At 66.0% G+C, this 54184-nt stretch carries 59 protein-coding genes and 2 other RNA genes (2 of these 61 running past the window's edge); 26 read left to right on the top strand and 35 right to left on the bottom strand.

All coding sequences use genetic code 11. From position 1 onward, the window contains the following. On the bottom strand, positions 1–869 hold the 5' portion of the coding sequence (locus C5689_RS02665; protein WP_108915726.1) for a zinc-dependent alcohol dehydrogenase family protein. It extends 121 nt beyond the left edge of the window; only the first 869 of its 990 coding nucleotides appear in the window; its start codon is at positions 867–869; its stop codon lies beyond the left edge, outside the window. Positions 870–969: 100 nt separating this feature from the next. On the opposite strand from C5689_RS02665, the gene C5689_RS02670 reads away from it, so the two are divergent. Beyond that, complete coding sequence (locus C5689_RS02670) at positions 970–1830, top strand: LysR family transcriptional regulator (RefSeq protein ID WP_108915727.1); 861 nt, start codon at positions 970–972, stop codon at positions 1828–1830. A 40-nt stretch (positions 1831–1870) separates the two neighbouring features. Here the strand turns inward: C5689_RS02670 and C5689_RS02675 are convergent, their stop codons facing one another. Further along, entirely contained in the window at positions 1871–2302 is a 432-nt protein-coding gene (locus C5689_RS02675; protein ID WP_108915728.1) for a DUF2267 domain-containing protein, read from the bottom strand. 24 nt (positions 2303–2326) lie between these two features. Next, entirely contained in the window at positions 2327–3358 is a 1032-nt protein-coding gene (locus tag C5689_RS02680; protein ID WP_108915830.1) for an RluA family pseudouridine synthase, read from the bottom strand. A 103-nt stretch (positions 3359–3461) separates the two neighbouring features. Here C5689_RS02680 and C5689_RS02685 point away from each other — a divergent pair, with 103 nt between their 5' ends. From C5689_RS02685 to tolR, 4 genes are all read left to right on the top strand, one after another. Continuing rightward, positions 3462–4670 (top strand): BaiN/RdsA family NAD(P)/FAD-dependent oxidoreductase, encoded by a 1209-nt coding sequence (locus tag C5689_RS02685; protein WP_108915729.1) that lies wholly within the window; start codon positions 3462–3464, stop codon positions 4668–4670. Between the two features lie 163 nt (positions 4671–4833). Then, on the top strand, positions 4834–5562 hold the full coding sequence (locus C5689_RS02690) for an energy transducer TonB (protein ID WP_108915730.1): 729 nt from the start codon (positions 4834–4836) through the stop codon (positions 5560–5562). Between the two features lie 127 nt (positions 5563–5689). Continuing rightward, positions 5690–6433 carry a MotA/TolQ/ExbB proton channel family protein gene (locus C5689_RS02695; protein ID WP_108915731.1) on the top strand — a complete coding sequence of 248 codons (744 nt, stop codon included), beginning with the start codon at positions 5690–5692 and terminating at the stop codon, positions 6431–6433. Continuing rightward, complete coding sequence (tolR, locus tag C5689_RS02700) at positions 6414–6863, top strand: protein TolR (RefSeq protein WP_108915732.1); 450 nt, start codon at positions 6414–6416, stop codon at positions 6861–6863. Before C5689_RS02695 ends, tolR begins: the two co-directional genes overlap by 20 nt. Before the next feature lie 245 nt (positions 6864–7108). On the opposite strand, the gene recR is transcribed toward tolR, so the two are convergent. From recR to C5689_RS02730, 6 genes are all read right to left on the bottom strand, one after another. Continuing rightward, the gene (recR, locus tag C5689_RS02705; RefSeq protein ID WP_108915733.1) at positions 7109–7714 is read right to left on the bottom strand and encodes a recombination mediator RecR; all 606 of its coding nucleotides are present in this window, start codon (positions 7712–7714) and stop codon (positions 7109–7111) included. A 19-nt stretch (positions 7715–7733) separates the two neighbouring features. Beyond that, a complete protein-coding gene (locus tag C5689_RS02710) occupies positions 7734–8057 on the bottom strand; it encodes a YbaB/EbfC family nucleoid-associated protein (protein WP_108915734.1) in 324 nt (107 codons plus the stop codon). Positions 8058–8082: 25 nt separating this feature from the next. Continuing rightward, positions 8083–9900 carry a DNA polymerase III subunit gamma/tau gene (locus C5689_RS02715; RefSeq protein WP_108915735.1) on the bottom strand — a complete coding sequence of 606 codons (1818 nt, stop codon included), beginning with the start codon at positions 9898–9900 and terminating at the stop codon, positions 8083–8085. A 56-nt stretch (positions 9901–9956) separates the two neighbouring features. Then, positions 9957–10054, bottom strand: an RNA gene (ffs, locus tag C5689_RS02720) — signal recognition particle sRNA small type. 46 nt (positions 10055–10100) lie between these two features. After that, a complete protein-coding gene (locus C5689_RS02725) occupies positions 10101–10532 on the bottom strand; it encodes a phasin family protein (RefSeq protein WP_108915736.1) in 432 nt (143 codons plus the stop codon). A gap of 155 nt (positions 10533–10687) precedes the next feature. Beyond that, positions 10688–12661, bottom strand: a complete 1974-nt coding sequence (locus C5689_RS02730) for a potassium transporter Kup (protein WP_108915737.1) — start codon at positions 12659–12661, stop codon at positions 10688–10690. A 254-nt stretch (positions 12662–12915) separates the two neighbouring features. Here C5689_RS02730 and C5689_RS02735 point away from each other — a divergent pair, with 254 nt between their 5' ends. From C5689_RS02735 to hpnE, 4 genes are read left to right on the top strand one after another with little or no spacing between them, the layout of a single operon-like run. Further along, the gene (locus C5689_RS02735; protein ID WP_108915738.1) at positions 12916–14067 is read left to right on the top strand and encodes a glycosyltransferase; all 1152 of its coding nucleotides are present in this window, start codon (positions 12916–12918) and stop codon (positions 14065–14067) included. 19 nt (positions 14068–14086) lie between these two features. Beyond that, positions 14087–14962: a squalene synthase HpnC gene (gene hpnC / locus C5689_RS02740; protein ID WP_108915739.1), complete on the top strand. Its 876-nt coding sequence runs from the start codon at positions 14087–14089 to the stop codon at positions 14960–14962. Further along, positions 14959–15822 carry a presqualene diphosphate synthase HpnD gene (gene hpnD / locus C5689_RS02745; protein ID WP_108915740.1) on the top strand — a complete coding sequence of 288 codons (864 nt, stop codon included), beginning with the start codon at positions 14959–14961 and terminating at the stop codon, positions 15820–15822. The genes hpnC and hpnD overlap by 4 nt, the downstream gene beginning before the upstream one ends. Beyond that, complete coding sequence (gene hpnE / locus C5689_RS02750; protein WP_108915741.1) at positions 15819–17063, top strand: hydroxysqualene dehydroxylase HpnE; 1245 nt, start codon at positions 15819–15821, stop codon at positions 17061–17063. Before hpnD ends, hpnE begins: the two co-directional genes overlap by 4 nt. A 27-nt stretch (positions 17064–17090) precedes the next feature. Here hpnE and C5689_RS02755 read toward each other — a convergent pair whose 3' ends face one another. Next, the gene (locus tag C5689_RS02755; protein ID WP_108915742.1) at positions 17091–18500 is read right to left on the bottom strand and encodes a cytochrome P450; all 1410 of its coding nucleotides are present in this window, start codon (positions 18498–18500) and stop codon (positions 17091–17093) included. A 108-nt stretch (positions 18501–18608) separates the two neighbouring features. Between C5689_RS02755 and C5689_RS02760 the strand changes: the two genes are divergently transcribed. From C5689_RS02760 to C5689_RS02770, 3 genes are all read left to right on the top strand, one after another. Further along, positions 18609–19169 (top strand): TetR/AcrR family transcriptional regulator, encoded by a 561-nt coding sequence (locus C5689_RS02760; protein ID WP_108915743.1) that lies wholly within the window; start codon positions 18609–18611, stop codon positions 19167–19169. A gap of 117 nt (positions 19170–19286) precedes the next feature. Beyond that, positions 19287–20951 carry an acyl-CoA dehydrogenase family protein gene (locus C5689_RS02765; protein ID WP_108915744.1) on the top strand — a complete coding sequence of 555 codons (1665 nt, stop codon included), beginning with the start codon at positions 19287–19289 and terminating at the stop codon, positions 20949–20951. 185 nt (positions 20952–21136) lie between these two features. Continuing rightward, on the top strand, positions 21137–21400 hold the full coding sequence (locus tag C5689_RS02770) for a CCDC90 family protein (protein ID WP_108915745.1): 264 nt from the start codon (positions 21137–21139) through the stop codon (positions 21398–21400). Between the two features lie 17 nt (positions 21401–21417). Here C5689_RS02770 and lysA read toward each other — a convergent pair whose 3' ends face one another. From lysA to C5689_RS02790, 4 genes are all read right to left on the bottom strand, one after another. Then, on the bottom strand, positions 21418–22692 hold the full coding sequence (lysA, locus tag C5689_RS02775; protein WP_108915746.1) for a diaminopimelate decarboxylase: 1275 nt from the start codon (positions 22690–22692) through the stop codon (positions 21418–21420). A gap of 11 nt (positions 22693–22703) precedes the next feature. Then, complete coding sequence (gene lptM, locus C5689_RS02780) at positions 22704–22973, bottom strand: LPS translocon maturation chaperone LptM (RefSeq protein WP_108915747.1); 270 nt, start codon at positions 22971–22973, stop codon at positions 22704–22706. 291 nt (positions 22974–23264) lie between these two features. Continuing rightward, entirely contained in the window at positions 23265–24371 is a 1107-nt protein-coding gene (locus C5689_RS02785; protein WP_108915831.1) for a DGQHR domain-containing protein, read from the bottom strand. Between the two features lie 183 nt (positions 24372–24554). Further along, positions 24555–26270 (bottom strand): OmpW family outer membrane protein, encoded by a 1716-nt coding sequence (locus C5689_RS02790; RefSeq protein ID WP_108915748.1) that lies wholly within the window; start codon positions 26268–26270, stop codon positions 24555–24557. A gap of 378 nt (positions 26271–26648) precedes the next feature. Between C5689_RS02790 and purL the strand changes: the two genes are divergently transcribed. The 3 genes from purL to grxD all read left to right on the top strand — a co-directional run bounded on the left by purL (position 26649) and on the right by grxD (position 29513). Continuing rightward, complete coding sequence (gene purL / locus C5689_RS02795) at positions 26649–28844, top strand: phosphoribosylformylglycinamidine synthase subunit PurL (RefSeq protein ID WP_108915749.1); 2196 nt, start codon at positions 26649–26651, stop codon at positions 28842–28844. A gap of 24 nt (positions 28845–28868) precedes the next feature. Next, positions 28869–29099, top strand: coding sequence for a BolA/IbaG family iron-sulfur metabolism protein (locus tag C5689_RS02800; protein WP_024878416.1), 231 nt, complete (start codon positions 28869–28871; stop codon positions 29097–29099). Positions 29100–29168: 69 nt separating this feature from the next. After that, positions 29169–29513 carry a Grx4 family monothiol glutaredoxin gene (gene grxD / locus C5689_RS02805; protein ID WP_108915750.1) on the top strand — a complete coding sequence of 115 codons (345 nt, stop codon included), beginning with the start codon at positions 29169–29171 and terminating at the stop codon, positions 29511–29513. Positions 29514–29560: 47 nt separating this feature from the next. Here the strand turns inward: grxD and C5689_RS02810 are convergent, their stop codons facing one another. Both C5689_RS02810 and tlpA read right to left on the bottom strand, forming a co-directional pair. Beyond that, positions 29561–30133: an NUDIX hydrolase gene (locus tag C5689_RS02810; protein WP_108915751.1), complete on the bottom strand. Its 573-nt coding sequence runs from the start codon at positions 30131–30133 to the stop codon at positions 29561–29563. Between the two features lie 10 nt (positions 30134–30143). Then, on the bottom strand, positions 30144–30827 hold the full coding sequence (tlpA, locus tag C5689_RS02815) for a thiol:disulfide interchange protein TlpA (protein WP_108915752.1): 684 nt from the start codon (positions 30825–30827) through the stop codon (positions 30144–30146). Positions 30828–30849: 22 nt separating this feature from the next. Between tlpA and argH the strand changes: the two genes are divergently transcribed. Next, positions 30850–32235 carry an argininosuccinate lyase gene (gene argH / locus C5689_RS02820; protein ID WP_108915753.1) on the top strand — a complete coding sequence of 462 codons (1386 nt, stop codon included), beginning with the start codon at positions 30850–30852 and terminating at the stop codon, positions 32233–32235. Between the two features lie 137 nt (positions 32236–32372). Here the strand turns inward: argH and C5689_RS02825 are convergent, their stop codons facing one another. The 7 genes from C5689_RS02825 to C5689_RS02855 all read right to left on the bottom strand — a co-directional run bounded on the left by C5689_RS02825 (position 32373) and on the right by C5689_RS02855 (position 35667). Further along, complete coding sequence (locus C5689_RS02825; protein ID WP_108915754.1) at positions 32373–32570, bottom strand: DUF4169 family protein; 198 nt, start codon at positions 32568–32570, stop codon at positions 32373–32375. Between the two features lie 6 nt (positions 32571–32576). Then, entirely contained in the window at positions 32577–33134 is a 558-nt protein-coding gene (locus C5689_RS02830) for an SspB family protein (protein WP_108915755.1), read from the bottom strand. Positions 33135–33179: 45 nt separating this feature from the next. Beyond that, positions 33180–33551, bottom strand: a transfer-messenger RNA (tmRNA) gene (ssrA, locus tag C5689_RS02835). A gap of 112 nt (positions 33552–33663) precedes the next feature. Further along, positions 33664–34008, bottom strand: a complete 345-nt coding sequence (locus C5689_RS02840; RefSeq protein WP_108915832.1) for a ComEA family DNA-binding protein — start codon at positions 34006–34008, stop codon at positions 33664–33666. Between the two features lie 118 nt (positions 34009–34126). After that, the gene (locus tag C5689_RS18320) at positions 34127–34303 is read right to left on the bottom strand and encodes a hypothetical protein (protein WP_158271732.1); all 177 of its coding nucleotides are present in this window, start codon (positions 34301–34303) and stop codon (positions 34127–34129) included. A 41-nt stretch (positions 34304–34344) separates the two neighbouring features. After that, positions 34345–34950 carry an aminoacyl-tRNA hydrolase gene (pth, locus tag C5689_RS02850; RefSeq protein ID WP_108915757.1) on the bottom strand — a complete coding sequence of 202 codons (606 nt, stop codon included), beginning with the start codon at positions 34948–34950 and terminating at the stop codon, positions 34345–34347. A gap of 63 nt (positions 34951–35013) precedes the next feature. Then, positions 35014–35667 (bottom strand): 50S ribosomal protein L25/general stress protein Ctc, encoded by a 654-nt coding sequence (locus tag C5689_RS02855; RefSeq protein ID WP_108915758.1) that lies wholly within the window; start codon positions 35665–35667, stop codon positions 35014–35016. Between the two features lie 171 nt (positions 35668–35838). On the opposite strand from C5689_RS02855, the gene C5689_RS02860 reads away from it, so the two are divergent. The 7 genes from C5689_RS02860 (at position 35839) to C5689_RS02895 (ending at position 40402) form a co-directional block, all read left to right on the top strand. Beyond that, positions 35839–36192 carry a DUF2200 domain-containing protein gene (locus tag C5689_RS02860; RefSeq protein WP_108915759.1) on the top strand — a complete coding sequence of 118 codons (354 nt, stop codon included), beginning with the start codon at positions 35839–35841 and terminating at the stop codon, positions 36190–36192. 87 nt (positions 36193–36279) lie between these two features. Then, entirely contained in the window at positions 36280–36624 is a 345-nt protein-coding gene (locus C5689_RS02865) for an ArsR/SmtB family transcription factor (RefSeq protein WP_108915760.1), read from the top strand. Beyond that, positions 36608–37510, top strand: a complete 903-nt coding sequence (locus tag C5689_RS02870; protein WP_108915761.1) for an SRPBCC family protein — start codon at positions 36608–36610, stop codon at positions 37508–37510. The genes C5689_RS02865 and C5689_RS02870 overlap by 17 nt, the downstream gene beginning before the upstream one ends. A 352-nt stretch (positions 37511–37862) precedes the next feature. Next, entirely contained in the window at positions 37863–38828 is a 966-nt protein-coding gene (locus tag C5689_RS02880) for an SRPBCC family protein (protein WP_108915762.1), read from the top strand. Positions 38829–38867: 39 nt separating this feature from the next. Next, on the top strand, positions 38868–39281 hold the full coding sequence (locus C5689_RS02885; RefSeq protein WP_108915763.1) for a VOC family protein: 414 nt from the start codon (positions 38868–38870) through the stop codon (positions 39279–39281). Positions 39282–39376: 95 nt separating this feature from the next. Further along, the gene (locus tag C5689_RS02890) at positions 39377–39787 is read left to right on the top strand and encodes a VOC family protein (protein ID WP_108915833.1); all 411 of its coding nucleotides are present in this window, start codon (positions 39377–39379) and stop codon (positions 39785–39787) included. 63 nt (positions 39788–39850) lie between these two features. After that, positions 39851–40402: an SRPBCC family protein gene (locus C5689_RS02895; RefSeq protein WP_108915764.1), complete on the top strand. Its 552-nt coding sequence runs from the start codon at positions 39851–39853 to the stop codon at positions 40400–40402. Positions 40403–40438: 36 nt separating this feature from the next. On the opposite strand, the gene phoB is transcribed toward C5689_RS02895, so the two are convergent. The 10 genes from phoB to C5689_RS02945 all read right to left on the bottom strand — a co-directional run bounded on the left by phoB (position 40439) and on the right by C5689_RS02945 (position 50832). Further along, positions 40439–41182, bottom strand: coding sequence for a phosphate regulon transcriptional regulator PhoB (gene phoB / locus C5689_RS02900; RefSeq protein WP_108915765.1), 744 nt, complete (start codon positions 41180–41182; stop codon positions 40439–40441). Next, positions 41179–41904, bottom strand: a complete 726-nt coding sequence (gene phoU / locus C5689_RS02905; protein WP_108915766.1) for a phosphate signaling complex protein PhoU — start codon at positions 41902–41904, stop codon at positions 41179–41181. The genes phoB and phoU overlap by 4 nt, the downstream gene beginning before the upstream one ends. A 28-nt stretch (positions 41905–41932) precedes the next feature. Beyond that, on the bottom strand, positions 41933–42718 hold the full coding sequence (gene pstB / locus C5689_RS02910; RefSeq protein ID WP_108915767.1) for a phosphate ABC transporter ATP-binding protein PstB: 786 nt from the start codon (positions 42716–42718) through the stop codon (positions 41933–41935). Then, the gene (pstA, locus tag C5689_RS02915; RefSeq protein ID WP_108915768.1) at positions 42715–43554 is read right to left on the bottom strand and encodes a phosphate ABC transporter permease PstA; all 840 of its coding nucleotides are present in this window, start codon (positions 43552–43554) and stop codon (positions 42715–42717) included. The genes pstB and pstA overlap by 4 nt, the downstream gene beginning before the upstream one ends. A gap of 3 nt (positions 43555–43557) precedes the next feature. Continuing rightward, on the bottom strand, positions 43558–44478 hold the full coding sequence (gene pstC / locus C5689_RS02920; protein ID WP_244594558.1) for a phosphate ABC transporter permease subunit PstC: 921 nt from the start codon (positions 44476–44478) through the stop codon (positions 43558–43560). A 323-nt stretch (positions 44479–44801) separates the two neighbouring features. Continuing rightward, entirely contained in the window at positions 44802–45851 is a 1050-nt protein-coding gene (gene pstS, locus C5689_RS02925) for a phosphate ABC transporter substrate-binding protein PstS (RefSeq protein ID WP_108915769.1), read from the bottom strand. Positions 45852–46007: 156 nt separating this feature from the next. Beyond that, the gene (locus C5689_RS02930; protein WP_108915770.1) at positions 46008–47066 is read right to left on the bottom strand and encodes an ATP-binding protein; all 1059 of its coding nucleotides are present in this window, start codon (positions 47064–47066) and stop codon (positions 46008–46010) included. 119 nt (positions 47067–47185) lie between these two features. Then, the gene (locus tag C5689_RS02935) at positions 47186–48376 is read right to left on the bottom strand and encodes a lysylphosphatidylglycerol synthase domain-containing protein (RefSeq protein ID WP_108915771.1); all 1191 of its coding nucleotides are present in this window, start codon (positions 48374–48376) and stop codon (positions 47186–47188) included. Between the two features lie 178 nt (positions 48377–48554). After that, entirely contained in the window at positions 48555–50132 is a 1578-nt protein-coding gene (locus C5689_RS02940; RefSeq protein WP_244594553.1) for a Y-family DNA polymerase, read from the bottom strand. Beyond that, complete coding sequence (locus C5689_RS02945) at positions 50041–50832, bottom strand: hypothetical protein (RefSeq protein ID WP_244594554.1); 792 nt, start codon at positions 50830–50832, stop codon at positions 50041–50043. The genes C5689_RS02940 and C5689_RS02945 overlap by 92 nt, the downstream gene beginning before the upstream one ends. 198 nt (positions 50833–51030) lie before the next feature. Here C5689_RS02945 and C5689_RS02950 point away from each other — a divergent pair, with 198 nt between their 5' ends. Together C5689_RS02950 and C5689_RS02955 are read left to right on the top strand one after the other, a co-directional pair. Beyond that, positions 51031–51279, top strand: a complete 249-nt coding sequence (locus tag C5689_RS02950; protein ID WP_108915774.1) for a type II toxin-antitoxin system Phd/YefM family antitoxin — start codon at positions 51031–51033, stop codon at positions 51277–51279. Then, positions 51276–51701, top strand: coding sequence for a type II toxin-antitoxin system VapC family toxin (locus tag C5689_RS02955; protein WP_108915775.1), 426 nt, complete (start codon positions 51276–51278; stop codon positions 51699–51701). The genes C5689_RS02950 and C5689_RS02955 overlap by 4 nt, the downstream gene beginning before the upstream one ends. A 157-nt stretch (positions 51702–51858) precedes the next feature. On the opposite strand, the gene C5689_RS02960 is transcribed toward C5689_RS02955, so the two are convergent. Next, positions 51859–52047: a 4Fe-4S dicluster domain-containing protein gene (locus C5689_RS02960; RefSeq protein ID WP_018267040.1), complete on the bottom strand. Its 189-nt coding sequence runs from the start codon at positions 52045–52047 to the stop codon at positions 51859–51861. Between the two features lie 248 nt (positions 52048–52295). On the opposite strand from C5689_RS02960, the gene C5689_RS02965 reads away from it, so the two are divergent. Further along, on the top strand, positions 52296–53591 hold the full coding sequence (locus C5689_RS02965) for an O-acetylhomoserine aminocarboxypropyltransferase/cysteine synthase family protein (protein ID WP_108915776.1): 1296 nt from the start codon (positions 52296–52298) through the stop codon (positions 53589–53591). 331 nt (positions 53592–53922) lie between these two features. Here the strand turns inward: C5689_RS02965 and smc are convergent, their stop codons facing one another. Next, positions 53923–54184, bottom strand: partial view of a chromosome segregation protein SMC gene (gene smc, locus C5689_RS02970; RefSeq protein WP_108915777.1) — the final stretch only. 3197 nt of this gene lie beyond the right edge of the window; 262 of the gene's 3459 nt are visible here — the last part of the coding sequence; the start codon falls outside the window, past its right edge; the stop codon is at positions 53923–53925.

A 54184-nucleotide genomic window follows, 5' to 3' on the forward strand; every position in this document is an offset into this window, starting at 1 on the left:
CCGTCGAGCACGAAGCGCACGCCGCGCTCGCGCTTTTGCGGATCGCGCGTCACCGAGAACAGCGTGTAGCCGCGCAGCGTGAGCTGCTTGCGAATGGCGGCGAACAAGGGAAAAGGCGTCGGCTCGCTGGAGAGCGCGCCATAGAGAAAAACAATTCCGCCGACGGCGGCCGCTTCGGCCAGCGCCGCGACGCCGGGCCCGCCGATCGGATCGAAGACGAGACGCACGCCTTCGCCTTCGGTGATGCGTTGCGTCTTTTCGACGAGGTCCTCGCTCTCGGTCACGACGACATGGCTCGCGCCGGCTTTCTGCAACGCCTCGCGCTTGGCGCTCTTGCGCGTGACGGCGATCGGCGTCGCGCCGGCGGCTCTGGCGATCTGTATGGCGGCGAGGCCGACGCTGCTCGACGCCGCGGTGACGATCACCGCATCGCCGGCGGAGACGCCGCCGATCTCGACCAGCGCGCCATAGGCGGTGAGATATTGCATCCAGATCGCCGCGGCCTCGCTCCAAGACAGCGATTTTGGATGCTTCACCACCGCATGAGCGGGGACGATTGCGGCGTCGCCATAGACGCCGTATTCGGTCATGGAGAAAGCCGGCATTGTGCTCACGGCGTCGCCGATGGAAAAGCCCGTCACGCCTTCGCCGATCGCCTCTATCTCGCCCGAGGCCTCATAGCCGAGCAGCGAAGGCAGGCGCGCCGTCTCGATATAGGCGCCGGAGCGGAACATGGATTCGGCGCGATTGAGGCCGATCGCGCGGACGCGCAGGCGAATCTCGCCGGCCTTCGGCACGCCGAGCTCGATCTCGTCGATCTGGAGAACTTCCGGGCCGCCGAGACGGTGAAAGCGAATGATTCGCGACATGCGTGGGTCTCCTCATGTGAAAATATCGGTCGATCTTAGCGATGGACGAGCGGAGCGAAAATTCGGCGAACGCTCACAAGATCTGTGCGATAATTCCCCGATGGATTGGGAGGACCTGCGCTTCTTTTTGGTGCTGTCGCGTTGCGGCTCGCTGTCGGCCGCGGCGCGCGAGCTCGATGTCGATCATGCGACGGTCGGACGCCGCATCGCCGCCCTGGAGGCGTCGCTGGGGCTGCGGCTGATCGATCGCCTGCCGCGCAGCCGGCCACTGACCGAAGATGGAGCGGCGATCGCCGCAGCGGCCGAGCGGATGGAGTCGCTCGCCGAAGACGTGCTGCGGCGCTCGCGCGGCGCGGCGCTGACGCTCGTCGGCGCGGTTCGCGTGTCGCTGCCGCCGGTGCTGGCGACGCTCTGCGTCGCGCCGCGCATAGAGGCGCTGCGGCGGGTCCATCCGCAATTGAAGCTGGTGCTGCTCGCCTCCGCCAGCTTTGCGGCGCTCGATCGCGGCGAGGCGGATATTGCGATCCGCATGAGCCGGCCGGAGGAGGAGACCGCCGTCGCGCGGCGCGTGGGCGCCATGCGCTTCGGCCTCTACGCCGGCGCCGATGTCGCGCGGCGGCCGCCGGAGCAATGGGAGTTCGTCGGTTTTGACGAATCGCTCGGCCATCTGGCGCAGCAGGCTTGGCTCCGCAAATTCGCGGGCGGGCGCGGCATCGTCTTCGAGGCCAATGATCTTTTCGCGCAGCAGGCCGCCGCGCGCGCCGGAACGGGAGCGGCTGTTCTGCCGGATTTCATGGGAGACGACGATCCGGCGCTCACGCGCTTGCCGATCGATCCGCCGCCGCCCGAGCGCGATCTCTGGCTGATCGCCTATCCTGATCTGCGCCGTTCGCCGGCGGTTCGCGCCGTCATGGATTTTCTCGCCGATTGCATCGCCGCCGAGCCGCGCCTGCGGCCGTGAGGCGGCGAAGCCGAACCGGTGTCCACTTCGGCTGGAAACGCTAGCCGGGCGGGGCGAGGCTCCAGAATTCCCCCGCTCCGGGCGGGAGCGTCGCCAATATGCGATCGAATTCCACCGCATCCACGCAGGTGCGCAGAGCGCCGGCGACATCGACGATGGCGCTGTCGGGCGAAAAATTATGGTCTCGCCGTAAGGATCGGACTTCCTCCGTCAGCGCCGCTCGGGACGAGAACGCGCGCAGCGGCTCTTCCATGTCCCAATCGGCGACGAAGATCGCGCGCAGCACCGGAGGAAGCACGCCGGCGAAGCGAATCGCCTCGGAAATTTCGAGGCGTCGGCGGAATGTCAGCAGGACGCTTTGCGCCGTCGTATAGGCCTGATTGCGCGTCGCCAACCCCGTTCGCTCGACGACGAGTCGCAGGAAGCGCTCGAACTCCTCGGAGGCGTGCTGATATTCCATCGGAATCGGCATGGCTCATCGTCTCGTCGTCGCGGGTCAGCTCGTTGCGAGCGCATTCTGCAAGGCCGTGAGGTCTTCCGGCAACTTACTCTCGAACATCAGCTCCTCGCGCGTCACCGGATGAGCGAAGCCGAGCGAGGCCGCGTGCAGCGCCTGGCGGCCGAGCGTCTCCACGGCGGCGCGGGCGGCAGGCGCGAGCAGCGCGGTCTTGGTCTTGAAGCCGGCGCCATAGGTCGCGTCGCCGATCAGAGGATGGCCGATATGGGCCATATGCACGCGAATCTGATGCGTGCGGCCGGTCTCCAGCTGGCAGGCCACGAGTGACGCAGGTCCGAAGCTCTCGACCAGCTCCCAATGCGTCACCGCCTCGCGGCCGCGCTCCTCGGGCACGACGGCCATTTTCTCGCGCTGCGTCGAGTGGCGGCCGATGGGCGCCTCGATCACGCCATGGCGACGCTCAGGCGCGCCCCAGACGAAGGCGAGATATTCGCGCACCAGATGCAGCTTGCGGCCGTGATCCTCGAAGAGGCGCGACAGGCCCTTATGCGCCGCGTCGGTCTTGGCGACGACCAGCAGGCCGGAGGTGTCCTTGTCGATGCGATGCACGATGCCGGGCTTTTTGACGCCGCCTATGCCCGAGAGGCTCGCGCCGCAATGGGCGAGCAGCGCGTTCACCAGCGTCCCGGTCTCATGGCCATGGGCGGGATGCACCACCAGCCCCGCGGGCTTGTCGACGACCAGCAGATGCGCGTCTTCGAACACCACATTCAGCGGAATATTTTCTGGCTGCGGCTCGGCGGGCTCGGGCGGCGGCACGGTGAGGGTGACGGAATCGCCCGCGGCGAGGCGGCGGCTGGCGTCGCGCGCGGCGCCGCCGCCGATCGTCAGCCGCCCGTCCTCGATCAGCACTTTCAGCCGCGTGCGGGAGAGATGGGCGGCGACGAGTTCCGGCCGCTCGGCGAGGAAGCGGTCGAGCCGCGCCCCCGCCGCCTCCGGCGGAACCTCGAAGGAGAACAGAATATCGTCTTCCTCTTCGATCAAAGTGATTTCTGCGGCGCCTTCGCGCATGGATTTCCTTCTCATGCTGTCGGCGTGCTAACCAGCGCGCCTGTCCTCGATTTCGTATCGGAGCCCGACCATCGCGCCCGCCCCATCCACGCCGAATTGCGTCATCGTCGGCGGCGGACCGGCCGGTCTCTTCGCCGCGGACCAGCTCGCGCAGCAGGGCGCGAGCGTCACCGTCTATGAGCGCAAGCCGAGCGCTGCCCGCAAATTTCTGATGGCCGGGCGCGGCGGCCTCAATATCACGCATAGCGAGCCGCTCGATAGGCTTATCGCCCGCTATGGCGAAGCCGCAGATCGGCTCGGCTCGATCATCCGCGCCTTTCCGCCGCAACGCTTGCGCGACTATTGCGCCGAACTCGGCGAAGAGACCTTCGTCGGCTCCAGCGGGCGCGTCTTCCCCAAGAGCTTCAAGGCCTCGCCGCTGCTGCGGGCGCTGCTGGCGCGGCTCGCCGCCAATGGCGTGCACATAGAAACGCGCGCGCGCTTCCTGGGCTTTGCGGAGAGCGGCGAGCCGCTGATCGAAGATGCGCAGGGCGCGCGGCGCGCCATCGCCGCCGATGCGACGATTTTGGCGCTCGGCGGCGCCTCCTGGCCGCGGCTCGGCGCCGATGGCGGCTGGGTCGAAATCCTGCGAGCGAAGGGAATCGAGATCGCGCCGCTCGCGCCCGCCAATTGCGGCGTGATGGTCGAATGGCCGGCGGAATTCCGCGCCGCTTTCGAAGGGACGCCATTGAAGACCATCGCTCTGCGCCATTGCGACGAGCGCGTCTTCGGCGACATTGTGATCACGCGAACGGGCCTCGAAGGCGGCCCGGTCTATGCGCTCGCCTCCGGCCTGCGCCGCGCGATCGCGCGCGACGGCGCCGCGACGCTGCATATCGATCTGCGTCCGAGCGGCGCCGTCGAAGAGATCGCGCAACGGCTCGCGCGCCCGCGCGAAAAGCAATCGCTCGCGACCTTTCTGCGCAAAACGCTGCGGCTGACGAAGCAGGAGATCGCGCTGCTGCGTTTGTCCGGGCCATTGCCGCAGGAGGCCGGAGCGCTCGCCGAGCGCGTGAAAAACCTCCCGCTCGCCATTGTCGGGACGGCTGGCCTCGAGCGCGCGATTTCCACCGCCGGCGGCGTGCGCTTCGCGGCGCTCGACGACGATCTGATGCTGAAAAAGCTTCCCGGCGTCTTCATCGCCGGCGAAATGCTGGATTTCGACGCGCCGACCGGCGGCTATCTGCTTCAGGCGAGCTTTTCGAGCGCTTTCGTCGCGGCTCGCGGCGCCGCGCGGGCGCTCGGCCTCGTCGGCCGGGGCGCGCATTTTTAAAAACGACCATCTGTCGAGCGAGGCCGCCGCAGTCGATTATTCTTCTGAGAGCGCCTGTCGCGACAAAGCGCAGCCTATCGGCAAAACGCGCGATTAAGCCTATTGCGTCTATAGGAATTATAATCTTTAATGCCGAATAAGGTTTCGAATGCGGGAGCTTTCCATGACAGCTGCGGCAGCACAATCGCTTATTCTCGGACGAGAGCCCATCGCGGCGACGCCTAATATCCGCGCCGCCCAATCTCTCTTGATCCCCAATGGCGACCGTCAGAATTATCCGGTGCGAATCGCCGCCATTCTCGCTTACGCGTTGCTGCTCGGCGCGGCGTTGACCTTCTCCGCGCCGCAGAACGAGCCGACCGTCGAGGAGCCCTTGGAGCTGGTGGTCGTTCCCAGTCCGGCGGTCGATCAGCCGCCGCCCGAAGAGATTCCTCCGCCCGAGGAGCTCGACGATACGCCGCCGCCGCCGGAGGCGATCGAGCCCGTCGCGCCGATCGAGCCGCCCAAGCCGCCGGCCCCCAAGCCCGTTCCCAAAGTGGTGGAGAAAAAGCCGCCGACGCCGCGCCCGACCGCTGCGCCGCGCCAGGAGGCCGCGCCCTCTCAGGGCGTCGCCACCAACGCCAATGCGCAGCAATCCATCGCCGCCAATCAATTCCTCTCCTGTATGCAGCGCTCGGCGCGCAACGCCGCGCCCGACTCCCCCATTCCCAAGCACGGGCGCGTCGCCTATCGCGCCATCTTCGGCGCCAATGGCGCGATGACCGGCTTCAACATCGTCTCCTCCTCCGGCAATCCCACGCTCGACGCCATTGCGACGCGGGTCGGCTCGCGGTGCGGATCATTGCCGGCGATCGGACGCGTCTTCGCCGTCAGCGGCGGCGTCGTCTTCTAGAGCGTTTCCAGCCGAAGCGGGCGCCGGTTCGGCGTTGGAAACGCATCAAAACAAAAGACTCTAACCAGAACCGCGGCGAGTTTCCCGCTGCATACCGTCTCTCCGCTCGACCAAGGACGAAACCAAAATGAGTGATCCAGCAATCGGCGCGGCCTCCGCCGCCGTCGCCCACGCCCTCTCGCCGATCGAGCTTTTTTTGCAGGCGGATTCGATCGTCAAGACCGTCATCGTGCTGCTGCTGCTCGCTTCGGCCTGGGGCTGGGCCGTGATCGCCGAAAAGCTCATTCGCTTGTCGCTGCTGCATCGCCGCGCCAGCGCGCTCATCGCGAGCGTTCAGAACGATCTTCCGGTGACGGAAGTGGCGCCGGCTTTCGCCGCCGCGCCGGCGAGCGATCCGCTCGCCCAGGTCTATAGAGCCGCGGTGGAGGAATATCAGCGCTCCGCCGATCTCGTCGCCTCCGAGGGCCAGCGCGACGCGCTGCAGGAGCGCGTGCATCGCGTCTCCGTGCTGGCCAGCGCCGCCGCGCTCGATCAGCTCCAGCAACGTCTGCCGGCGCTCGCCACCATCGGCGCCGTCGGGCCTTTCGTCGGCCTGTTCGGCACGGTTTGGGGAATTATGAACTCCTTCCAAGGCATCGCCGCTTCCAACAACACCAGCCTCGCCGTGGTCGCGCCCGGCATCGCCGAGGCGCTGTTCGCCACCGCGCTCGGCCTCGTCGCCGCTATCCCGGCGGTGGTCTTCTACAACCGCATCAGCGGCGACATCGGCGCTTACGGCAAGCGCGTGACCGCCTTCATCGGCGTCTTCGAGGTCGAGCTGTCCCGTCATCTGTCGCGCAAAGGGGAGCGTCATGGCCTTCGCGTTGCGTAAGCACGATTCGGAATTCGATTCTCAGCCGATCGCCGACATCAACGTCACGCCGCTCGTCGATGTGATGCTCGTCCTGCTCATCGTCTTCATGGTCGCCGCGCCGCTGATGACCTCCGGCATTCCGGTCGATCTGCCGAAGGTGCAAGCCAAGCAGCTCAACGATCAGAAGCCGCCGATCGTCGTCAGCGTCGATGCGGGCGGAGGCTTCTTCGTCGACAAGCGCGAGGTTCCGGCGGACGGATTGCTCGCCGCGCTCAGCGAGGGTAGCGACAACAGCAAGGATCGCCGTATCCATGTGCGCGCCGACAAGACCGTGCCTTACGGGCGCGTCGTGGAGGCCATGGGGGCGATCAATTCCGCCGGCTACTCCAAGGTGGCGCTGGTCTCCGAGGCGCCGACGGGCGGAGCGAAATCCGCCCCCGCGCCGTGATCCGACTTCCGTTCGTTCTGCTCGCGGCGATCGGCTTCACACATCACGAGACACGGCCGTCATGGCCGGGACAAGCCCGGCCATGACGTTGCGGGGGTGAGGTTGATTGCAACATCGACCTGTTTCGAGCCGCCCCGACTTTTCTAAATCCTCGACTTTTTTCGCATCCTCGACTTGGCCCGACTACGGGTCGTCGGCGCAACCCCTCCCCAGGCGCGCCGGCGACCCGGCTTTTCGTTGGGACCTCAAAACGCCGTGCGGCGCTCCAGCGCTGCCGCCAGCGTGCCTTCGTCGAGATAATCCAGCTCGCCGCCGACCGGCACGCCATGGGCGAGGCGCGTGGTCTTCACGCCGAGCGGGGCCAGCAGATCGGCGAGATAATGCGCCGTCGTCTGCCCATCGACCGTGGCGTTCACGGCGATGATCGCCTCGCGCACGGAGCCTTCGCTCACGCGCTGCATCAGGCTCGCAATGTTGAGCTCATTGGGGCCGACGCCATCCAGGGGCGACAGCACGCCGCCGAGCACATGATAGCGCGCCGCCAGCAGTCCGGCGCGCTCCAGCGCCCAGAGATCGGCCACCGTCTCGACAATGACCAGAATGCCGGCGTCGCGCCGCGTGTCGCGGCAGATGGCGCAGGGATCGCTGGTGTCGATATTGCCGCAGGTCGTGCAGGTGAGGATGCGCTCATGCGCGACGCGCATCGCCTCGCCGAGCGGGCCGAGCAATTCCTCGCGCTTGCGCATGAGATGCAGCACGGCGCGCCGCGCCGAACGCGGCCCGAGCCCGGGCAATCGCGCTAGCAATTGCACGAGCCGCTCGATCTCGGGTCCGGCGATGCGTTCGGCCACTTTGTTTCGCTCGGAGCGATCAGAACGGCAGCTTCAGCCCCGGCGGCAGCTGCAATCCGCCAGTCACTTCCTTCATCTTCTCGGCGAGCGTCTCCTCCGCCTTGGCGCGCGCCTGCGCATGGGCGGTGACGATCAGATCCTCGAGAATGTCGCTCTCTTCTGGATTCAGCAGGCTCGGATCGATGGCGAGGCGCTGCAGCGCGCCTTTGGCGGTCATCGTCACTTTCACGAGCCCGCCGCCGGCTTCGCCTTCCACCAGAGTCTGGTCGAGCTGCCCTTGCAGCTCGGCCATCTTCGATTGCATGGCCTGCGCCTGCTTCATCAGTCCCATGAAGTCGAGCATATTTCTCTCCTCGCGCGGCGACGTTTCAGACGTCGTCCGGCTCCTCGTCGTCATAAGCCAATTCGGCGCCGGCCGTCGCGGCCTGCTCCGTCTCCTTGCCGCGCACGGCGACGATCTCCGCGCCGGGAAACTGCGCCAATATGCTCGCCACCAGAGGATCGGCCTCGATCCCGGAGCGCTTCTCGCTCTCGCGGGCCAATGCTTCCTCGCGCAGCGTCGGCGCGCCGCCGGCGGCGAGCGCCACCAGCCAGCGCGTCCCGGTCCAGTCCTGCAGCTTCTGCATCAAGAGCTGCGGAAGCCGCGTCGAGCCGCCCGGCGCCAGCTCGAACTCGATGCACCCCTGCTCGAAGCGCACGAGGCGAACTTCCGTCTCGAGCGCGATCTTCAATTGTATGTCGCGCTTCTCGCCCGCCAGGGCCACGAGCGCGCGGAAATCGGCGATTTTCACCTCCGCCGCCGGGGCAGGCTCCGCCGCGCGGCGCTGCGCCGGCGCTGCGCTGGTCGCGAGTGCCGAAGGCGCCGGCGCGAGCGCGACCGGGGGCCGCTCGCCGGGCGCCGCCGCGGGGGCCGCGCCGGGCGCGGGCCGAGGCGCGCCGCCCTGGCCGAAGCCGAGCTTGCGCAGCGCCTCCTCCGGCGAGGGCATTTCGGCGGCATGGGTCAGACGCACCAGCACCATATCGGCGCTGGCGAGAGGACGCGGCGAGCTGCGCAGCTCATCGACGCCCTTCATCAAAATCTGCCACGCCCGCGTCAGCACGGAGATGGAGAGCGTCCCCGCCGCATCGCCGCCGCGGCGGCGCTCCTCCTCGGTCAGCGCATTGGATTGCGCAGCGTCCGGCGCGAGCTTCAGCCGCGTCACGAGATGGGTGAATTCGGCCAGCTCCAGCAGAACTTGCGCCGGATCGGCGCCGCCGTCGTATTGCTCCTGCAGCAGGGCGATGGCGGCGGCGATCTCGCCCTTCATCGCCGCCTCGAAGAGATCGATGACGCGCGATTTGTCGGCGACGCCGAGCATCAGCCGCAAATCCTGCGCGGCGATCGCGCCGCCGCCCGCCGCGCCATGGGCGATGGCCTGATCGAGCAGCGACAGCGCGTCACGCGCCGAGCCTTCCGCCGCGCGGGCGACCATGGCCAGCGCCTCATCCTCGATCGTCACGCTCTCGAGATCGCAAATCTTGCGCAAATGCGCGGCGAGCAGGCCGGCGTCTATGCGGCGCAGATCGAAGCGCTGGCAGCGCGAGCGCACGGTGACGGGAACCTTGTCGATCTCCGTCGTCGCGAAGATGAATTTCACATGCTCGGGCGGCTCTTCGAGCGTCTTCAGCAGGCCGTTGAAGGCGGCCTTGGAGAGCATGTGCACTTCGTCGATGATGTAGACTTTGACGCGCGCCATCACCGGCCGATAGCGCGCGTTCTCGATGATCTCGCGAATATCGTCGATGCCGGTGTGCGAGGCGGCGTCCATCTCCAGCACGTCGGGATGGCGCGAATCGATGATCGCCTGACAATGCGCGCCGAGCGCGTCCATATGGATCGTCGGGCGATCCACCGCCGCGCGGCCGTCCTGCGCGGGAAGCTCGTAATTGAAGGCGCGGGCGAGAATGCGCGCGGTGGTCGTCTTGCCGACGCCGCGCACGCCGGTCAGCAGATAGGCCTGATGGATGCGGTTCAGCTCGAAGGCGTTCTCGAGCGTGCGCACCATCGGCTCCTGGCCGATGAGATCGGAAAAGCCGGAGGGGCGATATTTGCGCGCCAGCACGCGATAGGCGGCTTGCCCCTCGCGCTTGGCCTGCGGCTCGGCGGGAAACAGGGCGTCGGATGGCGCAGAATGCTCGTCGTCCATCTCGTCGCCCGGAGGAGGGTCCGCCCTTTGGTTAGCGCCGGGGCGGCGGCGCGAAAAGTGGGAGGCTGGACGAAGACCCGCCCGGAACTCGTTAGGGCTGCTTCCTTCCGGACCTGACCCGGTTGGCGAGTGGAGCGTCCACCGCCAACCTCCCGCGCCCTATGTGGCAAAACTCGCGCGCCGGCGCAAGAGCGCCTTTGCTAATGCTCCCCGTTGCCCGCCTCGCGCGCCTTGGCGGCGAGCTTCTCGGTCTGCTCGCTGATGTCGGCGACGATCTTGCCGGTCGCCTCCGTCGCCGCCTTGGTCGCCTGCTCGCTCGCGCTCTGGGCGGAGACGAAGGCTTCCTTGGCGAGATTGGAGCACAGCTCGCCGACGCGCGAGGCGCGGGCGAAGAAATCGCCATAGGCGTTGCGGTAGAATTCCGACTGCAATTGCACGATGTCGTCGATCTTCTGCGCACGCATCAGCTTCTCGAAATAATTGCGGCTGTTGTCGAGCGATTGCTTGGAATAATCGGTCGCCTCCGCCGCTATGGCGCGCAGGCTCTTGGCCGTCGAGCTGGTCGCCGTGTTGAAGGCGTCGAGCTGATATTTTCCGAGATCGCGAAAATCGTCGAAATTCAGATTGGCCATCGGATCCTCCCGGCGGGTCGTCGCACGGGGAGGCGATGCGCTCCGACGCGACGCGCGCGACTCTGCTCGCTGTGCGATTCTCGGCAATGCGCGCCGCGAGGGCAAATCGTGGAATCCACGTAATCGCGCTCGCGTTCGCGGCGCCCCGCGAGGGCTCAGATCGTCAGCTGAGCGCCGAGCTCCACCACGCGGTCGGTCGGTATGGAGAAGAAGTCGGTGGCGTTGGCCGATTGCCGGGTCAAGGCCACGTAGAGCTTGTCCTGCCAGACCGGCATTTCGGAGGCCGGGCTCTCCTTGATCGAGCGGCGGCCGAGGAAGAAGGAGGTCGTCATAATATCGTATTTGACGCCGGCCTTGCGCATCGCCGCCAGCGCCGCCGGCACGCGCGGACTTTCCATGAAGCCGAAGTGCAAAGTCGCGCGGGTGAAGTCGGGCGCGAGCTTCTCGATCTCGAAGCGCTTGTCCGGCGCGACGCGCGGCGTGTCCTCCGTATTCACGCAAATGACCAGCACGCGCTCGTGCAGCACTTTATTGTGCTTGAGATTGTGCAGCAGCGCCGTGGGCGCGACCTCGGGGTCGCTGGTCAGGAAGACGGCCGTGCCGGGCACGCGCGTCGGCTTGGATTTCCCCAGCATTGCGATGAGATCGCGGATGGGGATCGAATCGCGATGCGTCTTCTCGGCGAGCAGCGATGTGCCGCGCACCCAGGTCCACATCACCACCATGGAGCCGCCGCCGAGCAACAGCGGAACCCAACCGCCCTCGACCACCTTCATCAGATTGGCGGCCAGAAAGGCGAGATCGACGGTCAGAAAGGCCAGGATGAACAGCGAGGCCGCCCACAGCGGCCAATGCCATTTGCGCCATACCACGATGAAGGCGAGCGCCGTCGTCGTCACCATCGTGCCGGTGACGGCGATGCCATAGGCGGAGGCGAGCGCGCTCGAGCTCTTGAAGGTCGTGACCAGCACCAGCACGCCGATCAGCAGCAGCCGATTGACGCGGCCGATATAGATCTGCCCCTCCTGCGTCGCGGAGGTGTGGGTGATCTCGAGACGCGGCAGCAGGCCGAGCTGTATCGCCTGGCGCACGATGGAGAAGGCGCCGGTGATCACCGCCTGGCTGGCGATGACCGTGGCGAGGGTCGAGAGAATGACGAGCGGCAGCAGCGCCCAGTCCGGCGCCAGCAGGAAGAAGGGATTCTCGATCGCCTTGGGATCGGCGAGGATCAGCGCGCCCTGGCCGAGATAATTGAGGAACAGCGCCGGCAGCACAAAGAAAATCCAGGCGATCTGGATCGGCGCGCGGCCGAAATGGCCCATGTCGGCGTAGAGCGCCTCGGCGCCGGTGACGACGAGGAAGACCGAGCCCAGCACGGCGAAGCCGATCCAGCCATGGGTCAGCAGAAACATGAAGCCATGGCGCGGATCGAAGGCGCGCAGCACCTGCGGGGCATCGCCGATATGGGAGGCGCCGAGCGCCGCCATCACGATGAAGAACACCGCCATCACCGGGCCGAACAGGGCGGCGACGCGCGCCGTGCCATGGCTCTGCCCCCAGAACAGCGAGACGAGAATCGCCACTGTGATGGGGAAGACGAATTCGCCGAATTTCGGATTGACGATCTCGAGGCCCTCGACCGCCGATAGCACGGAGATGGCCGGCGTGATGATGGCGTCGCCCGAGAACAGCGCCGCGCCGGCGACGCCGAGCAGGAAGACCGGGGTCGCGCGCCGCCCCAGCGCGCTCTGCGCCAGCGCCATCAGCGAGAGAATGCCGCCCTCGCCGCGGTTGTCGGCGCGCATCAGGAAGAACACATATTTCGCGGTGACGGTGAAGATCAGCGCGAAAATGAGCAGCGAGATCGTGCCGATGACGACATCCTCGCCGAGCCCGCCGGATTTGGCGTGGGCGAGCGACTCGCGCAGCGCATAGAGCGGGCTGGTGCCGATGTCGCCATAGACGACGCCGATCGAGCCGATGATGAGGCCGGCGGCGTTCGCCGAGCTGTGGCCCTCGGCGACGGGCGCCGGCTGCGTCGCCGCCGCGCCCTCCGTGTCGCATCGAGAGGAAGAGCCCGCCGCGTCGCGCGGCACATTGGGATCCATGGAAATTTCCTCGAAAGACATCGGAATGCGCGGGCTCCTCCGGCCCCTCGACATGCTGTTCGACAGGCTCGGACCCGGCTGCGCCGGCGCGGCGATATACGCCTGTTCCAGATAGAAGAGAAGCCGCCGCCGGCCATTTCTGAGGAAAATCCCGTAGACGCGGGCGCTTGCGACGCGCCGCCGTTGGCCGGGCTGGCCTCGCGGCCGCGGCGATGCTATGGCCGAGCTCTCGTCACATCGTCCCCGGCGGTCCCGGCGACGCGAACGCTCGAAAAATGATCGCGATTACCCTCGCCGGCGCCGGCCTCGTCATCTGGCTCTATCTCCTGCTCGGCAATGGTGGCTTCTGGCGCCTCACCGAGCACGACCGCCGTTTCGCGCCCACGGGGGCGCTGGTTCCCCAGGGCGCGCGCGTCGTCGCCGTCATTCCGGCGCGCGACGAGGCGGATGTCGTCGCCATCGGCCTTCGATCTTTGTTCCGGCAGGAGTTTTCCGGCCGGCTCGAGATCGTCCTCGTCGATGACGAGAGCTCCGACGGCACGGCCGAGGTCGCCTGCGCCTGCGCCCGCGAGGAGGGCGCCGAGGATCGCCTCACCGTGCTCCAAGGTCGCCCGGAACAGGGCTGGACCGGCAAGCTAGCGGCGATGGACCGCGGCTTCGCTCATGTGCTCTCCTGCGGGGTCTCTCCCGATTTCGTGCTGTTTTGTGACGCCGACATCGCCTTCGCCCCCGGCCTCGTCGAGCGGCTCGTCGCCGGGGCGGCGGCGCGCAGAACCGTGCTCTCCTCGCTGATGGTCAAGCTGCGCTGCGAGAGCCTCGCCGAGCGCTGGTTCGTGCCGGCCTTCGTCTTCTTCTTCCAGATGCTCTACCCCTTCCCGCGCGTGAACGACCCGAAAAGCCCGGTCGCCGGGGCGGCGGGCGGGGTGATGCTGGTCCGCCCCGCGGCGCTGGAGGAGGCAGGCGGCCTCCAGCAGATCCGCGGCGCGCTGATCGACGATTGCGCGCTCGGCAAGCTCATGAAGAAGCAGGGGCTGATCTGGCTCGGCCTCACCGACGACGCCTGGAGCCTGCGGCCCTATCCGCATTGGCGCGATATAGAGCAGATGGTGACGCGCTCCGCCTATGCGCAATTGGGCTATTCGCCCTGGCGGCTGGCCGGGGCGGTTCTCGGCATGGGCCTCGTCTATCTCGCGCCGCCCATTCTCGCCTTCGCGGCGCCGGAGCCGGCGGCTTATGTCGCGCTCGTCGCCTATCTATTGATGGCGCAGTCCTATATGCCGTCTCTGCGATTTTACGGACGCAATCGGCTCGGCGCCTTCGCCTTGCCGGCGGTCGCGGCCTGCTATACGTGGTTCACGCTATTGTCCGCGTGGCGGCACACACGCGGGCGCGGCGGCGCCTGGAAGGGCCGCTATCAGGCCCCCTGAGGAGGTTGAGCGAGATCACATGAGCGACATCGCCGCCACCGCTTCGGGGAAAGGCCATAAGGACGAGAATTTCCCCGTCGCCTCTCTGTTCGCGCCGCGCCATCGCGCGGCCGTCCTCGCCTTTTACGATTTCGTGCGCGCCGCGGACGATATCTCCGACCATGCGACGCTCCCCGGCGATCAGAAGATCGCCATGCTGGACCGCATGGAGGCGGCGCTGCTGGGCTCCGGCGAGGATATTCCCGTCGCCTCGCGGCTGCGCGCCGAGCTGGCCGAGCGCGGCCTCGAGCCCCGCCATGCGCAGGATCTGCTCATCGCCTTTCGCCGCGATGTGACGCAATTGCGCTATCGCGACTGGGACGATCTCATCGATTACTGCCGTTATTCGGCCATGCCGGTCGGCCGCTTCGTGCTGGACGTCCATGGCGAAGATCGCGCGCGGACATGGGGGCCGAACGACGCGCTCTGCGCCGCCTTGCAGATCATCAATCATCTGCAAGATTGCGCGAAAGATTATCGCAATCTCGATCGGGTCTATCTGCCGCAGGACATTCTCGCCGCCAATGGAGCCGGCGTCGAGATGCTCGCCGCCGAGCGCGCCTCGCCGCAGCTCGCCGCGACCTTGCGCGCGCTGGCCGAACGCACGCAGGAGCTGCTGAAGGAGAGCGCGCCTTTCGCCGATCTCATCGCCGACACGCGCCTCGCCATGGAAGTGGGCGCGATCCAGCGCCTCGCCGAGACTCTCACCGCACGGCTACGCGTCGCCGATCCGCTGAGCGAGAAGGTCCACGCCTCCAAGCGCCAATATCTCCTCACGGCGCTCGCCGGCGCCGGGACCACTCTGCTGCGCCGGCTCGTCTCGCCGCGCGTCGCCGCCGCGAGCGTCGCGCCATGAGCATGGAGACGATCGCCCCCGAGGCGCCGCGGGTCGCCGCGAAAAGCTCCTTCTATCTCGCCATGCGCATTCTCGAGCCCGAGCGGCGCGATGCGATGTATGCGATCTACGGCTTCTGCCGCGCCGTCGACGACATTGCGGATGAGGAGGGCGACCGCGCCCTGCGCCTCTCCCAGCTCGACGATTGGCGGCGCGATCTCGATGCGCTCTATGCCGGCCGCACGCATCAGCGCTGCGCCGATCTGGCGCGGCCGGTGCGCCGCTTCGGCCTCGAGCGCGCCGATTTCGAGGCGGTCATAGACGGCATGGCCATGGATGTCGTCGAGGACATTCGCGCCCCGGAATGGGATCGGCTCGATCTCTATTGCGATCATGTCGCGAGCGCCGTGGGGCGGCTCTCCGTGCGCGTCTTCGGTCTCGCCGACGAGGTGGACTGCGCCGCCGGCGCGTTGCCGACCAAGGCGCGAATGCTCGCCTATCACATGGGCCGCGCGCTGCAGCTCACCAATATTCTGCGCGATCTCGACGAGGACGAGGCGCGCGGGCGGCTCTATCTCCCGCGCGAGGCGCTGGAGGCCGCCGGCGTCGCGGATTTCTCGCGCGGCGCTGTGCTGGCGCATCCCGGCCTGCCGCAAGTCTGCGCGGCGGTGGCCGAGCGTGCGCGCAAGCATTATGCGGAGTCGGAGCTGCTGATGCGCGTCTCGCCGCAGAGCGCGGTGAAGGCGCCCTATCTGATGGCGACGGCCTATCGCTCGGTTCTCGACCGTCTGGTGGCGCGCGGCTTCGCGCCGCCGCGCGCGCCGGTCTCCGCCTCGCGGACGAAAGTCCTGCTGGCCCTGCTCAGATTCGCGCTGACGTGAGCGGAACCGCCCATATCATCGGCGCCGGTCTCGCCGGACTTTCCTGCGCCATTCGCCTGACCGATGAAGGCCGCAGCGTCGCGCTCTATGAGGCCGCGCGCATGGCGGGCGGGCGCTGCCGCTCCTATCATGATTCCAGCCTCGATCTCACTATCGACAATGGCAATCATCTGCTGCTCTCCGGCAACGCCACGGCGCTGGATTACGCCCGCCGCATTGGCTCGGTGGATGAGCTGGTCGGGCCGAAGGAATGCGCCTTCGACTTTTTGGACACGCGCGACGGAACGCGCTGGCGCATGAGGCCGAACGCCTCGCGCCTGCCCTGGTGGATTTTCGTGGCGGATCGGCGCGCGCCCGGCACGGCGCCGGGTGATTATCTCGGCGCGATCGGCATTCTCCTCGCCAAAAAGGGCGCGACCATCGGCGAGGCGATGAAATGCTCGGGCGTGCTCTATGAGCGGCTGTGGGGGCCGGTTCTGCTCTCCGCGCTCAACACGGAGCCGCGCTGCTCCTCCGCCGCTCTCGCCGCCGCCGTGCTGCGCGAGACGCTGGCCGCAGGCGGCGGCGCCTGCCGTCCGTTGGTCGCGCGGCGCGGGCTCGGAACGGCTTTCATCGAGCCGGCGCTGACCACTCTCGCCGCGCGCGGAGCCGCGCCGCGCTTCGCCGCGCGGCTGAAGGGAATCGAATTTTCGGGCGAGCGCGCCACAGCGCTCGATTTCGGCGACGAGAAAATCGCGCTCGGCGAGAATGATCGCATCGTTCTCGCCGTCCCGCCCTGGGCGGCGCAGGAGCTCGTTCCGGGCCTCGTCGCGCCGGATGATTTCCGCGGCATCGTCAATGCGCATTTCAAGATCGCGCCGCCCCCTGGCCAGCCGGCGCTGCTCGGCATGATCGGCTCGCTCACCGAATGGCTGTTCGCTTTCGAGGATCGCCTTTCGGTGACGATCAGCGGCGCCGATCGGCTGATGGACGATTCGCGCGAGAGCCTGGCCGAGCGCATATGGGCCGAGGTCGCCGCCGCTGCCGGCCTGCCGGCGGAGTTGCCGCAATGGCAGATCGTGAAGGAAAAGCGCGCCACTTTCGCCGCGACGCCGGCGCAGCAGGAGCGCCGCCCCGGCGCGGTGACGCGCTGGCGCAATCTCTTCCTTTCCGGCGATTGGACCGCGACCGGGCTTCCGGCGACGATCGAAGGCGCGATCAGATCGGGCTATCGCGCGGCGGAACTGGCGGCGCGGTCGTAAAAATCCCGGCTCCCCGGCAGGGAGCTGTCATCGGTAAGCGGCGAGACGCTCTGCGTCGCTGGCCGGCGCATTTTTCGAAAGGCGCGTGAGGCGCAGCGGCAGCCGGCCTTTCGGCCGCGTGGCGAAAGTCGGCGCCAGCTCCAGCCGATGGCCGGGAACGGTGTCGAAACGAAACTCGCGCAGCAGAGTGGCGACGATGGTCGCCATTTCGGTGAGCGCGAAGCCCATGCCGACGCAAATGCGCGGCCCCGCGCCGAAGGGCAGATAGGCGTAGCGATGGCGCGCCTTCACCTTCTCCGGCGCGAAACGGTCGGGATCGAAGCCGGTCGGCTCGTCCCACAGTTTCTCGTGCCGATGCAGGCACCAAGTGAGCACATAGACCGGCTCCTTCGCGGCGACGCGATAGGGGCCGAGCGTCGTATCCTCACGCGGCTGGCGGCCGAGCGCCGCGAAAGGCGGGAAGAGCCGCATCGATTCCTGCAGGACCTGCCGCGTGAAGGTGAGATTTTCGACCGTCTCCGGCGTGATCTCGCCGTCGCCGGCGACGCGCTCCGCCTCCTCGCGGGCGCGCTCCTGCGTCGCCTGATCCTTGGCCAGCAGCCAGAAGGTCCAGGCCAGCGCGACGGCGGAGGTCTCATGGCCGGCGAGCAGAAAGCCGTGCAGATTGGCGACGAGCTCGGAGTCGGTCATCACGCGCCCGCTCTCCGGGTCTTTGGCGGAGAGCAGCAGGCCCATTATGTCGCGCGTCGCCTCGGGCCGGGCGCGGCGCTCGGCGAGCAGCTTCACCGTCTCCTCATGCAGGAAGCGCGAGCCGGCGCGCGCCGAAAGCAGGCCCGGATAGGGCGCCCAATCCGGCGGCAGGCGGAACATCACCGCCAGCATTCGCCAACCGAAACTGCCGAGAACCGGCCGCAGCGCCGCGATGAAGCCCTCGCTGTCGAAATTCTCGGACGCGCCGAAGACGGCCTTCTCGATGACGGCGAAGGTCGTGCGCGACATGGCCTCGGTGATCTCCACCTCGGCGCCGTCGCCGAGCCGGCGCCATTCGGCGGCCTGCGCCCGCGCGCAGCCGACAAAAAAGGGCACGAGCGCCAGAATATTCTCGTAACGAAAGGCCGGCGAGATGGCGCGCCGCTGCCATTTCCATTCGGCGCCTTCCGAGAAGAACAGCGTGTCGCCCTCGACCGGCCCGCGCAGCGCCTTGCTCGCTATGTCGTCGCGGCGAAACGCCTCGGCGCGCGTGACCAGAAGCTCCTCGATCAGCTCGGGGCTGACGACATAATGCATTCGCGGGAAGAACGGCCAAAGCCCATCGGCGGAGAAAAAGTCGGTCCGATACGCCTCGGGCGCGTAATTCTCGAGGTAATTGCGCGATACGGCGAGAAACGAAGGCTTTTCCCGCGGCGTGAAAGGGGAAAAATCGGGATCGTGAAACATCGCTGGCTCTCCATCGAAAGCGTCGATCCCGCATACCATACCAAACAGTATGCTTTTGGCAACCGGCAGATTGGCATGTAACGTGGCGCGAGCACCGGGCCAGGACGAATGAGCAGCAGCGCGCGATTCAAAAAGGAGGATTGGCTGGGGCTCGGCGCCGGCCTGCTGGCCGAGGAGGGGCCGGCGGCGCTCACCGTCGAGCGGCTGACCGCGGCGGCGCGGCGCACCAAGGGCAGCTTCTACCATCATTTCGCCGATCGTGACGCCTTCCTGCGCGCGCTGATGGAGCGCTGGCGCGTTCAGGCGATCGATGTCGCCAGCGCCCGCTATGCGCAGGACACTTCGCCCAAGGCATGGCGAAAGCTGCTGCGCGAGGGGCCGTTCGAGATCGACTTTCGCTTCGAGCGCGAGGTGCGGCGGCTCGCGGCGAGCGAGCCGATCGTGCGGGCGATGCTCCACGAGATCGATCAATCCCGCATCCATGGCCTCGCCTGCGTGCTGACGCAGATGCGGCCGGACATAGACGATCCGCACGCTTTCGCCGCAATTCAATATGCGACCGTGGTCGGCCTGCAATGGTTGATCGACGACCCGCATGATCCGCGCATCGCAGCCATTTGCCGGACCGGAAACCGGCTGTTCGGCATAGACGAGCCGGACGCGGAATGACCGCCCGGGAGCCGTCTCCTTCCCGGAACGGTTGCGTCCTCCCGCGATTGGCGGCATTTAGAAAAAATCCTGTCACCCGCGGCCCGCCGGGCCCGCCCTTGAAAAGAGCGAGAGAGAATGAGCGCGACCGAGACCACCTCCACGAACTGGCTGCCCGACGCCAAGGCGGCTTTCGCCTCCGTGGAGGCGCTTTACGGCCGCGCGCTTGACGCCGTCCGCGCCCGCGTCACCAAGGACGGCAAGCTCTCCAATGAGCTGATCGAGGTGGAGCAGCACGCCGCCCACGGCCTCTCCTGGTTCGCCACCTATGTGCAGGGCCTGCGCGAGCTGCTCGCCTACGCCGACCGCCTCTCCGCCGAGGGCGCCTATGGCGAGGTGGAGAATCTCCTCACCCGCATCGGCTTCGCCGAATATCTGGCGCAGGTCTTCGGCGGCATTCCGATGAGCCAGGGCGAGTTCGTCCGCCTCTCCGATTTCGGCCTTTCGCCGGCCGACATCGCCGCCGCCCGCATTCCGCAAGTGGACGGCCTCGTCGCCTCCGGCCTCACCACCGCCAGCCGCGCCCGCCTCGCCGAGCTGATCGACCATCACGAGGCCGCCGAGACCATCGGCGCCACCGGCCTCGACGAGACGCTCGAAGCCATCCGCAGCGAGATGCGCAAATTCGCGTCCGACAATGTGACGCCGCACGCCCATGAATGGCATTTGAAGAATGATTACATCCCGCTCGAGGTCATTTCCGGCCTTTCCGAACTGGGCGTCTTCGGCCTCACCATTCCCGAGGAATATGGCGGCTCCGGCATGGGCAAGATCGCCATGTGCGTCGTCTCGGAGGAACTGTCGCGCGCTTACATCGGCGTCGGCTCGCTCGGCACGCGCTCGGAGATCGCCGGCGAATTGATCCTCGTCGGCGGCACGGAGGAGCAGAAGCAGAAATATCTGCCCAAGATCGCCAGCGGCGAAATCCTGCCCACCGCCGTCTTCACCGAGCCGAACAATGGCTCCGACCTCGCGAACCTCCGCACCCGCGCGACGCGCGAGGGCGATGTCTACAAGGTCGTCGGCAATAAGACTTGGATCACCCATCCGGTGCGCGCCGATGTGATGACGCTGCTGGTGCGCACCAATCCGAATGAGAAGGGCTATAAGGGCCTCTCCATGCTGCTCGCCGAAAAGCCGCGCGGCACGGATGAGACGCCCTTTCCGGCCAAGGGCATGACCGGTGGCGAGATCGAGGTGCTCGGCTATCGCGGCATGAAGGAGTTCGAGATCGGCTTCGACAATTTCGAGGTGCCGGCCGAAAATCTTCTCGGCGGCGAGGAGGGCAAGGGCTTCAAGCAGCTGATGGAGACCTTCGAATCGGCCCGCATTCAGACGGCGGCGCGCGCGCTCGGCGTCGCCCAGGCGGCGCTCGATCTCGGCCTGCGCTACGCCAAGGAGCGCGTGCAATTCGGCAAGCCGCTGTTCGCCTTCCCGCGCGTCTTCGACAAGATCGTCACAATGGCGGTCGAAATTCACGTCGCCCGCCAGATCACCTACTTTGCTGCGCGGGAAAAGGACGAGGGCAAGCGCTGCGATCTCGAGGCCGGCATGGCCAAGCTGCTCGGCGCGCGCGTCGCCTGGGCGGCTGCGGACAATGCGCTGCAGATTCACGGCGGCAATGGCTTCGCCTTGGAATATCCGGTCTCCCGCGTCCTCTGCGACGCGCGCATCCTCAACATCTTCGAGGGCGCGGCGGAGATTCAGGCGCAGGTCATCGCGCGGCGTCTGCTGGAAGGCTGAGGAAGTAAAGTAGAATTGAGGTGTTCACCCTCCCTCTTTAGGAGCCTTCAGGGGGAGGGTCGGACCGCGAAGCGATCCGGGGTGGGGTCGCCGGCAGACACTCGGGGCATCGCCCTTCGACATATCCGGACGAATGTCGTCGCGGGAAAGTTGAACGGAGCCGCCGACATGCTATCTTCTCGACTATGGCCGCTCTGACGATCGACACCCTCGCCATCGTGCAGGTTTTACGCAAGAGAGGCTTCTCGGAAGAGCAGGCCATCGGCGTCGTCGAGGCGTTTCGCGAGATCGATGCTGGCCTTCTCGCGACAAAATCGGACATTCGCGAGGTCGAGGCCAAGATCGAGAGCTCCTCCGCCAATCTCAAGGTGGACATTCTCCGCTGGCTCGTCGTCACGCAAATGGCGCTCGGCGGCTTCCTCCTCGCGGCGCTCAAGTTCTTGAGCTGACCCGCCGCCAGAGACCCCTACTTCCGCAGCCACTCCGGCACCGAATCCAGCGCGATGAGCTGCTCCACGCTCGGGCGCTCGCGCACTACGGCCCATTTCTCGCCCTCGACGAGGACCTCCGGCGCGAGCGGGCGACTGTTGTAGGTGCCCGCCTGCACAGCGCCATAGGCGCCGGCCGTCAGAATCGCCAGAAGATCGCCCTGCGCCGGCTCCGGGATCGAACGCCCGAGCGCGATGTAATCGCCCGTCTCGCAGACCGGCCCGACGACATCGGCGATAATGCGCGGATGCGACGGCGACGCCTGCGCGACCGGGATCAGCTCATGCCAGGCGTCATAGAGCGTCGGGCGCACGAGATCATTCATGCCGGCGTCGACGATGACGAAAGACTTGGCCTCGCCCTGCTTCACATAGAGCACGCGCGTGACCAATATTCCCGAATTGCCGACGATGAGCCGCCCCGGCTCGAACAGCAATTTGCACCCGAGCCCCGCCATATGGCGGCGCACGATCTCGGCGTAGCGATCCGGGTGATAGGAGGCCGGGTCCTCGCCCTCGTGATAGGGAATGCCGAGGCCGCCGCCGAGATCGACATGGGAGATTTCGTGCCCATCGGCGCGCAGCGCCGCGACCAGCTCGGCGAGCAGCGAGAAAGCCTCGTCGAAGGGCGAAAGATCGGTGATCTGCGAGCCGATATGCATATCGACGCCCGTGACCTCTATGCCCGGCAGCTTCGCCGCATGGGCGTAGATTTCGCGCGCGCGCGACAGCGGCACGCCGAATTTATTCTCGGCGAGGCCGGTCGAAATCTTGGCGTGGGTCTTGGCGTCGACGTCCGGATTGACGCGCAATGAAATATGCGCGCGCGCGCCCTTGGCGGAGGCGATGCGGGAAATCTCGGCGAGCTCGGGCTCGGATTCCACATTGAAGCAAAAAATGCCCTCGTCGATCGCCAGCGCGATTTCCGCCTGCGTCTTGCCGACGCCGGAAAAAGTGATCTTGCTCGCGGGAACGCCGGCGGCGCGGGCGCGCTTCAGCTCGCCGCCGGAGACGACGTCCATTCCGGCGCCGAGGCCGGCCAGCAGCGTCAGCACCGCCTGATTGGAATTGGCCTTCAGCGCATAGCAGACCAGCGCGTCGAGCCCGGCGAAGGCCGCCGAGAAGACCTGGAAATGCCGGCGGATCGTCGTCGCCGAATAGCAGTAGAAGGGCGTTCCGACCTGCTCGGCGATTTTCGCCAACGGAACCTCGTCGGCGTGCAGCGCGCCGGCGCGATAGTCGAAGTGATGCATGTCGTTCTTATCTAGTCCAGCAGAGGATCGAGGATGAAGGGATATTGCTCGGGCGGACGGAAACCCGGCGTGCCGGGGATATATTCCACCGCCTTCACATCCTCGGCGACCGGCGTCGCGCCGCCGACGGGGGTGAGCGTCGTCTTCTGCGCCACCACGGCCTTGGGCCGCGCCGCGACCTCGGGCGGATAATCGAGCGGGCCGCGCCGCCCGCATCCGGAGAGCGCGAGCGCGAGGATCAGAAGCGTCGCCGCCGAACGCGGCCGGAGCAGATCAGCCATAAGTCTCATCCATCGGAGCCCGAACGGGAGGGGGTGACACCCCTAAGTCTCGGGGACGCCCCAACCCCGGACCGCTTCGCGGTCCGACCCTCCCCCTCCAGGGGAGGGTGAAAGTGCGCGGCACTATAGACGAAAGCGCGCAGATGACGAGACCGCGCGCGCTCACTATTCAAAGCTGAAGGGGCGAGCTCCAGAAGACGGCGCCGACGGTTTCCCCGTCCTTCGAGACGGCGGCTGCGCAGCATCCTCAGGATGAGGGTTTGATCGAGGTGCGATCGGTCGGGCGGAGGCTCAGGCGAACAGCCATTGCTTGAGCGAAAAGCCGGAGCTCAGCGTTTTCCGATAATTCTCATAGAGCGCCAGATGGCCGGTCGCGGGCTTGGGCAGCTCGTTCTTCTTCAGCTTGCGGAAGAAGGGGCCGAGAATATCCTCGAAATTCTGCGTCGTGTAGCGCCCGCCATAGCGGTCGGAGACGCGCTCGGCGACATTGGCGAACAGCAGGATCAGCGCCTTGAACAGCGCCGGATTGACGATGTTCGCCTCCGCCCCGTGATAGCGCAGGCCATTGAGGCAGGCGCGCAAATAGGCGTTGAGCACCTGATAGACGTCCTGCGGCGAGGCGTCGACGAAAGCCTTGTCGATGGATTTCAGCGCGGCGTTGAAGGTCACGCGCGAGATTTTGCCCTTGCGCCGCTCCGAGGGGCTGAGCAGCCCGGCGAGCACGCTCTTCTCGTCATTGGAGAAGAGATCGAAGACATTGTGCAGCAGCGCTTCGGCCTCGGTCTCCGATTCGGAGAGGCGGCGAATGTCGAGCAGCAGCTCCGGCGGCACCGGGCGCTGCTTGGTGTTGATGTCCACGAACAGCTGACATTCCTGCGCGCGGGTCAGCCTGTTGTAGACGACGACCGGCACTTTCACGCTCTTGGCCGCGAGATTGAAGCCGTAGACGCGATGCTGCCCGTCGATGATGAGAAACGAACGCGGATCCTTGCGGAAGGTCAGCTCGCCGCTCTGGCGGTCGAAATGGAGCTGGGCGCGCGGCTGCGCGGAGAGAATGATCGCGCTCGGCACGCTGCCGAATCCGCTGTCGATATAATCGGCGATCTCTCTCGCGCGCTTCTTGTCGAGCAGGCGCTGAAAGCCGTCTATGGGATTGTCGAGCCGCGCCTCCACAGTGCAGGTGGCGGCGAGCAGATCGCTCGGCAAAACCAGCGTATAGAAGCGGTGCTTGCCCTGGGTGACGAGCAAGGCGGGGGCTTTGGCGAGGCGCGCATCGCCCGGCGGCCGTTGAAAATCCGTCTCATCGTCGCGCTGGCTCGGAAGCGCGGCTTCGAGCGCCGGCTCGACCTCGCTCGGCTCGGCCCGGTCGGATGGCGGCGCGTCGATCGGATTTTCCATGTTCTGATCCTCGGGAAAGCGCGCCGGAAGGGCCGGCGAATGTGTCGCATCGAACCGAATCGAACAGGTCCCGGCCAAATCCTAGCGAGGAGGCGGCAAAGAACAAGGCGAATTGCAGATATACTCGAAAAAAAAACCGGCTCCTTTCGGAGCCGGCTTGTTTTCTCTGCGCTTTGACGCCGCTCAATATTTGGCGAGCACCGGCTGCAGAAGGCCGCCGCCGAAGCGATAGGTGACGCCCGCCGAGACGACGATCGGATTGATCGGCAGCGACACTTTGACCGGAACGAAGATCGGTCCGAGCGCCGGCGCCCCCGGCACGAAAGCGACGGCCGTCGCGTGAACCATCGGATGAATGCCGATATATTTGAAGTCGACGTTCACGCCCCAATGCTCGTTGAACATATAGTCGAAGCCGACTTGGCCGACCGGACCCCAGGACGGCGCGACCGTCGCCCATTGGAAGGTGGCGAGCGCTCCGGGCAGGCCGAGACCGGCCAGCGCCGAGCCCGGCGCGAAGGGGATGCCCCAGACGTCGTTGTTGACGCGCGTGCCCCAGAAAGTCGTGAAGTTCACGCCGACGCCGAGATAGGGCTGGAACTGGCCGAAATTGGTGAAGTGATACTGCGCCATCAGGGACGGCGGGAACACCCAGGAGCGCGCGAAGTCGCTGGCGATCGTGCCCGTGCCCTGAATGTGATGCGGCGCGACGCAGCAGATCGCCTCGATCGCCCAGTTCTTCGTCAGGTAATAGGCGACGTCGAGCATGGGAATGACCGACGTCGAGGTGTTGGTGCTGGCGCCGGAGATCACGCCATTCGCGCCGGTGAGGCCCGAGAGGCGGCCGATGGAGCCGAGTGCCGGATGGGCGATGCCTTGATCATAGACAGTGCCATGGCCATCCAACGGAATGACGCTGCCGATCTTGAGGCGAACCTGGAAGGGCTGATAGCTGTCGACGAAGGCCGGCGGCGGCGGCTCCTTGAGCGACGACAGTCCGTCGGAACGCGAGACGAGGCCGGGCGCGAAGGGGTCGAAGTGCCAGTTGAGGCCGACGCGGACATTGTGGAAGCGGGTCGGCGAATTCTGCGTCGCGGCGAAGACGGGCGTCGTCGTGCCGAGGATTGCCGCCGTGCCGCCGTTCAGAGAGACGGAATTGGCGTTGGTCGAGCCGAGATCGACATAGAGATATTCGGCCTTGACCGACCAGTTCGGGATCGGAGACCACTCGACGCCGCCGCCCGCCGTCCAGCCGGTGCGCGTGTCGTCGGAATAGCCATGGCCGACGGCGCCTCCGGCGAAGCCCGCAGCGGCGGCGGCGGCGAAATTATCGGCGAAGCCGACATTGTGGATCACCTGGCCATAGGCGAAGCCGCCCGTGCCATAGATCATCAGATTGGGAATGGACGGAAGCACGAAGCCGACGCGGCCGCGCACGGTGCCGAACCAATCGACGGCTTTGGTCGAATCGGCGGTCTGCAGATGCGCGCCCGTGGCGTCGAAGACGCCGATCCCGGATTTCGCCTTGCTCTCCACGTCTGTGGCCTGAATATCGGCCTCGAGGCCGAGGACCAGCCAGGGGTTGACCTGATAATTATAGCCGACCTGTCCGCCGCCGATGACGCCGTGCAGATCCTGCGAGGCGCCCCAGGCCGAGCCCAGCGGCACGGCGGGAGCCAGAGAGCCGGGCGAAATATAGCCGAGACCGCCGGTCTCCCGGCTGGAATCGCCGAAGCCATAGCCGATGTTGATGCCGCCGTAGAGGCCAGTCCAGCTGAAGGCCGGAGGCGGCGGCGGCAGCGGCGCGCTCTTCATCGAGGGAAGATCGGCCGCCTGAGCCGTAGCGCTCGCTGCGGTCAAAACGGATGCGGCGAGCGCGCCGCGCAAAACTCTTCTCATCAGGCTCCCCCGTCTATTGCTCTCTCTAGGACCGGCGCGAAACACGTCCTTGTCCGAGTCGTGACCAAATTGCGCCGATTTTCTGCGGGAGGACTTGATCTAGATCAAAGATTGCGCCGTCTCACAATTCTTTCTTTCCCGCTGTGACTCTTTGGCAACAGGGGAGCAATGGGGCGTCGCTGTTGCCATCGCGCGGCGATCCTATTAATCGAGTGGCGAACCGCCGGATTCTTCGGCCTTTCCGGGCAGAATCGGGGGAATCGCGGCAGATTCGTCGGCAAACGGCCCGCGCGGAGCTCGGCCGAGGCTGCGACGATTTGACTTCCAGGCGACAGAGCCGAAACCCGCTCTCGAAGCGGCGCCGGCGGGGGAGAGACGATGCTCGAAGCGGCCTTGGCGCATGGGCTGAAGACAGAGGAATATGAGCGCATTGTCGCGCTGATCGGCCGCGCGCCGAGCCTCACCGAGCTCGGAATATTCTCGGCCATGTGGAACGAGCATTGTTCCTACAAGTCTTCGCGCATTCATCTGCGCAAGCTGCCGACCAAGGCGCCCTGGGTCATCAAAGGGCCGGGCGAGAACGCCGGCGTCATCGACATAGGCGGCGGCGACGCCTGCGTGTTCAAGATGGAGAGCCACAACCACCCGTCCTTCATCGAACCCTATCAAGGCGCCGCGACGGGCGTGGGCGGCATATTGCGCGATGTCTTCACAATGGGCGCGCGGCCGATCGCCTGTTTGAATCTCCTGCGTTTCGGCCGGCCGGCTCACCCCAAGACGCGGCGGCTCGTCGCCGGCGTGGTCGCAGGCGTCGGCGGCTATGGCAATTCCTTCGGCGTGCCGACAGTGGGCGGCTCGACCGAATTCGACGAATCCTATGACGGCAATATTCTCGTCAACGCCATGGCGGTCGGCCTCGCCCGCGCCGATTCCATTTTCTATTCGGCGGCGGCGGGCGTCGGCAATCCGATCGTCTATCTCGGCTCCAAGACCGGCCGCGACGGCATTCACGGCGCCAGCATGGCCTCCGCCTCCTTCGAGGCCGACGCCGAAGAGAAGCGCCCGACCGTGCAGGTCGGCGATCCTTTCTCGGAGAAGCTGCTGCTCGAGGCCTGTCTCGAGCTGATGGCCTCGGGTGCCGTCATCGCGATCCAGGACATGGGCGCGGCCGGCCTCACCTCCTCGGCGGTGGAGATGGGCGCCAAGGGCAATCTCGGCATAAGGCTCGATCTCGACGCCGTGCCCTGCCGCGAAGAGGGCATGACCGCCTATGAGATGATGCTCTCGGAGAGCCAGGAGCGTATGCTCATGGTGCTGAAGCCCGAGAAGGAGAAAGAGGCCGAGGCCATTTTCGTGAAATGGGGCCTCGATTTCGCGATCATCGGCAAGACCACCGATGATCTGCGCTTCCTGGTCGAGCACAAGGGCGTCGTCGAGGCCGATCTGCCGATCAAGGAGCTCGGCGACGAGGCGCCGGTCTATGACCGTCCCCATGTCCCGACGCCCAAGGCGCCGATTCTGGACGCCGACGCCATCGCCCCCGCTCGCTCGAACCGGGAGGCGCTGTTGGCCCTGCTGGCGACGCCGGACCTCTGCTCCAAGCGCTGGGTATGGGAGCAATACGACCATCTCATTCTCGGCAATACGGTGCGCGCGCCGGGCGGCGACGCCGCCGTGGTGCGCATTCGCGACGAGCGCAAGGGCCTGGTGCTGACCACCGACGTCACGGCGCGCTATTGCGCGGCCGATCCGGTCGAAGGCGGCCGCCAAGCGGTGGTCGAAGCCTGGCGCAATATTTCCGCGCGCGGCGGCCAGCCTCTGGCGCTCACCGACAATCTCAATTTCGGCAATCCCGAAAAGCCCGAGATCATGGGCCAGTTCGTCGGCTGCCTGCAAGGCATCGGCGAGGCGGCGCGTGCGCTCGACTTCCCGATCGTCTCCGGCAATGTCTCGCTCTACAATGAGACGCAGGGGACGGGCATTCTGCCGACTCCGGCGATCGGCGGCGTCGGCGTGATATCGGACGTCGCGCTCGCCTCCACCATCGCTCTGCCCGGGGGCGGCAAGACCATTCTGCTCATCGGCGAGACGAAAGGCTGGCTCGGCCAGTCGCTCTATCTGCGCGATCTTTCCGGCCGCCGCGACGGCGCGCCGCCGCCGGTCGATCTCGAGGCCGAGAAGCGCAATGGCGATTTCGTGCGCGCGCTCGTGCTCGAGCGGCGGGCGCTCGCCGTCCATGATCTCTCGGACGGCGGCCTCGCCGTGGCGCTCGCCGAAATGGCCATCGCCGGCGGCGTCGGCGCGACCATAGACAGCCTGCCGAGCGGGCCTGCCCATGCGGTCCTCTTCGGCGAGGATCAGGCGCGCTATCTGGTCGTGGCCGAGCCGGCGGAAGCGGCGGCGATCGAGGCCGATGCGAAGGCCGTGGGCGTCGCGGTTCTCGCTCTCGGCGCCACCGGCGGAAACGAGTTGAATCTCCCTGGTGAGGCGCCGATATTGCTTTGCGACGTGCAACATGCGCAGCAGGCGCCGTTGCCGGCCTATATGGCCGGGGACGACAGCGTCTTCGCTTAGAGGCTTTTAGGAGGTCGAAGCGCAATGGCGATGGAAAGAAGTGAAATCGAGCGTCTCATCAAGGCGGCCATTCCGGACGCCGTGATCGAGATCACCGCGCTCGCCGACGACGGCGATCATTGGGCCGCCTCGGTGAAGTCGGAAACCTTTCGCGGCAAGAGCCGCGTGCAGCAGCATCAGATGGTCAACAAGGCTTTCGGCGAGCGCCTCGGCGGCGAGCTGCACGCTCTGGCGCTGACCACGATCGCTCTATAAAACGTCTCCGCCCGGCGACGCCGGGACGCCTGCAACGGAACCTTGAATTCCGCTAGACGAGGTAATCCCATGTCCGACTCCACCACTGCCCAGATCAAGGCCGAAATCGACAGCGCCGACGTCGTGCTGTTCATGAAGGGCACGCCCGCCGCGCCGCAATGCGGCTTCTCCATGCAGGTCTGCCAGATTCTCGGCCATGTCGGCGTTCCCTTCAAGAGCGTCAATGTGCTGGCCGATCCCTTCATTCGCGACGGCATCAAGGCCTATTCGCAATGGCCGACCATTCCCCAGCTCTATGTGAAGGGCGAGTTCATCGGCGGCTGCGACATCACCCGCGAGATGTTCCAGTCGGGCGAGCTGACCGCGCTCTTCGACAAGGAAGGCATTCCGCACGCGCAGACGGCCAAGGCCTGACGTCTCGGTGTTTCTCCCTTCTCCCACGAGTGGGAGAAGGGAGAACCCTAACCGCCGATCTTGACGCCTTTCGTCTGCGCCAAAGCGACGATCAGCAGCCCGACATGCTGGCTGTTGATTATGCCGCCGCCGAGCGTCAACGCCAGCGCCTCCCGCCACGGGATGCGCTCGACGCGAATATCCTCGCCGCTGTCGAGCTTCAGAGGCGCAACCTCTTTCGCGCCCTCGCCATAGAGGACATGAATCCAATTGGAGTGGGTCGCCGGATTGGGCGAAAGACGCGCCAAATGTCGCAATGATGGCGCGGCGTGTCCGGTTTCTTCCAGCAGCTCGCGCGCGCCGGCGGCGACCGGGTCGCTCTCATGCGCGTCCAGCTTGCCGCCAGGCAGCTCCAGCGACGTCACGCCCGCGCCATGACGATATTGCCGCACCAGCAGCAGACGGTCCTCCTCGTCCAGAGCGACGACATGGACCCAATCTTCATATTCCAGCACATAATAGGGATCGAGCTGCGCGCCGCGCCGCGTCACGCAATGATCGGCGCGTAGATTGATCCAGCGGTCGCGAAGGAGAGTGCGGGACGATCGCACCTCCCAGGGCCGCAATATTTCGTCACTCAACAGATCATCCTCAAGGCGTCGTCGGCGTCGGCCGCGAGGAGATTTCCGCCGTGCGCGTCACCAGAGAGCGGCCCTCTTCCGAGTCCCAATTGGCCGGCCCCTGCATCAGGCCGATCTGGCAGCCGGAGCCGTCGATCAAAAAGGTCGTCGGCAGGCCCAGCGCCTGGCCGCTTTGGCGCAGCTGGAAGAAGATTTCCGCCTTGGGATCGGCGTAATAGGCGAGATTCTTCGCGCCGATCTCGCCGAGAAAAGCCTTGGGCCGTTCGAGCCTCGAGGTGTCGACATTGATCGTCACCACCTCGAACTTGTCGGAGCCGGCCGCCGCCTGCAGCCGATCGAGCGCGGCCATCTCGCCGCGGCAGGGCACGCACCATGTGGCCCACAGATTGAGCAGCACGGTCTTGCCCTTGAAATCCTCGAGCTTGCGCGGCTTTCCGTCCGGCCCGGTGAAGGTCACTTCGGGCATGGGCTCGGGCGCATTGGCGATCGACATGGCCGCGACCTCGCCCTTGGCGAGCGCCGACACGCGCTGCGAGGTCTCGCGCGAGGCGGCGCAAGCCTCACTCACCACGCTCGTCTTGCCGCTGCCGCCGCCGTTCACGTATAGAACGCCGGCGACGGCGGCGACGGCGAGAGTCGCGCCCGCGATTTTCGGCAGATTGCCTCGGCTGGAGCTTTCCATCTGGTCGGTCATCGATCCTGTTCCGCGAGGAGTTATGACGAGCAAAATATGGGGGGGCCGCTTTCAGAGCGCAACCGACGCGATCCTGGAGGCGATCAACGTCTCCATCGATTTCGACAAGCGCCTCGGCCCACAGGATGTGCGGGGCTCCCTCGCTCATGTCGCCATGCTGGCCGAAACCGGCATAATCTCGGCCGAGGACGCCGCCGCCATCACGCGCGGTCTAGAACAAATCCGCGGCGAAATCGAGGAGGGGCGCTTCACCTTCTCGCGCGCGCTCGAAGACATTCATATGAATGTCGAGTCGCGCCTCGCCGAGCTCATCGGCCCGGCGGCCGGGCGGCTGCATACGGCGCGCTCGCGCAACGACCAGGTGGCGACCGATTTCCGCCTCTATGTCCGCGACGCGATCGACGACATAGACGCGCAGCTCGCCGATCTCCAGCTCGCCCTCGCCGAGAAGGCGCTGGAGGAAGCGGGCAGCGTGATGCCGGGCTTCACCCATCTGCAATCGGCTCAGCCCGTCACTTTCGGGCATCATCTGCTCGCTTATGTCGAAATGCTGGCGCGCGACCGCGGCCGCTTCGCCGACGCCCGCGCGCGGCTGAACGAATCTCCGCTCGGCGCGGCGGCGCTGGCCGGCACGTCTTTCCCCATTGATCGCGAGAAGACGGCCAAGGCGCTCGGCTTCGCGCGGCCGACGGCCAATTCCTTGGACAGCGTCTCCGATCGCGATTTCGTGCTGGAGACGCTTTCCGCAATGGCGATCTCGGCGACGCATCTCTCGCGTTTCGCCGAGGAGATCGTGCTGTGGACGACCTCGCAATTCGCCTTTGTCGCGCTCTCCGACAAATTCACCACCGGCTCGTCGATCATGCCGCAGAAGCGCAATCCCGACGCCGCCGAGCTGGTGCGCGGCAAGACGGGACGCATCATCGGCGCGCTGCAGGCGATGCTCGTGGTGATGAAGGGCCTGCCGCTCGCTTATTCGAAGGATATGCAGGAGGATAAGGAAGGCACATTCGACGCGCTCGACAATTTCGCGCTCTGCGTGGCGGCGATGGCCGGCATGATTCGCGACATGAGCGTCGATCGCCCCCGAATGCGCAAGGCGGCGGGCGCGGGCTACGCCACGGCCACCGACCTCGCCGATTGGCTGGTGCGCGCGCTGAATCTGCCCTTCCGCGAGGCGCATCACGTGACCGGCCGCATCGTCGGAATCGCCGCCGAGCGCAGTGTCGGCCTCGAGAAGCTGCCGCTGGAGACGATGCAGGAGGTCGAGCCGCGCATCACAGAGGATGTGTTCAGCGTGCTCGGCGTCGAGAAATCGGTGAAGAGCCGGGTGAGCTATGGCGGCACGGCGCCGGAGAATGTGCGCAAGCAGGCGCGGCGCTGGCTGAAGCATTTGGCGAAGAAGTAAACGTCTGAAGCCGGGCAGTCGGGTGAAGGTTTCCCCACCCTCGCGAAGCGGGCGTCTCGAAGGATTGCGGCCGCTCGGTGCTGAAGCATCCTTCGAGGCTTTTTGCTGCGCAAAAAGCGTGTCGCATTTGGCCGGTATTATCGCTCCGGCTCGGATCGCGACCCTTGCAGCCGATGCGCGTCGAGCTTTTCTTTCTCGAGACGCGCTGTCGCTTCGTCGAGCGCTCGCTCGGACTTCATACGCCCATGGGCGAGGCGATTGGCGTCCGCCTCCGCCTCTTTGGCGCGTCTATCCCTGACCTTGCGGGCGCGTCGCAGATTGACGATCTCGCCCATGGCGAATCAGGTCTTTTTGCGGAAGGCGTCGATGGAGACGATTTTGGCGGCCTCGCCGCTCTCCTCCGCAGCGGCGGGCTCAGTCTCCTGACGCTTCTCGCTGCGGGCGGCGGGACGCGGGCCGTGCCGGGGCGGAGCCGCCTCGCCGGTGGGCTGCGGCCGGGCGGGAAAACGGGTCGGCTCCTCCTCGCGGGCGGGGGCGAGCTCGTCCACCTCCCATTTGAGGCCGAAATCGACGGAAGGGTCGGAGAAGACCGTCACCGCATCGAAGGGCACATAGAGCTGCTCGGGAATGCTGCGGAAGGACAGGCCCACCGAAAAGCCGCGCTCGTCGACGAGGAGATTGGAATATTGATGCTGCAGGATGATGGTCATCTCCTGCGGCCATTGCTCGGCGAGGCGCTTGGAGATTCTGACCCCCGGCGCCTTGGTGCGGAAGCTGATGGTGAAATGATGATCGCCCGGCAGACGGCCGGCCGCCGCCGCATCGGCGAGAACCTTGCGCATGACGCCGCGCAGCGCGTCCTGGACGAGAAGATCGTATCTGATGAGGTCGGTGGACATGACGCTCGCCGAGAACCCCTGTTCGCTCTGCCCCGTCGGGACGAAAGTGGAGGCTTCTGTTGCCAGGCGCCTCCGAGCCCCGCCTAGAAGTGCAACCCCCTAGGGCTTGAATCCCAGTACCTTCACTGCATTACGCAGCGACGGCCACCGGAGCATAGTTGTCGTTGGCAACTATAAGGTTTGACCCGATAACGGCGGTATCATGCCGAGCGAAAAAGCACCCTTTACGCCCTCGTCGATCCTATTTCGCCCCCGCCACAAGCCGCGACGTGAAGATTTCGCGTGACGGCCTCTGGTGGAGGCGCCGGGTACCGCCCCCGGGTCCGATAGGTTTATTACGGAGTTCGTTTATCGCCATAGCCGCCCCGAGAGGCGGCAGCTCACAATATACGCATTAAGGGACGATGCGGAAAGGGGCTGCGCGCAAAGCTTCGTCGATCTCCCCGACTTTCTGCACGGACGCCGAAAACGCCCGCCGAGGATCGGCGGGCGTTTCGCGAGCTGGCTCGGGGAGGTCGCCGGGCTCGGATCAGTTGTGCTTGGGCGCGTCCTTGACCGTCAGCCCGTCCTTGACCTGGGCGAACAGCGCATCGGTCAGAATGCGGTTCTTCACCAGCTCATCCGTGGATTTATAGGGCCGGCCCTTCACGATCGCCTCGGCCAGAGTGTGGGTGAGGCCCTTGACGGCGGAGAGCTGCTCCACCGTGGCGGCGTTGATGTCGAGCGGCGCGGAGACGGCGACGACTTGCTTGACCGGGGCGGCGACGGTGGAGGCGGGGCCCGCCGGGGCCTTGGCGGCAGGGGCGGTCGCGGTCTGGGCGAAAGCCGGAGCGGAAGCGAAAAGGGCGATGGCGAGAATGGCGTTGGTCTTCATGATGGCTGTCTCCTTGGACCGGGACATTTCCCCGATCGACGAGCGCATCATGCCGGCGCCCCGCTGAACCCGTTTTGAATGCGGCGTTCAGCTGAAATTCAGCCGCCGCGCCCGGGCTTCATTTGCTCTTCAGGCAGGAGACCGCCGCCGGCAGGCAGGCCGCGCCGACCATGGAGCAGGCCGCCGAGCCATCCTCCAGCCGGGCGCAGACGAGGCAGCCGTCGGTCCATTCGAGGCAGGACGGATGATCCTCGCCATAGGCTTGCGACGGCTTTTCCTCCACGGCGAAGGCCATGTTCGCGCAGAAAAACGCGAGGGCGAAGGCCGCGCGCGCAATCACGCTTCGCCCACGCGCTTGGGCGCGGCAAAGCCCGCGGCGTCCATGGCGAGATGAATCTTGTTCTGCAGGCCGGCGTCGTCGCCCTTTGCGATCAGCGCCGCATTGTCGGCCAGCGCGCCGCAGAGCGCCTTCACCCAGGGTTCCTCGCTCTTGGCGAAATCGCCCAAAACGTAAGAATGCACGCGGGCCTTGTCGCCCGGATGGCCGATGCCGAGCCGCATACGCTTGAAATCCTGCCCGATATGGGCGCCGATGGAGCGCAGGCCATTATGGCCGGCCGCGCCGCCGCCGATCTTCACGCGGCATTTGGCGGGGGCGAGATCGAGCTCGTCGTGAAAAACGACGACATCCGACAGCGCGATCTTGTGAAAGCGCAGCGCCTCGCCGACAGAGCGGCCCGACTCGTTCATATAGGTCTGCGGCAGCAGCGCCAGCACGCGCTCGCCGGCGATGGTCCCCTCGCGGACGAGGCCCTGGAAGCGGGAGCGCGGCGCGGAAAAGCCATGGGCGTCGGCGATCTTCTCGACCGCCATGAAGCCGATATTATGCCGGTTCCCGGCATATTCGCGGCCGGGATTGCCGAGGCCGACGAAGAGCAGCATGGCCGATTGGCTCCGTGCCGAAACAAGCGGGCGATCGGCGGCCTGCGCCGATCGCCCGTCTCGTTACTTCTTCGCGGGAGCGGCCTTGCCGCCCTTGCCCTTGACCGGAGCCGCGGCGGCGGCCGCAGCGGCCGCGATCTCCTCGGCCGTGATCACCGGCGGCGCGATCGACGCCACGGTGAAGTTCTTGTCGGGATTGGTCGGCTTGCAGTTCGGCGGCAGGGTGAACGCCGAGATCTGCAGCGAATCGTTGAAGTCGAGCCCGGTGAGATCGGCGGTGATGGCGTCGGGGATGTTGTCCGCCGGCACCCACATCTCGATCGCGTGGAAGACGATGTTGAGCGAGCCGCCGCGCTTGAGGCCCGGAGCCGCGTCATGATTGACGAAATGCACCGGCACGTCGACGCGCAGGCGCGAGCCGGCCTTCAGGCGCAGAAAGTCGACATGCAGCGGGAAGTCCTTGACGACGTCGAGCTGATAGTCGCGCGGAATGACGCGCTCGGGCTTGCCGTCTATGTCGAGCTCGAAGATCGTCGTGAGGAAATGCCCGGCGTAGATGAGCTTGGTCAGCTCTTTTTTGTCGAGCGACAGCGGCGTCGGCGCCTCGCCGCCGCCATAGACGACTCCTGGTATACGGCCCTCACGGCGAACGCTGCGGGCGGCCCCCTTGCCTGTCCCGCTGCGCACCGCGGCCGCGAGCTTCTTGATCTCGGCCATTTCGGTGTCCTTTTTTAAAAGAGAAAGCGCGCCTTTCGCCTCCAGGGGTGTCGGATGCCGGCGCGCCGCTGGCTTATAGGCGAGGGCCAATTTGGTGGCAAGGCTCGGGGCGCCGCATGAAGGGTTCGGTTTCCTTCATCGAGCCGTCGATGATTTCGAAAGGAGAAATTCATGGCGAAGCATAAGATTTATACGACCAGCTTCGCGAGCGTCTATCCGCTCTATGTCGCGAAAGCGGAGAAAAAGGGACGTACGCGAGAAGAGGTCGATCAGATCATTGCCTGGCTGACCGGCTATGATCCGCGCGAGCTGCGCGCTCGGCTGGAGGAGCAGACGGATTTCGAAACGTTCTTTGCGCTGGCGCCGCGGCTCAATCCGTCGCGCGTCGCGATCACGGGCATGATCTGCGGCGTCCGACTGGAGGATATAGAAGAGCCGACCATGCGCGAAATCAGATATTTGGACAAACTCATCGACGAGCTGGCGCGTGGCAGGCCGATAGAGAAAATACTTCGAGAGACTTGATCGCGAGCGAAGCCGAGAGGCAGAGCTTGACAGCGGATTTCCGGATCAGTTATATAACTTATTAGTTACATACATGGTAGGTAAATAATGCCCGACCCCCTCAGCGCCACCTTCGCCGCTCTGGCGGACCCTACGAGACGCGCCATACTCGCGCGGCTCGCACAGGGTGAAGCCTCCGTCGGCCAGCTGGCGGCTCCTTTTTCCATCAGCCAGCCGGCGGTCTCGAAGCATCTGAAGGTGCTCGAGCAGGCCGGCCTCATCACCCGCGGCCGCGCCGCCCAATCGCGTCCCTGCAAGCTGGACGTGGCGCGGCTCCGCGACGTTTCCGATTGGCTCGAGACCTATCGGCGTTTCTGGGACGAGAGCTTCGACCGGCTCGACGCCTATCTCGCCGAATTGCAGAAGGGCGACCCCGATGCTCAAAAGAATTGACGACGCCATCCCGCCGCTGACGATCACGCGCCGCTTCGCGGCGCCGCCGGCGCTCCTCTTCGACGCCTGGCTCGACCCCAAAGCCGTCGGACGCTGGCTGTTCCGCACGCCGACAGGCCAGTCGGCGCATGTCGAGATCGACGCCCGCGTCGGCGGCGGCTTCGCCATTCACGAGCAGCGCGGAGAAATTCTCGCGACGCATTTCGGCGAATATGTCGAGATCGAGCGACCGAGCCGCCTCGTCTTCACTCTGGGATTGCAACGCGAATGCTCGTCCACGCGGATCGCGATCGACATTCGCCCCGACGGCGTCGGCAGCCTGTTGACGCTGACGCATCATATGACGACGGAAGCGGCCGCCAAATCCTTCGCCATCCGCGCCGGCTGGGCCGGAATTCTCGAAGGTCTCGCGCGCGAGACGGGCGAGGCCGACGCCCCGCATCGGCTCATTCTGCTGCGCAAATTCGCGGCGCCGCGCGCGCTCGTCTTCAAATGCTTGACGGAGCCGCAGCATATGATGCGCTGGCTCTGCCCCGCGCGCTTCCAAGTGCTGTTCGCCGAGAATGATCTGCGCATCGGCGGCAAATGGCGCTCGGGCATGCGCTCGCCCGAAGGCGACGATTTCATTCATCACGGCGAATATCTCGAAATAGACGCGCCCGCGCGGCTCGTGATGACGCATCAATGGGAACGCAATCACCTCGAGCCGAAAGCGCTGACGACGCTGGAAATGGAGCTCGTCGAGCAAAACGGCGAGACCGAGATGACCTTCGTGCAGAGCGGCCTCGCCACGGCGGAATCCGCCGCCTCGCACAGCAATGGCTGGACCGGCGCTTTCGATTATCTCGCGGAGCTCGCGCGCGAGCTCGCCACCAGCGATCATTGAGCGGAAGAGTCGATCGCCGCTCGTTACCCGTCATGTGAGGACGATGATGAAGCCTACGCTCGCCGCACTTCGTTGGGTTCCTCCGGTCGCTCGCGGCTATGTTCGCGATCTGCGTGTGCGATGGGCGCTATTTGCAACGCTGGATGACGCGCCGCGGCTATCTCGAAGATGCGCGACTCTGCGATCTTGTACGAATTTCCCACTCTCGCGTCATATCGCGCCCGATGCGAGGCTCGTCCCGCCTTCGCGCGCGCTCGACGCGCAATTGAAAGACTATTGCGAGAACGCGTCGACAGCGTCGCAAACTTAGACGGCGAGTCTCGATCGGCGAAGCGTTCATCGAGGAGATGTCATGTCCGAAGAATTGTGCATTTCCATACCCCGCGACGTTCCAGAAATCTCCGACGTGCGCCTCTTCGCGGCGCCGCGCGCGCTGGTTTTCGACGCTTTCTCGTCGGCCGATCGACTCGCGCGATGGTTCGGGCCGAAGGGCTTCTCGCTGGCGATGCAGGCTTTCGAATTTTCGCCCGGTGGCGTCTGGCGTTTCGTCATGCATGGCCCGGACGGACGCGATTATGAGAATAAAATCGTCTTTCAGGAGATAAGAAGGCCCGAGCGCATCTCCTATGTTCATCCGGGCGACGACGGCGCAGAGCCGCTTCGCATGGAGGTGACGATCTCCTTTTCCGAGGAAGGCGAGAAGACGCGCATCGAGTGGCGCAATCGCTTTCCCACTCTCGCCGAGCGCGATCGCGTCGAGCGCGACTATGGGGCGGCGGTCGGCCTTTCCGAAAATCTCGATCGCCTCGGCGATTTCATCCTGGACTCGGCCGGCCCGATCTTCGAGACGTCGCGCCGCTTCGCCGCCTCGCGCGAGCGCCTGTGGAAGGCTCTTACCGAGCCGGAGCGCATGGCGCGATGGTTCGGGCCGAAAGGCGTTCCCGTCATCGCCTCGCAAATGGATTTCCGTCCCGGCGGCTCTTACCATTACGGCCTGCGCACGCCCGACGGCGGCGCCATATGGGGCCTCTTCGAATATAGCGAGATCGAGGCGCCGACGCGCATCGCGCTCGTCGCCTCCTTCTCGGATGAGAAACGCGGCCTCACGCGCCATCCGCTGAGCGCGACATGGCCGCTGAAGCTCGCGACCGTCTATCGCTTCGCGGAGCGAGACGGCGGCTGCGAATTGACGCTCGTCGCACGGCCGCACGAGGCCCGCGCCGAGGAGATCGCCACTTTCGCGGGCGCGCTCGACGCCATGACGCAGGGCTGGGCCGGCACATTCGAGCAGCTCGACGATTACCTCGCCGCGAGCTGATCGCGACACCCGGATCTTTTAAAACAGAAGGAGCAATCGATGCCGATCAAACCTTATCTTTTCTTCTCCGGCCGTGCGGACGAAGCCATCGCTTTCTACCAAAACGCGCTCGGCGCCGAGGTGAATTTCCTTCTGCGCTTCGACGAGAGCCCCGAGCCGCCGCCGCCCGGCGCGCTCGCGCCCGATTGGGGCAAGAAGATCATGCATTCCTGCCTTCGGATCGGCGATTCGGAAGTGTTCCTGTCGGACGGTTGCGGAACGGGTCCCGCCGGCTTCAACGGATTCGGCGTTTCGCTCGAGGCGAAGAGCGTGGCGGAGGCCGAGCGCATGTTCGGCGCGCTCGCCGATGGCGGCGAGGCGCGAATGCCCTTGGGCGAGACGTTTTTCGCCGTCACCTTCGGCATGGCGGTCGATCGCTTCGGCGTGCTCTGGATGATCATCGTCCCGAAGTGAAAAAGGTGCGGGACGGTTGACGAAGCGCTTTGCGCGGACATGATCTCCTCCCAGGAAACGAGCGTCCGTCCGCGACGCTCGCTGGGAGAAACATGATGTCGATTCAACCCTATCTGATCTTCGACGGCCGCGCCGAAGAAGCCGCCGCCTTTTATGAGAAGGCGCTCGGCGCGCAGATACAGATGCTGATGCGCTACAAGGACAGCCCTTTGCCCCAGCCGGAGGAAATGCTGCCGCCCGGCTGGAGCGCCAAGGTCATGCATATGGCGCTGAAGATCGGCGACACGATCGTCTTCGGCTCGGACGGCGACGGCGAGGAGACCGGCTTCAAGGGCTTCTCGCTGTCCTATAGCGCGAAGACGCAAGAGGAGGCCGAACGCGTCTTCGCCGCGCTCGCCGAGGGCGGCGAGACGAAGATGCGCTTGACCAGAACTTTCTTCTCACCCGCGTTCGGAATGCTCACCGACCGCTTCGGCGTGCCCTGGATGGTCGTGCTGCCGCAATGACGGCGCGCGGCGCTCTTTCGCTCGTGAGCGGGAGCGCCGCTCCGCTTTTTTTCGAGGTTCGACATGTTGGAAATCATCGGCGCCGGCGTCGCCGTCATCATCGCCGCAATTCTCGTCCTGGCCGCGCGCCAGCCGGACGTCTGCCACATCGCGCGCTCCATCTTCATCGCCGCGCCGCCGGAGCGAATATTTCCGCTGATCGACGATCCGCGCGCGAGCAATGAATGGAGTCCTTTCGTGAAGGATCCGAGCGTGAAGCTCTCCTACGCCGGGCCGGAACGCGGCGTCGGCGCGGCCTGTGATTTCGAAGGCAATGCGAAGGTCGGCGCGGGGCGAGTCGAGATCGTCGAATCCGTCGCGCCGTCGAAAGTGGTCGTCACATTACGCCTGGATCGGCCGATGAAATGCAGCAATCGCGTCGAATTCACCATTGCGCCGCAGAATGGCGGCTCGCTCGTCACCTGGGACATGAAAGGGCGCCAGCCCTTCCTCGGCAAGCTGTTCAGCCTCGTCATGCGGCCGGAAAAAATGGTCGGCGGCGCTTTCGAGCAAGGTCTCGGCGATCTCGAGCGCCTCGTCGAGACGGCCCGCGACGAGGCGGCGCCGACAGCGTGATGATGCGATGTCGAGAGAGGAGCCTTCGGCCGCGCCTCAATTGCGCCCGAAGGTCTCGTCGAAAGAATAGCCGGTGCCGCGCACAGTGCGGATCGGGTCCTTCTCGCGGCCGCGGATGATCGCCTTGCGCAGACGGCCGACATGGACGTCCACGGTGCGCTCGTCGATCTCCGCCGACAGCCCCCAGACGCTGTCGAGCAATTGCGCGCGCGAGAAGACGCGGCCGGGCTTTTCCATCAGATATTCCAGCAGGCGGAACTCCGTCGGGCCGAGATGAATCTCGCGCCCGCCACGCTTCACCCGCCGCGTCTCGCGGTCGAGGTCTATGTCCCCGGCGACGAGCCGCGTCGCCACGCGCTCCGGCCGCGCGCGGCGCAGCAGAGCGTGAACGCGCGCCATCAGCTCCGGCGTGGAGAAGGGCTTCACCACATAATCATCGGCGCCCACCGAGAGACCGCGCACGCGCTCGTTCTCGTCGCCGCGCGCGGTGAGCATGATGATCGGCATTGTGCGCGTGTCGTCGCGCGCGCGCAGCCGCCGGCAGATTTCCAGGCCGGAAACGCCGGGCAGCATCCAGTCGAGAATGACGAGATCGGGCACGGATTCGGCGAGGCGGATTTCCGCCTCGTCGCCGCGCTCGACATGTTCGACCTGGAAGCCTTCCGATTCGAGATTATAGGCGAGCAACAATGCGAGGGCCGCCTCGTCTTCCACGACGAGAATTCGCGGCGCCCGATCGTGCGGCGTCTCGCGCGGCGTTGCGACGCGAATCTCGTTCATTGCGAGGGCTCATCCGTTTCCACGCTGGGGGAGATGCTGGACGACTTGCCCTTGGGGCGGTCGGTCGGCATCGACTCGCCAGTGACGAGATAGACGATCGTCTCGGCGATATTGGTGGTGTGATCGCCGATCCGCTCTATATTCTTCGAGCAGAAGAGCAGATGCGTGCAGAAGGAGATATTGCGCGGATCCTCCATCATGAAGGTGAGGAGATCGCGGAACACCGAATCTTCCAGCGCGTCGAGCTCGCTGTCATTGGTCCACACGGCGCGGGCGCGCTCGACGTCGCGCTGGGCGTAGGCGTCGAGCACGTCCTTCAATTGCATGGCGGCCACTTCCGCCATCGTCTTGAGGCCGATGATGGCGCGCGGCACGCGCGCCTCGGAGAGGATTTTCACCGTGCGCTTGGCGATGCTCTTGGCGAGATCGCCGACGCGCTCGAGATCGGCGGCGATGCGCATCGCGGCGATGCATTCGCGCAGATCGATGGCGAGCGGCTGACGCCGCGCGATGGTGAGGATGGCGTTCTCCTCTATCTCCCGCTGCAGCGCGTCGAGGCGCTGATCGGTGGCGACGACGCGATGGGCGAGCTCAATGTCGAAATTGGCGAGCGCATCCATGGCTTCGGCGAGCATTTTCTCGGCGATGCCTCCCATCTCGGCGATACGGCGGCCGAGCACTTCGAGGTCGCGGTCATAGGAGCTGACGATATGTTCGCTCATGTCTCATAATCCTCGTGCGCGATCGCGCTCAGCCGAAGCGGCCGGTGATATAGTCCTGGGTCTTCTTGTTCTGCGGCGCGGTGAACAGATTGTTCGTCTCGCCGAATTCGACGAGATCGCCGAGATACATGAAAGCAGTGTAGTCGGAGACGCGCGCCGCCTGCTGCATATTGTGGGTGACGATGGCGATCGTGTAGCGCTCCGACAATTCGTCGATGAGCTCCTCGATCTTCGCCGTCGAGATCGGGTCCAGCGCCGAGCAGGGCTCGTCGAACAGGATCACCTCCGGCTGAATGGCGACGGTGCGCGCGATGCACAGGCGCTGCTGCTGACCGCCCGAGAGGCCGAGGCCGCTCGAATTCAGCTTGTCGCGCACTTCGTCCCACAGCGCCGCGCCACGCAGCGCCGCCTCGACGCGGCCGTCGAGCTCGCTGCGCGACAGCTTCTCATAGAGGCGAATGCCGAAGGCGATATTGTCGTAGATCGACATGGGGAAGGGCGTCGGCTTCTGGAACACCATGCCGACGCGCGAGCGCAGCAGGTTGAGGTCGATGCTCGGGTCGAGGATGTTCTCGCCGTCGAGCAGCACCTCGCCCTCGGCGCGCTGCCGCGGATAGAGGTCGTACATGCGGTTCAATATGCGCAGCAGAGTCGATTTGCCGCAGCCGGACGGGCCGATGAAGGCCGTCACCTTATTGGTGTAGAGCGGCAGCGAGATCGATTTCAGCGCTTTCGACGACCCGTAATAGAAATCCAGATCGCGAACCGAGACTTTGGTCGGAATGGAGGCTTCGACAACCGGCATGGCGGTCATTTTTGTGTTCCCTGGCTGCTGAGCGCGCGCGCGGTGATAGAGAGCAGAAGGACGGCGACGGTGACGAGCAGAGCGCCGGTCCAGGCGAGCTGCTGCCAATCCTTGTAGGGCGAGAGCGCGAATTGGAAGATGACGACGGGCAGGCTGGAGACCGGCGCGTTGAGATCCGTGCTCCAGAACTGATTGTTGAGCGAGGTGAAGAGCAGCGGCGCCGTCTCGCCGGAGACGCGGGCCACGGCCAGCAGCACGCCGGTGACGATGCCGGATTTCGCGGCGCGATAGGCGACGCGCATCAGCATATGGGAGCGCGGCAGGCCGAGCGCCGCCGCCGCCTCGCGCAGCGGGCTCGGCACCAGCAGCAGCATGTCCTCCGTCGTGCGCACGACGACCGGCACCACCAGCACGGCGAGCGCCAGAGCGCCGGCTATGCCGGAGAAATGTCCGACGCGGGCCACCACCACCGTATAGACGAAGAGGCCGATGACGATGGAGGGCGCGCTGAGCAGAATGTCGTTGATGAAGCGCACCACGGTGGCGAGCTTCGAGTAGCGGCCATATTCGGCCATGAAGGTGCCGGCGAGCATTCCGAGCGGCGTGCCGAGCAGCACGCCGATCACCGTCATCACCAGCGAGCCGGCGATGGCGTTGAGCAGACCGCCGCTGGAGCCGGGCGGCGGCGTCATTTCGGTGAAGACGGCCGGCGTGAGGCCGCGGGCGCCTTCATAGATCAGCGCGCCGAGGATCAGCACCAGCCAGGCGAGACCGAAAATCGTGCCGGTCCAGCACAGAGTGGTCGCGAGCGCATTGGTGCGTCGGCGGGAGGAATAGAGGGACAAAGGTCAGGCTCCCGATTTCTGCTCGATGCGCATCAGCATGAAGCGCGCCGCCGCCAGAACGAAGAAGGTGATGACGAAGAGGATGAGGCCGAGCTCGATCAGCGCCGACGTATAGAGATCGCCGACCGCCTCGGTGAATTCATTGGCGATGGTCGCCGAGATCGTCGTGCCCGGCGCGAGCAGAGAGCTCGACACTTTATGCGCATTGCCGATCACGAAGGTGACGGCCATCGTCTCGCCGAGCGCGCGGCCGAGGCCGAGCATCACGCCGCCGATGACGCCGACGCGCGTGTAGGGGATGACGACATAGCGCATCACTTCCCATGTCGTGCAGCCGACGCCCGAGGCCGCCTCCTTCAGCACCGGAGGCACGGTGTCGAACACGTCGCGCGAGATGGAGGTGATGAAGGGCAGCACCATGATGGCGAGGATGAAGCCCGCGGTCAGCATTCCGATGCCATAGGGCGGGCCGGCGAAGAGGCTCGACAGCACGGGAATGTCGCCGGTGAGCGAGATCAGCGCCGGCTGCACATGCTGCTGCAGGAAGGGGGCGAGCACGAACAGGCCCCAAATGCCGTAGATGATCGAGGGAATGCCGGCGAGCAGCTCGATGGCGACGCCGATCGGCCGGCGCAGCGCATGGGGGCAGAGCTCGGTGAGGAAAATGGCGATGCCGAGGCCGAGCGGCACGGCGATGACCATGGCGATGGTCGAGGTCACCACAGTGCCGTAGATGGGCGCGACGGCGCCGAATTTCTCGGTGACGGGATTCCAGGATTCCGTCGTCAGGAACCCGAGGCCGAAAGCCTGTATGGCCGGGAGCGAGCCATAGATGAGCGAGAAGATCACGCCGCCGAGGATCAAGAGAACGAGGATCGCCGCGGCGCGCGTCAAATTATGAAAAAAGAAGTCGAACAGGGCCATGCGGCCGAGCACTTTCCTGCGGTCGACTTCGGCGGCGCGGGGCGTCGCATCTACGATTGCTAGGTCGGACACGCTATTATCTCTCGTTTGGCGGTTGAAGCCGGCTTCCATCGCGCGCTCCCGAAGGCGGATTTTTCATGTGAGGTCATAGCGCAGGTCTCGGGAGAACTCACCGCGTCGAGAGGCTCCGCGTCGAAAAGAAGCGGACGGAGCCAGGTCTCGGGCAGGTCGTCTTGCGCCATTCACCAACCTGCGGTTCTCGCGCGTCTCGCGTCGAGCGGCGACGCCGGCGAAATGGTCTTTCGCCGGCGCGCAGAGATATTTTAGTTCGACGCCAGCGGCTTGCCGCTCGCATCCTTCACATTGGCGGTCCAGCTCTTCTTGATCAGAGCCACGACATTGGCCGGCAGCGGGATATAGTCGAGTTCCTCGGCCGCCTTGGCGCCCTTGGCGAAGGCCCAGCCGAAGAATTTCAGCGCCTCGGCCGCGGCCGCCGTATCCTGCGGCGCCTTGGGCAGCAGAATGAAGGTGGCGGCGGTGATCGGCCAGGACTGCGCGCCCGGCTGGTCGGTGAGGATCTGATAGAAGCCCGGCGCATTGGCCCAATCGGCGTTGGACGCCGCGGCCTGGAAGGTCGGCGTCGTCGGGGCGACCGTCTTGCCGTCCTTGTTGACCAGCTTGGTGTAGGTCAGCTTGTTCTGCTTGGCGTAGGCGTATTCGACATAGCCGACGGCGCCCTTGGTGTTGGCGACATTGTTGGCCACGCCCTCATTGCCCTTGGCGCCGATGCCGACCGGCCATTCGACCGAGGCGTTCTCGCCCACCTTGCTCTTCCAGTCGGCGCTGACCTTGGAGAGATAGTTGGTGAAGTTGAAGGTCGTGCCCGATCCGTCCGAACGATGCACCACGGCGATCGCCGCCGCGGGGAGCTTGGCCTTCGGATTGAGCTTCTTGATCGCGGCGTCGTCCCAGCTCTTGATCTCGCCGAGGAAGATGGACGCGAGCGTCTTGCCGTCGAGGACGAGCTCGCCGGAGGCGACGCCGTCCAGATTGACGACCGGCACGATGCCGCCGATCACCTGCGGCCATTGGGTGAGGCCGGCGGCCTCGAGGTCCTCGGCCTTCAGCGGCTGGTCGGAGGCGCCGAAGGTCACGGTGCGGGCCTTGATCTGCTTGATGCCGCCGCCCGAGCCGATCGACTGATAATTGAGGCCGTTGCCGGTCTCTTTCTTATAGCTGTCCGCCCATTTGGCGTAGATCGGATAGGGGAAAGTGGCGCCGGCGCCGGAGATGTCGATCGCAAAGGCGGCTCCGGCCGTCGCGACGGCCAGGGTCGTCGCCAGAGCGACACGATGGAGAACTTTGGAAAGCATGTCGGTCTCTTTCGAGCTCGAGGTTCACTGTGTCGGCGCGCAGCGAGCGCCCCAGCGAGGCGCACACTAGGGCCGCGCGACGAGGGTTTTACGACAGCTGGATGACTGTCACATGACATGTTATCAAATTGATATTATTATATTAATCGCCGAACATCAGGCGCTGTCGGCTTTTTCTGGCTCGATCAATGGCAAAAATACGCGAAAAGTGGCGCCTTTCCCTGGCGCGGAATCTATGGCGAGCCTGCCGCGGTGGCGAGCCACGATATGCTTGACGATGGCGAGCCCGAGGCCGGTGCCGCCCTTGGCGCGACTCTTGCCGGCGTCGACGCGATAGAAGCGTTCGGTGAGGCGCGGCAGATGCTCCGGCGCTATGCCCGGCCCATGGTCGCGCACCGAGAAGACGGCGGAGGCGCCGAGCGGGGAGAGCGAGATCTCCACCGGCCCGGACCCGTATTTGATCGCATTTTCGATGAGATTTTCGGCGACGCGGGCGAGTTCGTCGCGATCGCCCGGAACGACGACCTGGCCCGTCATGTCGACTTTCAGCTCGATCCCGCCATCCTCCGCCATAGGCGCGAGCGTATCGACGATATGGGCGACGAGAATGCCGAGGTCGACCGGCGTGTCCGGGCGCAGATGCAGATGCTGCTCGATGCGCGAGAGGGAGAGCAGATCGTCGACGAGGCGCGACATACGCTGCGCCTGCTCGCGCATGATGGAGAGGAAGCGGTCGCGCGCTTTGTCGTCGTCGCGCGCCGGCCCCTGCAGCGTCTCCACGAAGCCGAGCAGCGAGGCGAGCGGCGTGCGCAATTCATGGCTGGCGTTGGCGACGAAATCGACGCGCATCCGCTCGACGCGGCGCGATTCGGTCAAATCGCGCAGGCTCACCACGGCGGCGTTCTCATAGCCTTCGAGGCGCAAAGGCGCGATATGCACCTCGAACCAGCATTCCACCGGCAGGCGCTCGAGCCAGATGACCTTCTCCGGCTGGCCGCCGCGCAGCACGCGATCCAGCGCGTCGAGCACGTCGGGCGAGCGCAGGCTGCGCGCCAGCGGATCATTGGGCCGCAAGGATGGGAGCACGGAGCGCGCGGCGCTGTTGGAGGCGACGATGCGCGCCTCCGAATCGATCACGAAGACCGCCTCCGGCAGAGCGTCGATGACGAGGCCGAGCAGCGCTTCGCCCTGATAGCGTCGGCGTAGATCGGGCATTGATCCTCTCGGTCGAAATCAATCGCGACCGAAAGCGAGCCCGAAGGCTCGCGGTCCGGAGCGCGCATTGGACCGCGAGCCTTCGGGCTCGCATCGGAAACGGGCGGTTGCAAGAAGGATCACTCGCGCGCCTCCAATATGCGGGCGATGGTCTCGCGCAGGCTGTTCCAGCGCCGCGAGCCTTCGTCCGCCCCCAGAAGCGCCAGCGCGAAGATGAAGGGCAGGAAATAATAGATGACGCGGAACAGCAGGAGCGAGGCCAGCAGGCTCTCCTGCGAATGCGACGGCAGCGCGTTCAGCATCGTCGCCTCGAAAACGCCTATGCCGCCCGGCGCATGGCTGATGACGCCGAGAATGCAGGCGAAGACATAGACCGAGACGAAGGTGAGAAAGTCGAGATCGACGTCCCGTGGCAGCAGCGCATAGAGCGCGGCGGCGGCGCAGCAGAGATCGGCTATGCCGAGCAGCGTCTGGCCGCCGGTGGGCAGGAGTCCCGGCAGCTGAAAGAAATGGCCGCGCAGCCGCACCTGTCGCGGGCGGAGCGAGACCCAGACGAAATAATAGCCGACGCCTGCGCAGATCGCGAGGCCGAGGCCGAAGTTGAGGAAGGCCGGAAGCTTGTCGATGGCCCCGAGCTCGCCGGCGCGCGCCATGAGGCCGAAGCCGACGAAGGAGGTCATGCCGAGCCAGAAGGTGACGCCGGCGATGACGGTGATGTTGGCGACCTGCACGGCGGTGACGCCGACGCGGGCATAGATCCAATAACGGACCGCTGCGGCGGTGACGACGGGAAAGCCGAGATTGAACGAAAAAGCATAGCTCGCGAAAGAGGCGAGCGCGGCGATGCGATAGCGCACGCGCAGCCGCAGCTGGCGCAGCGCCAGCGCGTCATAGCCGGTGAGCGCGAGATAGGAGAGCGCGGTGAACAGCAGAGCCGCGAAAATCTGCTCCGCGCTCATCGCCGCTATCGCGCCGCGGACGTCGGAGAATTTGACGCTCGAGATCGCGCTCGCCAAAGCGAAGCCCGCCAGCGCGAAAACGGCGAGGCTGGCGACGCCGCCGAGAACTTTGCCGAGGCTCGGCGCGATGTAGCGCCGCGCCGTCGACAAGAAGCCCGGTCCGGCGCCCTGGTCGGAATTCGCCGTCTCTTCGGCGGGCGCGACGACGCCCGTCTCATCGAGTTCGCTGTCTGACCGCTTCAATTTCGCTTTGTCCTCGAGACGTCTTCGAATATGCGCGGAATAGGCTTCGATACGACGTCGGGCGGCGGAGTTCAAAGGCGACCGGCGGGCCTCGCGGCGTCCGTTCATAGGTTTTCCAGATCCTGTGTTGCGCCGCCCGCGAGGGCGACCGGATGAAGCGCCGCCGCAGAGCCCGCCCTTCCGTCTCCTTCATGCGGGTGTCGCAGGAAAACGTCGCGGGGAGAGCATGGTTCGGTTTCGTCTCGAAGCGTGACGATAAGATGACGCGTGGCCCGAGAACAAGCCGTCAGAAGAGGCCGTGCACGAACCAGCGCGGCGACGGGCTCTCGCGGCCGAAAAGCCCCTCGCGAAACAGCCAGAAGCGACCGCCTTCCCGATCTTCTACGTAGAAGTAGTCGCGCGTGGCGGCGTCTTCCGGCGCGCTCCACCATTGCGGCGCGATGCGCTCCGGCCCCTCATAGGCCGCGAGCTCGTGCAGCAGCCGCCGCCAGCGAAAACGCAGCGGCGGCCCGTCGGGCGTGAGCGCCACCGCCTCGATCGGCTCCGGCCGCTCGAACAACCGCAAAGGCCGCGCAGGAACGCCTTCACGAAGATAGGGCGGCGGCGCGGCTTCCGCCGCCGCGGGGGCGGAACCGGAGGCGGGCCGCAGCGCGACGGCGAGCTCTGGAATATGCGAGGCCTGCGGATAGGCCCGCAGCACGCGGCGGGGGCCGAGCCGCGCGCCGAGGCGATCGACGAGATCGTCCAGCCGCGCGTCATGCGCATTTTCCCGCCCGGCCAGGCCGAGATCCGCCTGCGGCGCATCGCAGCGCTCGACGCGCCCGGCGCCGAGTCGCAGCACGTCATATCCATAACCCGTGTCGAGCCCCTCCTCCGCCAGCACGGCGAGGCGCTCGCGCAGCAGCAGAGCGATCGTCCCGGGATCGCGCAGCGGCCGGCTGGTCCCCGTTTCTATATGCGCGACGGCGCCGTCGACGCGGTAGAAAACCGCCTCCAGCTCCCGTGCGCCGACGCCATGGCGCTCGAGCAGCAGGCACAGCTCTCGGGCGAGGCTATGAAGTGTGCGCTCTATGTCCTCCTGCCGCGTGAGCCCTTCGGGAAAACGGCGCTCGGCCATGAAATCCGGGGCCTCGAAACGCGGCGAGATCGGCTCGCGGCGGCGGCAGGCGATGGCGTCGAGCCGCGCCATGGCCTCCGCCCCGAGCCTTGCCGTGAGCGGCGCGCGCGGCCGCGCCAGCAAATCGCCGAGGCTGCGCAGCCCGGCGCGATCGAGCCTTTGCCGCGCCGCCGGGTCGAGATCGAGCGCGGCGATGGGCAAGCCGGCGGCGATCGCCTCCAGTTCCTCCGCGGTCGTCCCCTCCGCCACATGGCGCCGGCGGGAAAAGCGCGCCAGCGCCAGCGCCAGCGCCGGGCCGGGCGCGATCGCCCCTCTGGCTGCAAAGCCCTGGGCGGCGAGGCGGCGCTCGACCTCCGCCAGCAGCGCCGCCTCGCCGCCGAAGAGATGCGCCGCCCCCGAAATATCCAGGAGCAGCCCGTTCGGCGGATCGGCCGCGGCGAGTGGGGTGAAGCGGCGGCACCAATCGGCGATCCGTCCCAGCAGCTCGGCGTCGGCCCGCGGGTCGGCCTCGGCCAGCCGCAAGGCGGGGCGCATGGCGCGCGCGTCGGCCACCGCCATGCCGGGGGCGAGCCCGGCCTTTTCGGCGCGCGCGTCGACGGCGGTCAGCCGCTCGGCGCCGCCGAGCTTGGCCCAGACGGCGAAGGGCGCCTCCGCCTCATCGGGCGTGGGTGCGTTTTTGCGCGCGAACCGGTCGGTCGACAGGCGCGGCAGGAACACGGCGAGGCAGCGCATGGAAAGGCCACTCATGGAACTCGGCCTCCTGATGGTCGAAAACAATGTCGCGCCAAACCTGCGGGTCGAAGGCGCCGACGAGGCCGCGCGCCTTGACGACGCGCAGACGAAAAGCGAGCGGGCCGGGCAGGGGCCGCGGCGCGCCCTCGGCCCGGGGAGGCGGCGCGCCGGCGGCGATCTCGAAGCGCGCCTCGGCGGCGCTGGCGAGCCTTTGCGCGGCGCCCGCCGCGCGCGGCAGCAGCAGCAGGCCGGCGCAGTCGCCGCGGCGGGCGGCGAGCGCCAGACGGCGCGAGGCGGCGAGGTCATAGGCGCCCGCATCGGCCCAGCTCTCGGCGATGACGACGGCGGCGCCACTTTTCAGCGCCTCCTCCATGGCCCAGAGCGTCTCGCGCGGACGGTGCGTGCGCGCCAGCACCAGAAGCTCCGGCGGCAGGCCCGCCGCCTGCAGGCCCCGCCCATAGGGCAGGCCGAGCTCGCGGGCCGCCATATCCTCGGCGATCCAGACGATCCCGCCTTGTGGCCGCAGGCGCAGCCGGCGCAGCGCCAGAGCGAAGGCGAAGCCGGCCGCCGCCGCCGCGTCGGTCGGCCGCGCCGGCAGCGCCTCGCGCAGGCCGCCGCGGCCGGGATCGAACAGGCGCGACAGCCCCTCGTCCCGCGACGCCGGAACGGGCGCGGGCGCGCCGCCCGCTTCCAGTGCGGCGATCCGACGACGCAAAAAAACAATGCGTTCCGATGAGCCGCTGCGCGACATCGGGGCCCCGATCTCCAGAGTGTTGCCTATTTGTTCTCAAACTGACTCCGCTGAGGGGGAGAGTCAAGCGGGGTGAATTTGCGTTTCTCCTGCCCGCGGCCGCTTCCGTGACAAAGAAAAATGACCTATTTTCGTGGAAAATGACCAGATTGGAGCCTGCACATGCCCAGCTACTCCATCGCCAACGCCAAAGAGCAACTCTCGCGCTTGATCGACGAAACCCTGCGCGGCGAAACCGTCACGATCACGCGCCATGGCAAGCCCGTCGTCGAATTGCGCCCGAGCGCGGGCGCGCCGGATAGAATGACGGCCGAAGAAATGGCGCGGCTGCGCGCGCGCCGCGCCGCTCGTCCTCCGCTCGGCGAGGACGCCGTCACGATCATCCGCGAGATGCGGGACAGGGAACGGTGAGCTTCTATCTCGACGCCAATCTGCTCGTAGCGCTCTTCGCTGCGGACGTTCACTCGGCTGCGGCGGACGCCTGGATCGATTCAAATCCAAGAGAATTATGCGTCGGCGATTTCGCGAGAATCGAATTCGCCGCGGTCATGTCACGGCGTTTTCGCGTCGAGCCGGCGAGCGAGAAGCTCTTGCGCGAGGCGCTCGATGATTTCGATGAATGGACGCGGCGCATGACGATTCCGATCGACACTCTTCCGCGCGACATGACGCTGGCCGATCGTCTCGTGCGTGATTTTGACTTGAAACTATCCGCGCTAGACGCATTGCATCTGGCTCTCTGCAAAAATCGAAACGACACGCTCGTCACTTTCGACATGCGCCTCGCAGAGGCGGCGCGCCGCCGAGGCGTGCAGACGATCGCCCCCTCATGACGATGGGCGTCTCGGCTCCGCCACCCAATGACCAGGATGTCGCGGCTTCAAAATGCGGCCGCCTCCCCTGAAAACAAACATGCTTACGCCTCTCCCCGGGGGGAAACCCCGCCGGGGAGGGCCGCTCATATCGCCGACTATCTGGTCGCGTCTGGCGTCACGCAGGGACGCAAGTGTCGGGAACCGGACAAACCTCGGCGCAATGCGGAGACTCGCCGTCGCATTCCGTGCACTTCTTGGGGTCGATGATATAGGTGTCGCCCTTCATGCGAATGGCGGCGGTCGGACAGTCGAACTCGCAGGCGCCGCAGACGGTGCATTGCGACGCGATAATCTTCAAGGCCATTATACTCTCCCCGATCGGTTTGGGACGCGGCGCCCGCGAAACGGCGCCGCGCGTCTCGACGCGACAGACGGGGGTAAGCAAGAATCGTTTCAATTTACCGCGGGCCGCTGCGAGACGCTTCCGCTCGCGACGGATCGTCGCGCGGGCGGCGACCGGCGACGCCTTTAAACCCGACATTGCCCGTAGACTAATAATCCGGTTTAATCCGGCCCGCGAGTGCGCCGTGGCGCCAAAAAACGAGGACGGAAATGCCGATCGACAGCAAGCATCCCGAGACACTGGCCCTCCACGCCGGCTGGCGTTCCGATCCGACGACCGGCGCCGTCGCGCCGCCCATCTATCAGACGACCTCCTATCAGTTCCGCGACACCGAACACGCCGCAAATCTCTTCGCGCTGAAGGAGCTGGGCAATATTTACACGCGCATCGGCAATCCGACGACCTCCGTGCTCGAGGAGCGTCTCGCCGCGCTCGAGGGCGGAGTCGCGGCGCTCGCTCTTTCCTCGGGACAGGCGGCCTCGGCCTTCGCGCTGCAGAATCTGGCGCGCGCCGGCGACAATGTCGTCGCCTCCACCGATCTCTATGGCGGCACCTGGAATCTCTTCGCCAACACGCTGAAGGACCAGGGCCTCGAGGTGCGCTTCGTCGATCCGAGCGACCCGGAGAATTTTCGACGCGCCACCGATGATCGCACGCGCGCCTATTACGCCGAGACGCTGCCCAATCCCAAGCTCGTCGTTTTTCCCATTGCGGAAGTCGCCGCGATCGGCCGCGAATATGGCGTTCCGCTCATCGCCGACAATACGGCGGCGCCGCTATTGGTGAAGCCGCTCGAGCATGGCGCGGCGATCGTCGTCTATTCGACGACCAAATATATCGGCGGCCATGGCACGTCGATCGGCGGCGCCATCATCGACGGCGGCAATTTCGATTGGGAGAAATTTCCCGAGCGCCAGCCTGCGCTCAACACGCCGGACGCCAGCTATCACGGCGCCGTCTGGGTGGAGGCGGTGAAACCGCTCGGCCCCGTCGCCTATATCATCAAGGCGCGCACGACATTGCTGCGCGATCTCGGCTCCGCGCCGTCGCCTTTCAATTCTTTCCTCACGCTGCAGGGCATAGAGACTCTGCCGCTGCGCATCGAGCGGCACGTCTCCAATGCGCAGGCGGTCGCGGATTTTCTTTCGACGCGCGTCGAGGTCACGAAAGTGATTCATCCCTCGCGCCAGAGCGGCGCGGAGCGCGAGCGCGCCGACAAATATCTGAAGGGCAAATATGGCGCGCTGGTCGGCTTCGAGCTCGCCGGCGGTCTCGAGGCCGGGCGCAATTTCATCGATGCGCTGAAGCTCTTCTATCACGTCGCCAATATCGGCGATGCGCGCAGCCTCGCCATTCATCCGGCGACGACGACGCATTCGCAGCTCTCCGCCGAGGCGCAGCTCGCGACCGGCGTGACGCCCGGCTATGTGCGCCTGGCCATCGGCATAGAGCATATCGACGATATTCTCGCCGATCTCGATCAGGCGTTGAAGGCGGCGAGCTGACGCGCGGGAATGTGAGAGAGGGCGTGGACTCGCCCCCTCCCCGGCCCTCCCGCGAATAGCGCTATCGGATTCACACATCGCGAAACATCGCGACCGTCATGGCCGGGCTTGTCCCGGCCACCCACGCCAAGCAGCTGAGAAACCAAAGGAAAGCGCCCGCCATCGACGGATTCGTCCCCGGCTGGCGCCGCCTGAGCTTCGGCGTCACGCCAAACTTCTATGACGCCGCGGCGCACGTTGGCGTGGATGGCCGGGACAAGCCCGGCCAGGACGTCGCGGGGGCGAGGAGGATATGTGCGTTCGATAGCGGGGGAGAGGGCCTCCCGCGCCCTCACACCGCCTGCGCGTATCTCTCGGCCTGCTCGAGATCGACGGAGACGAGCTGCGAAATGCCGCGCTCCGCCTGCGTCACGCCGAACAGGCGATCCATGCGCGCCATTGTGATGGGATTATGCGTGATGGCGACGAAGCGCGTGTCGGTCTTCTTGCGCATATCCTCGAGCAGAGCGCAGAAGCGCTCGACATTGTAATCGTCGAGCGGCGCATCCACCTCGTCGAGCACGCAGATCGGCGACGGATTGGTGAGGAAGACC

It is taken from the genome of Methylosinus sporium (assembly GCF_003113265.1).
In the GTDB taxonomy this organism is placed as follows: Bacteria; Pseudomonadota; Alphaproteobacteria; order Rhizobiales; family Beijerinckiaceae; genus Methylosinus; species Methylosinus sporium.

Excerpts from the sequence above, each read along its gene's own strand:
- C5689_RS02800 (WP_024878416.1), top strand. The coding sequence starts at position 28,869 with ATGGCGATGGAAAGAAGTGAAATCGAGCGTCTCATCAAGGCGGCCATT.
- C5689_RS02960 (WP_018267040.1), bottom strand. The coding sequence starts at position 52,047 with ATGGCCTTGAAGATTATCGCGTCGCAATGCACCGTCTGCGGCGCCTGC.
- C5689_RS02860 (WP_108915759.1), top strand. The coding sequence starts at position 35,839 with ATGGCGAAGCATAAGATTTATACGACCAGCTTCGCGAGCGTCTATCCG.
- C5689_RS02890 (WP_108915833.1), top strand. The coding sequence starts at position 39,377 with ATGTCGATTCAACCCTATCTGATCTTCGACGGCCGCGCCGAAGAAGCC.
- C5689_RS02855 (WP_108915758.1), bottom strand. The coding sequence starts at position 35,667 with ATGGCCGAGATCAAGAAGCTCGCGGCCGCGGTGCGCAGCGGGACAGGC.
- phoB (WP_108915765.1), bottom strand. The coding sequence starts at position 41,182 with ATGAACGAGATTCGCGTCGCAACGCCGCGCGAGACGCCGCACGATCGG.
- pstS (WP_108915769.1), bottom strand. The coding sequence starts at position 45,851 with ATGCTTTCCAAAGTTCTCCATCGTGTCGCTCTGGCGACGACCCTGGCC.
- C5689_RS02825 (WP_108915754.1), bottom strand. The coding sequence starts at position 32,570 with ATGGGCGAGATCGTCAATCTGCGACGCGCCCGCAAGGTCAGGGATAGA.
- C5689_RS02695 (WP_108915731.1), top strand. The coding sequence starts at position 5,690 with ATGAGTGATCCAGCAATCGGCGCGGCCTCCGCCGCCGTCGCCCACGCC.
- C5689_RS02755 (WP_108915742.1), bottom strand. The coding sequence starts at position 18,500 with ATGTTTCACGATCCCGATTTTTCCCCTTTCACGCCGCGGGAAAAGCCT.
- C5689_RS02940 (WP_244594553.1), bottom strand. The coding sequence starts at position 50,132 with ATGAGTGGCCTTTCCATGCGCTGCCTCGCCGTGTTCCTGCCGCGCCTG.
- C5689_RS02765 (WP_108915744.1), top strand. The coding sequence starts at position 19,287 with ATGAGCGCGACCGAGACCACCTCCACGAACTGGCTGCCCGACGCCAAG.
- tolR (WP_108915732.1), top strand. The coding sequence starts at position 6,414 with ATGGCCTTCGCGTTGCGTAAGCACGATTCGGAATTCGATTCTCAGCCG.
- lysA (WP_108915746.1), bottom strand. The coding sequence starts at position 22,692 with ATGCATCACTTCGACTATCGCGCCGGCGCGCTGCACGCCGACGAGGTT.
- purL (WP_108915749.1), top strand. The coding sequence starts at position 26,649 with ATGCTCGAAGCGGCCTTGGCGCATGGGCTGAAGACAGAGGAATATGAG.
- pstC (WP_244594558.1), bottom strand. The coding sequence starts at position 44,478 with ATGGCCCTGTTCGACTTCTTTTTTCATAATTTGACGCGCGCCGCGGCG.
- argH (WP_108915753.1), top strand. The coding sequence starts at position 30,850 with ATGACGAGCAAAATATGGGGGGGCCGCTTTCAGAGCGCAACCGACGCG.
- C5689_RS02885 (WP_108915763.1), top strand. The coding sequence starts at position 38,868 with ATGCCGATCAAACCTTATCTTTTCTTCTCCGGCCGTGCGGACGAAGCC.
- C5689_RS02965 (WP_108915776.1), top strand. The coding sequence starts at position 52,296 with ATGCCGATCGACAGCAAGCATCCCGAGACACTGGCCCTCCACGCCGGC.
- C5689_RS02715 (WP_108915735.1), bottom strand. The coding sequence starts at position 9,900 with ATGGACGACGAGCATTCTGCGCCATCCGACGCCCTGTTTCCCGCCGAG.
- C5689_RS02675 (WP_108915728.1), bottom strand. The coding sequence starts at position 2,302 with ATGCCGATTCCGATGGAATATCAGCACGCCTCCGAGGAGTTCGAGCGC.
- C5689_RS02930 (WP_108915770.1), bottom strand. The coding sequence starts at position 47,066 with ATGCCCGATCTACGCCGACGCTATCAGGGCGAAGCGCTGCTCGGCCTC.
- hpnD (WP_108915740.1), top strand. The coding sequence starts at position 14,959 with ATGAGCATGGAGACGATCGCCCCCGAGGCGCCGCGGGTCGCCGCGAAA.
- tlpA (WP_108915752.1), bottom strand. The coding sequence starts at position 30,827 with ATGACCGACCAGATGGAAAGCTCCAGCCGAGGCAATCTGCCGAAAATC.
- C5689_RS02690 (WP_108915730.1), top strand. The coding sequence starts at position 4,834 with ATGACAGCTGCGGCAGCACAATCGCTTATTCTCGGACGAGAGCCCATC.
- lptM (WP_108915747.1), bottom strand. The coding sequence starts at position 22,973 with ATGGCTGATCTGCTCCGGCCGCGTTCGGCGGCGACGCTTCTGATCCTC.
- C5689_RS02680 (WP_108915830.1), bottom strand. The coding sequence starts at position 3,358 with ATGCGCGAAGGCGCCGCAGAAATCACTTTGATCGAAGAGGAAGACGAT.
- C5689_RS02870 (WP_108915761.1), top strand. The coding sequence starts at position 36,608 with ATGCTCAAAAGAATTGACGACGCCATCCCGCCGCTGACGATCACGCGC.
- hpnC (WP_108915739.1), top strand. The coding sequence starts at position 14,087 with ATGAGCGACATCGCCGCCACCGCTTCGGGGAAAGGCCATAAGGACGAG.
- grxD (WP_108915750.1), top strand. The coding sequence starts at position 29,169 with ATGTCCGACTCCACCACTGCCCAGATCAAGGCCGAAATCGACAGCGCC.
- C5689_RS02840 (WP_108915832.1), bottom strand. The coding sequence starts at position 34,008 with ATGAAGACCAACGCCATTCTCGCCATCGCCCTTTTCGCTTCCGCTCCG.
- pth (WP_108915757.1), bottom strand. The coding sequence starts at position 34,950 with ATGCTGCTCTTCGTCGGCCTCGGCAATCCCGGCCGCGAATATGCCGGG.
- C5689_RS02895 (WP_108915764.1), top strand. The coding sequence starts at position 39,851 with ATGTTGGAAATCATCGGCGCCGGCGTCGCCGTCATCATCGCCGCAATT.
- pstB (WP_108915767.1), bottom strand. The coding sequence starts at position 42,718 with ATGACCGCCATGCCGGTTGTCGAAGCCTCCATTCCGACCAAAGTCTCG.
- C5689_RS02735 (WP_108915738.1), top strand. The coding sequence starts at position 12,916 with ATGATCGCGATTACCCTCGCCGGCGCCGGCCTCGTCATCTGGCTCTAT.
- C5689_RS02880 (WP_108915762.1), top strand. The coding sequence starts at position 37,863 with ATGTCCGAAGAATTGTGCATTTCCATACCCCGCGACGTTCCAGAAATC.
- C5689_RS02950 (WP_108915774.1), top strand. The coding sequence starts at position 51,031 with ATGCCCAGCTACTCCATCGCCAACGCCAAAGAGCAACTCTCGCGCTTG.
- phoU (WP_108915766.1), bottom strand. The coding sequence starts at position 41,904 with ATGAGCGAACATATCGTCAGCTCCTATGACCGCGACCTCGAAGTGCTC.
- C5689_RS02790 (WP_108915748.1), bottom strand. The coding sequence starts at position 26,270 with ATGAGAAGAGTTTTGCGCGGCGCGCTCGCCGCATCCGTTTTGACCGCA.
- C5689_RS02770 (WP_108915745.1), top strand. The coding sequence starts at position 21,137 with ATGGCCGCTCTGACGATCGACACCCTCGCCATCGTGCAGGTTTTACGC.
- C5689_RS02760 (WP_108915743.1), top strand. The coding sequence starts at position 18,609 with ATGAGCAGCAGCGCGCGATTCAAAAAGGAGGATTGGCTGGGGCTCGGC.
- C5689_RS02710 (WP_108915734.1), bottom strand. The coding sequence starts at position 8,057 with ATGCTCGACTTCATGGGACTGATGAAGCAGGCGCAGGCCATGCAATCG.
- C5689_RS18320 (WP_158271732.1), bottom strand. The coding sequence starts at position 34,303 with ATGGCCTTCGCCGTGGAGGAAAAGCCGTCGCAAGCCTATGGCGAGGAT.
- C5689_RS02865 (WP_108915760.1), top strand. The coding sequence starts at position 36,280 with ATGCCCGACCCCCTCAGCGCCACCTTCGCCGCTCTGGCGGACCCTACG.
- C5689_RS02725 (WP_108915736.1), bottom strand. The coding sequence starts at position 10,532 with ATGGCCAATCTGAATTTCGACGATTTTCGCGATCTCGGAAAATATCAG.
- C5689_RS02785 (WP_108915831.1), bottom strand. The coding sequence starts at position 24,371 with ATGGAAAATCCGATCGACGCGCCGCCATCCGACCGGGCCGAGCCGAGC.
- C5689_RS02830 (WP_108915755.1), bottom strand. The coding sequence starts at position 33,134 with ATGTCCACCGACCTCATCAGATACGATCTTCTCGTCCAGGACGCGCTG.
- C5689_RS02670 (WP_108915727.1), top strand. The coding sequence starts at position 970 with ATGGATTGGGAGGACCTGCGCTTCTTTTTGGTGCTGTCGCGTTGCGGC.
- C5689_RS02935 (WP_108915771.1), bottom strand. The coding sequence starts at position 48,376 with ATGAACGGACGCCGCGAGGCCCGCCGGTCGCCTTTGAACTCCGCCGCC.
- C5689_RS02730 (WP_108915737.1), bottom strand. The coding sequence starts at position 12,661 with ATGTCTTTCGAGGAAATTTCCATGGATCCCAATGTGCCGCGCGACGCG.